Origin of the sequence: Streptomyces sp. NPDC005181, from assembly GCF_040608395.1 — a bacterium.
Taxonomy (GTDB): Bacteria; Actinomycetota; Actinomycetes; order Streptomycetales; family Streptomycetaceae; genus Streptomyces.
Genome location: NZ_JBEXID010000039.1, coordinates 1 through 57671, shown reverse-complemented (window position 1 = coordinate 57671; position 57671 = coordinate 1). Strand labels below are relative to the sequence as shown.

Annotated in this window: 49 protein-coding genes, 5 pseudogenes and 1 riboswitch (1 of these 55 running past the window's edge); of the genes and pseudogenes, 11 read left to right on the top strand and 43 right to left on the bottom strand. The window is 70.5% G+C overall.

The annotated features are described in order from the left end of the window. Window positions 1-1163, top strand: the 3' portion of a protein-coding gene (locus ABZV38_RS23885) for an AAA family ATPase (protein WP_356330034.1). 760 nt of this gene lie to the left of the window's left edge; the window shows 1163 of its 1923 coding nt (coding positions 761-1923); the start codon falls outside the window, past its left edge; its stop codon occupies window positions 1161-1163. 107 nt (window positions 1164-1270) lie between these two features. On the opposite strand, the gene ABZV38_RS23880 is transcribed toward ABZV38_RS23885, so the two are convergent. From ABZV38_RS23880 to ribD, 10 genes are all read right to left on the bottom strand, one after another. Then, window positions 1271-2383: a hemolysin family protein gene (locus ABZV38_RS23880; RefSeq protein ID WP_356330011.1), complete on the bottom strand. Its 1113-nt coding sequence runs from the start codon at window positions 2381-2383 to the stop codon at window positions 1271-1273. Next, window positions 2380-3750 (bottom strand): hemolysin family protein, encoded by a 1371-nt coding sequence (locus ABZV38_RS23875; protein ID WP_356330009.1) that lies wholly within the window; start codon window positions 3748-3750, stop codon window positions 2380-2382. The genes ABZV38_RS23880 and ABZV38_RS23875 overlap by 4 nt, the downstream gene beginning before the upstream one ends. Before the next feature lie 184 nt (window positions 3751-3934). Continuing rightward, window positions 3935-4399: a PH domain-containing protein gene (locus tag ABZV38_RS23870; protein ID WP_356330007.1), complete on the bottom strand. Its 465-nt coding sequence runs from the start codon at window positions 4397-4399 to the stop codon at window positions 3935-3937. 42 nt (window positions 4400-4441) lie between these two features. Further along, window positions 4442-5290, bottom strand: a complete 849-nt coding sequence (gene hisG / locus ABZV38_RS23865) for an ATP phosphoribosyltransferase (RefSeq protein ID WP_356330006.1) — start codon at window positions 5288-5290, stop codon at window positions 4442-4444. A 64-nt stretch (window positions 5291-5354) separates the two neighbouring features. Next, window positions 5355-5627 (bottom strand): phosphoribosyl-ATP diphosphatase, encoded by a 273-nt coding sequence (locus ABZV38_RS23860; RefSeq protein ID WP_018524273.1) that lies wholly within the window; start codon window positions 5625-5627, stop codon window positions 5355-5357. A gap of 35 nt (window positions 5628-5662) precedes the next feature. Then, a complete protein-coding gene (ribH, locus tag ABZV38_RS23855; protein WP_356330004.1) occupies window positions 5663-6148 on the bottom strand; it encodes a 6,7-dimethyl-8-ribityllumazine synthase in 486 nt (161 codons plus the stop codon). Between the two features lie 29 nt (window positions 6149-6177). Next, window positions 6178-7476, bottom strand: coding sequence for a bifunctional 3,4-dihydroxy-2-butanone-4-phosphate synthase/GTP cyclohydrolase II (locus ABZV38_RS23850; RefSeq protein ID WP_356330002.1), 1299 nt, complete (start codon window positions 7474-7476; stop codon window positions 6178-6180). Next, window positions 7473-7757: a hypothetical protein gene (locus tag ABZV38_RS23845; protein WP_356330000.1), complete on the bottom strand. Its 285-nt coding sequence runs from the start codon at window positions 7755-7757 to the stop codon at window positions 7473-7475. Before ABZV38_RS23845 ends, ABZV38_RS23850 begins: the two co-directional genes overlap by 4 nt. Next, window positions 7754-8362: a riboflavin synthase gene (locus ABZV38_RS23840; RefSeq protein WP_356329998.1), complete on the bottom strand. Its 609-nt coding sequence runs from the start codon at window positions 8360-8362 to the stop codon at window positions 7754-7756. The genes ABZV38_RS23845 and ABZV38_RS23840 overlap by 4 nt, the downstream gene beginning before the upstream one ends. Further along, entirely contained in the window at window positions 8363-9463 is a 1101-nt protein-coding gene (gene ribD, locus ABZV38_RS23835) for a bifunctional diaminohydroxyphosphoribosylaminopyrimidine deaminase/5-amino-6-(5-phosphoribosylamino)uracil reductase RibD (RefSeq protein ID WP_356329997.1), read from the bottom strand. It lies immediately after the preceding gene. A 156-nt stretch (window positions 9464-9619) separates the two neighbouring features. Continuing rightward, window positions 9620-9750: riboswitch (FMN riboswitch) on the bottom strand. A 387-nt stretch (window positions 9751-10137) separates the two neighbouring features. On the opposite strand from ribD, the pseudogene ABZV38_RS23830 reads away from it, so the two are divergent. After that, window positions 10138-10442, top strand: a pseudogene (locus ABZV38_RS23830) (chitinase C-terminal domain-containing protein); the annotation flags it as partial. A 451-nt stretch (window positions 10443-10893) separates the two neighbouring features. Here the strand turns inward: ABZV38_RS23830 and ABZV38_RS23825 are convergent. Next, the gene (locus tag ABZV38_RS23825; RefSeq protein WP_356329995.1) at window positions 10894-12084 is read right to left on the bottom strand and encodes an ROK family transcriptional regulator; all 1191 of its coding nucleotides are present in this window, start codon (window positions 12082-12084) and stop codon (window positions 10894-10896) included. Window positions 12085-12233: 149 nt separating this feature from the next. On the opposite strand from ABZV38_RS23825, the gene ABZV38_RS23820 reads away from it, so the two are divergent. Further along, window positions 12234-13478, top strand: coding sequence for an MFS transporter (locus ABZV38_RS23820; RefSeq protein ID WP_356329993.1), 1245 nt, complete (start codon window positions 12234-12236; stop codon window positions 13476-13478). A 49-nt stretch (window positions 13479-13527) separates the two neighbouring features. Here the strand turns inward: ABZV38_RS23820 and ABZV38_RS23815 are convergent, their stop codons facing one another. Further along, entirely contained in the window at window positions 13528-14823 is a 1296-nt protein-coding gene (locus ABZV38_RS23815; RefSeq protein ID WP_356329991.1) for an alginate lyase family protein, read from the bottom strand. Between the two features lie 268 nt (window positions 14824-15091). On the opposite strand from ABZV38_RS23815, the gene ABZV38_RS23810 reads away from it, so the two are divergent. The 3 genes and pseudogenes from ABZV38_RS23810 to ABZV38_RS23800 all read left to right on the top strand — a co-directional run bounded on the left by ABZV38_RS23810 (window position 15092) and on the right by ABZV38_RS23800 (window position 17647). Beyond that, window positions 15092-16483: a solute carrier family 23 protein gene (locus ABZV38_RS23810; protein WP_356329989.1), complete on the top strand. Its 1392-nt coding sequence runs from the start codon at window positions 15092-15094 to the stop codon at window positions 16481-16483. Window positions 16484-16501: 18 nt separating this feature from the next. Then, a pseudogene (locus tag ABZV38_RS23805) lies at window positions 16502-16643 on the top strand (sugar phosphate nucleotidyltransferase); the annotation flags it as partial. A gap of 302 nt (window positions 16644-16945) precedes the next feature. Further along, window positions 16946-17647 carry a DUF5995 family protein gene (locus ABZV38_RS23800; protein WP_356330032.1) on the top strand — a complete coding sequence of 234 codons (702 nt, stop codon included), beginning with the start codon at window positions 16946-16948 and terminating at the stop codon, window positions 17645-17647. Window positions 17648-17776: 129 nt separating this feature from the next. On the opposite strand, the gene ABZV38_RS23795 is transcribed toward ABZV38_RS23800, so the two are convergent. From ABZV38_RS23795 to ABZV38_RS23785, 3 genes are all read right to left on the bottom strand, one after another. Then, a complete protein-coding gene (locus ABZV38_RS23795) occupies window positions 17777-19483 on the bottom strand; it encodes an NAD(P)/FAD-dependent oxidoreductase (protein WP_356329987.1) in 1707 nt (568 codons plus the stop codon). Window positions 19484-19531: 48 nt separating this feature from the next. Beyond that, window positions 19532-20329, bottom strand: a complete 798-nt coding sequence (locus ABZV38_RS23790) for a carbon-nitrogen hydrolase family protein (RefSeq protein WP_356329986.1) — start codon at window positions 20327-20329, stop codon at window positions 19532-19534. 254 nt (window positions 20330-20583) lie between these two features. Next, window positions 20584-21039 carry an Lrp/AsnC family transcriptional regulator gene (locus tag ABZV38_RS23785; protein ID WP_356329984.1) on the bottom strand — a complete coding sequence of 152 codons (456 nt, stop codon included), beginning with the start codon at window positions 21037-21039 and terminating at the stop codon, window positions 20584-20586. Between the two features lie 158 nt (window positions 21040-21197). Here ABZV38_RS23785 and ABZV38_RS23780 point away from each other — a divergent pair, with 158 nt between their 5' ends. Continuing rightward, on the top strand, window positions 21198-22193 hold the full coding sequence (locus tag ABZV38_RS23780; RefSeq protein ID WP_356329982.1) for a GDSL-type esterase/lipase family protein: 996 nt from the start codon (window positions 21198-21200) through the stop codon (window positions 22191-22193). Between the two features lie 97 nt (window positions 22194-22290). Here the strand turns inward: ABZV38_RS23780 and ABZV38_RS23775 are convergent, their stop codons facing one another. Beyond that, window positions 22291-23757: a GuaB1 family IMP dehydrogenase-related protein gene (locus tag ABZV38_RS23775; RefSeq protein WP_356329980.1), complete on the bottom strand. Its 1467-nt coding sequence runs from the start codon at window positions 23755-23757 to the stop codon at window positions 22291-22293. Window positions 23758-24063: 306 nt separating this feature from the next. Here ABZV38_RS23775 and ABZV38_RS23770 point away from each other — a divergent pair, with 306 nt between their 5' ends. Next, complete coding sequence (locus tag ABZV38_RS23770) at window positions 24064-25086, top strand: terpene cyclase (protein ID WP_356329978.1); 1023 nt, start codon at window positions 24064-24066, stop codon at window positions 25084-25086. Window positions 25087-25191: 105 nt separating this feature from the next. Here ABZV38_RS23770 and ABZV38_RS23765 read toward each other — a convergent pair whose 3' ends face one another. The 4 genes from ABZV38_RS23765 to fmt all read right to left on the bottom strand — a co-directional run bounded on the left by ABZV38_RS23765 (window position 25192) and on the right by fmt (window position 29902). After that, window positions 25192-26208 (bottom strand): sugar-binding domain-containing protein, encoded by a 1017-nt coding sequence (locus ABZV38_RS23765; RefSeq protein WP_356330030.1) that lies wholly within the window; start codon window positions 26206-26208, stop codon window positions 25192-25194. A gap of 175 nt (window positions 26209-26383) precedes the next feature. Continuing rightward, on the bottom strand, window positions 26384-27067 hold the full coding sequence (gene rpe / locus ABZV38_RS23760; protein ID WP_030918954.1) for a ribulose-phosphate 3-epimerase: 684 nt from the start codon (window positions 27065-27067) through the stop codon (window positions 26384-26386). A gap of 321 nt (window positions 27068-27388) precedes the next feature. Continuing rightward, entirely contained in the window at window positions 27389-28825 is a 1437-nt protein-coding gene (locus ABZV38_RS23755) for a transcription antitermination factor NusB (RefSeq protein WP_356329976.1), read from the bottom strand. Between the two features lie 144 nt (window positions 28826-28969). Next, window positions 28970-29902, bottom strand: coding sequence for a methionyl-tRNA formyltransferase (gene fmt / locus ABZV38_RS23750; protein WP_356329974.1), 933 nt, complete (start codon window positions 29900-29902; stop codon window positions 28970-28972). A gap of 229 nt (window positions 29903-30131) precedes the next feature. On the opposite strand from fmt, the gene ABZV38_RS23745 reads away from it, so the two are divergent. Continuing rightward, on the top strand, window positions 30132-30680 hold the full coding sequence (locus ABZV38_RS23745) for a hypothetical protein (RefSeq protein WP_326602502.1): 549 nt from the start codon (window positions 30132-30134) through the stop codon (window positions 30678-30680). A gap of 70 nt (window positions 30681-30750) precedes the next feature. On the opposite strand, the gene ABZV38_RS23740 is transcribed toward ABZV38_RS23745, so the two are convergent. From ABZV38_RS23740 to pyrR, 14 genes are all read right to left on the bottom strand, one after another. Then, window positions 30751-32895, bottom strand: a complete 2145-nt coding sequence (locus ABZV38_RS23740) for a primosomal protein N' (RefSeq protein ID WP_356329971.1) — start codon at window positions 32893-32895, stop codon at window positions 30751-30753. A gap of 138 nt (window positions 32896-33033) precedes the next feature. After that, the gene (gene metK, locus ABZV38_RS23735) at window positions 33034-34242 is read right to left on the bottom strand and encodes a methionine adenosyltransferase (protein WP_356329969.1); all 1209 of its coding nucleotides are present in this window, start codon (window positions 34240-34242) and stop codon (window positions 33034-33036) included. A gap of 243 nt (window positions 34243-34485) precedes the next feature. After that, on the bottom strand, window positions 34486-35688 hold the full coding sequence (gene coaBC, locus ABZV38_RS23730) for a bifunctional phosphopantothenoylcysteine decarboxylase/phosphopantothenate--cysteine ligase CoaBC (RefSeq protein ID WP_356329967.1): 1203 nt from the start codon (window positions 35686-35688) through the stop codon (window positions 34486-34488). Window positions 35689-35833: 145 nt separating this feature from the next. Further along, window positions 35834-36106, bottom strand: a complete 273-nt coding sequence (gene rpoZ / locus ABZV38_RS23725; RefSeq protein ID WP_003970369.1) for a DNA-directed RNA polymerase subunit omega — start codon at window positions 36104-36106, stop codon at window positions 35834-35836. Between the two features lie 84 nt (window positions 36107-36190). Beyond that, complete coding sequence (gene gmk, locus ABZV38_RS23720; protein WP_356329965.1) at window positions 36191-36808, bottom strand: guanylate kinase; 618 nt, start codon at window positions 36806-36808, stop codon at window positions 36191-36193. Between the two features lie 38 nt (window positions 36809-36846). Beyond that, on the bottom strand, window positions 36847-37170 hold the full coding sequence (locus ABZV38_RS23715; RefSeq protein WP_014157387.1) for an integration host factor: 324 nt from the start codon (window positions 37168-37170) through the stop codon (window positions 36847-36849). Window positions 37171-37415: 245 nt separating this feature from the next. Then, window positions 37416-38255, bottom strand: coding sequence for an orotidine-5'-phosphate decarboxylase (pyrF, locus tag ABZV38_RS23710; RefSeq protein WP_356329963.1), 840 nt, complete (start codon window positions 38253-38255; stop codon window positions 37416-37418). Further along, on the bottom strand, window positions 38252-39361 hold the full coding sequence (locus tag ABZV38_RS23705) for a quinone-dependent dihydroorotate dehydrogenase (RefSeq protein WP_356329961.1): 1110 nt from the start codon (window positions 39359-39361) through the stop codon (window positions 38252-38254). Before ABZV38_RS23705 ends, pyrF begins: the two co-directional genes overlap by 4 nt. Before the next feature lie 65 nt (window positions 39362-39426). Next, entirely contained in the window at window positions 39427-42735 is a 3309-nt protein-coding gene (carB, locus tag ABZV38_RS23700; RefSeq protein ID WP_356329959.1) for a carbamoyl-phosphate synthase large subunit, read from the bottom strand. Next, window positions 42728-43870 carry a glutamine-hydrolyzing carbamoyl-phosphate synthase small subunit gene (gene carA / locus ABZV38_RS23695; RefSeq protein WP_356329957.1) on the bottom strand — a complete coding sequence of 381 codons (1143 nt, stop codon included), beginning with the start codon at window positions 43868-43870 and terminating at the stop codon, window positions 42728-42730. The genes carB and carA overlap by 8 nt, the downstream gene beginning before the upstream one ends. Continuing rightward, window positions 43867-44448, bottom strand: a complete 582-nt coding sequence (locus ABZV38_RS23690; RefSeq protein WP_356329956.1) for a hypothetical protein — start codon at window positions 44446-44448, stop codon at window positions 43867-43869. Before ABZV38_RS23690 ends, carA begins: the two co-directional genes overlap by 4 nt. Beyond that, a complete protein-coding gene (locus ABZV38_RS23685) occupies window positions 44445-45731 on the bottom strand; it encodes a dihydroorotase (protein WP_356329954.1) in 1287 nt (428 codons plus the stop codon). Before ABZV38_RS23685 ends, ABZV38_RS23690 begins: the two co-directional genes overlap by 4 nt. Window positions 45732-45733: 2 nt before the next feature. Continuing rightward, entirely contained in the window at window positions 45734-46759 is a 1026-nt protein-coding gene (locus ABZV38_RS23680) for an aspartate carbamoyltransferase catalytic subunit (RefSeq protein WP_356329952.1), read from the bottom strand. Between the two features lie 92 nt (window positions 46760-46851). Then, the gene (gene pyrR, locus ABZV38_RS23675; protein WP_356329950.1) at window positions 46852-47436 is read right to left on the bottom strand and encodes a bifunctional pyr operon transcriptional regulator/uracil phosphoribosyltransferase PyrR; all 585 of its coding nucleotides are present in this window, start codon (window positions 47434-47436) and stop codon (window positions 46852-46854) included. A gap of 196 nt (window positions 47437-47632) precedes the next feature. Between pyrR and bldD the strand changes: the two genes are divergently transcribed. Beyond that, the gene (gene bldD / locus ABZV38_RS23670; RefSeq protein ID WP_014157378.1) at window positions 47633-48133 is read left to right on the top strand and encodes a transcriptional regulator BldD; all 501 of its coding nucleotides are present in this window, start codon (window positions 47633-47635) and stop codon (window positions 48131-48133) included. Window positions 48134-48788: 655 nt separating this feature from the next. Here bldD and nusB read toward each other — a convergent pair. The 8 genes and pseudogenes from nusB to ABZV38_RS23630 form a co-directional block, all read right to left on the bottom strand. Then, window positions 48789-49220, bottom strand: coding sequence for a transcription antitermination factor NusB (gene nusB, locus ABZV38_RS23665; protein ID WP_356329948.1), 432 nt, complete (start codon window positions 49218-49220; stop codon window positions 48789-48791). A gap of 2 nt (window positions 49221-49222) precedes the next feature. Next, window positions 49223-49789, bottom strand: a complete 567-nt coding sequence (gene efp / locus ABZV38_RS23660; RefSeq protein WP_030918902.1) for an elongation factor P — start codon at window positions 49787-49789, stop codon at window positions 49223-49225. Window positions 49790-49838: 49 nt separating this feature from the next. Then, window positions 49839-50945, bottom strand: a complete 1107-nt coding sequence (locus tag ABZV38_RS23655; RefSeq protein WP_356329946.1) for an aminopeptidase P family protein — start codon at window positions 50943-50945, stop codon at window positions 49839-49841. 114 nt (window positions 50946-51059) lie between these two features. Beyond that, window positions 51060-51881, bottom strand: a complete 822-nt coding sequence (locus ABZV38_RS23650) for a Pro-rich N-terminal domain-containing protein (RefSeq protein WP_356329944.1) — start codon at window positions 51879-51881, stop codon at window positions 51060-51062. Window positions 51882-52019: 138 nt separating this feature from the next. Continuing rightward, entirely contained in the window at window positions 52020-52460 is a 441-nt protein-coding gene (aroQ, locus tag ABZV38_RS23645; protein ID WP_329200464.1) for a type II 3-dehydroquinate dehydratase, read from the bottom strand. Further along, on the bottom strand, window positions 52457-54103 hold the full coding sequence (gene aroB / locus ABZV38_RS23640) for a 3-dehydroquinate synthase (RefSeq protein WP_356329941.1): 1647 nt from the start codon (window positions 54101-54103) through the stop codon (window positions 52457-52459). The genes aroQ and aroB overlap by 4 nt, the downstream gene beginning before the upstream one ends. Continuing rightward, a complete protein-coding gene (aroC, locus tag ABZV38_RS23635; RefSeq protein ID WP_356329940.1) occupies window positions 54100-55284 on the bottom strand; it encodes a chorismate synthase in 1185 nt (394 codons plus the stop codon). The genes aroB and aroC overlap by 4 nt, the downstream gene beginning before the upstream one ends. Window positions 55285-55734: 450 nt before the next feature. Continuing rightward, window positions 55735-56019 (bottom strand): annotated as a pseudogene (locus ABZV38_RS23630) (chorismate synthase); the annotation flags it as partial. Between the two features lie 60 nt (window positions 56020-56079). On the opposite strand from ABZV38_RS23630, the pseudogene ABZV38_RS23625 reads away from it, so the two are divergent. Further along, window positions 56080-56913: pseudogene (locus tag ABZV38_RS23625) on the top strand (transposase); the annotation flags it as partial. A 545-nt stretch (window positions 56914-57458) separates the two neighbouring features. On the opposite strand, the pseudogene ABZV38_RS23620 reads toward ABZV38_RS23625, so the two are convergent. Further along, a pseudogene (locus ABZV38_RS23620) lies at window positions 57459-57671 on the bottom strand (IS982 family transposase); the annotation flags it as partial.

Below are 57671 nucleotides of genomic sequence, written 5' to 3'. Positions count from 1 at the left end.
ACGGGCTCGAAGGCACCGACGAGGCGTCCGGGCTCGCCTCCGTGTCGCTGACCGGGTTCGGGATGGACGGCACGGTCGCGGAGGCCCAACAGGACGGCGACTCGCTGCTCGGCACCGATCTGGTGGACGGCCGGGAACTGCGGCCCGGCGGCGAACCGCAGAGCCTGACGGGCGCCGGCGGACCGCCCCACGCCGACGGGGCGGGGGCGCGGGAGAAGACGGCGGTGCCCGGCCAGTCGTCGCCGCAGCCGTTCCCGGCGGGGCCCAGCGATCCGGTGCTGCTCGCCGAGGCGCTGGCGGAACTGGAGCGGATGGTCGGCCTCGAACCCGTCAAACGCCAGGTCAAGGCGTTGTCCGCGCAGCTGAACATGGCGCGGCTGCGGGCCGGCCAGGGGCTTCCGGTCCAGCCTCCCAAACGTCACTTCATCTTCTCGGGGCCGTCCGGGACCGGGAAGACCACGGTGGCCCGGATCCTGGGCCGGGTCTTCTACGCGCTGGGGCTGCTCGGCGGGGACCACCTGGTCGAGGCCCAGCGTTCCGATCTGGTCGGCGAGTTCCTCGGCCAGACCGCGGTCAAGGCCAATGAGCTGATCGACTCGGCGCTCGGCGGAGTGCTGTTCGTCGACGAGGCGTACAGCCTCTCCAACTCCGGCTACAGCAAGGGGGACGCGTACGGGGACGAAGCTCTGCAGGTGCTCCTCAAGCGGGCCGAGGACAACCGGGACCACCTCGTCGTCATCCTCGCGGGCTACCCCGAGGGCATGGACCGGCTGCTGGCCACCAACCCCGGGCTCTCGTCCCGCTTCACGACCCGGGTGGACTTCCCGAGCTACCGGCCGCTGGAACTCACCTCGATCGGCGAGGTACTGGCCGCCGACAACGATGATGTGTGGGACGAGGAGTCCCTGGAGGAACTGCGCTCGATCAGCGGCCATGTCGTCGACCAGGGCTGGATCGACGAACTGGGCAACGGGCGGTTTCTGCGCACGCTGTACGAGAAGAGCTGCGCGTACCGGGACCTGCGGCTGTCCGGGTACGCGGCGGTGCCCACGCGCGACGATCTGGCGACGCTGCGGCTGCCGGATCTGATGCAGGCGTACGGCGAGGTCCTGTCCGGCCGGGGGCCGGTGGACCGGGGGCCGCAGGAGCCTCCGGGGCTGTGACGGTGGGGCGGGTTATGGGGCCGGGCCCGCCCGGCGGCCGGTTCGTTCTCACCCGCCGGACGGGCTTGGATGCGGCGCCCGTCCGGCGATGAGACCGGGCCTCATTGTCAGGTTCGTGCCGCCAGTGGGTGGAGTTCGTCCGCGCCGGGGCCCGCTGTTGCCACCTCCACCGTCCGGCGGGGTACCGAGACCCGGTGCGCCGGGTCGCGTACCTCGCCCACCAACATTTCCAGGACGTCCTCCATCGCGACCAGGCCCAGCACCCGGCCCGACGCGTCGGCGACCTGGGCGAGGTGGGTGGCCGCACGGCGCATCACCGTCAGGGCGTCGTCCAGGGGGAGTTCCGCCCGGAGCGTTGCCATCGGGCGCCAGACGTGCTGCGGAACGGCCCGTTCGCCGTCCTCCAGGTCGAGGACGTCCTTGACGTGGAGGTAGCCCATGAACGGGCCGCCGCCCTCCGCGCAGACGGGGAAGCGCGAGTAGCCGGTCCGTACGGTCAGCTCCTCGATCCGGTGCGGGGTGACCGAGGGATCCACCGTCACCAGGGAGGAGCGGTCGAGCAGCACATCGGTGACCGGCCTGCTGCCCAGCTCCAGCGCGTCCTCCAGCCGCTCCTGCGCCTCGGGTTCCAGTAGTCCGGCCTGTCCGGAGTCCTCGACGAGACGGTTGAGCTGCTCGCTGGTGAAGACTGCCTCGACCTCGTCCTTGGGTTCGACACGGAACAGCCGGAGCACCAGCCGGGCGCAGGCGCCCAGTGCCGAGGTGACCGGGCGGCAGAGCCGGGCGAAGCCGACCAGGCCGGGGCTGAGCCACATCGAGGTCTTCTCCGGGGCCGCCATGGCCAGGTTCTTCGGGACCATCTCGCCGATGACGAGGTGGAGGAACACCACGAAGACGAGCGCGAGGACATAGCCGAGCGGGTGGACGAGGCCCTCGGGCAGGTGCGCCGCATGGAAGACCGGCTCCAGCAGATGGGCGACGGTCGGTTCGGCGACGGCGCCGAGGGTCAGTGAGCAGACGGTGATGCCGAACTGTGCGGCGGCCATCATCTGCGGCAGGTTCTCCAGGCCGTACAGCACCTGGCGCGCTCTGCCGGAACCACCCGCCGCGAGGGGTTCGATCTGGCTGCGGCGTACGGAGACGAGTGCGAACTCGGCACCCACGAAGAGTCCGTTCGCCAGCACGAGGAGCCCGGCGAAGAGCAACTGGACGACGCTCATCGTGCGGCCTCCAGGACACCGCGTTCCGCCGACGGTTCGTCGGCCGTTTCGGGCACATCGGCGATGCGTACGAAGCGGACCTGTTCGGCGCGGTAGTGACCGACCTGACGGACCGAGATCCGCCAGCCCGGCAGTTCGGCCCGGTCGCCGGGGGCGGGGATCCGTCCCAGCAGATCGGCGACCAGTCCGGCCACGGTCTCGTACGGTCCTTCCGGCACGTCAAGGCCTATCCTGCGCAGGGTGAGGACCCGGCAGCTGCCTTCGGCGTCCCAGGCCGGGCGGCCGTCCTCCGGGGCGGCGACGGCCAGTTCGGGCCGGTCGGCGCCTTCCGCGTCGTGCTCGTCCCTGACCTCGCCGACCAGTTCCTCGATGATGTCCTCGAGCGTGACGACACCGGCGGTGCCGCCGTACTCGTCGACCACGACAGCGATCGGCTGCTCATTGCGCAGGCGCTGGAGCAGTTGTTCGACGGGGAGCGTCTCGGGGACGAGGAGCGGCGGTACGGCGATCCGCCCCGCCGGGGTGCGCAGCCGGTCCTGGGCGGGTACGGCGAGCGCGTCCTTGAGGTGAATCATGCCGACGACCTCGTCGATCCGGTCCCGGTAGACCGGGAAACGGGAGAGGCCGGTGGCGCGGGTGAGGTTGAGGACGTCCGCCGCACTCGCGGTCGACTGCAGAGCGCTGACCTTCACGCGCGGGGTCATGACGTGCTGTGCGGTGAGTCCGGCCAGCGACAAAGTCCGTACGAAGAGATCCGCGGTGTCCTGTTCGAGCGTGCCGGCCTCGGCGGAGTGCCGGGCCAGGGAGACCAGCTCGCCGGGGGTGCGGGCGGAGGCCAGCTCGTCGGTGGGTTCGACGCCGAGCAGTCGCACCAGCCGGTTGGCGACGGTGTTCAGCAGGGTGATCACCGGCCGCAGCGCACTGGCGAAACGGTGTTGGGGACCTGCCACGAACCGGGCGACCTGAAGCGGCCGGGAAACCGCCCAGTTCTTCGGTACGAGCTCGCCGACCACCATCTGGACGGCGGAGGCGACCAGCATCCCGATGACCACACTGACACCGGGTACAGCCCCGTCGGGGAGTCCGGTCGCGGTGAGGGGCCCGGCCAGCAGCTGGGCGAGGGCCGGTTCGGCGAGCATGCCGACGACCAATGAGGTGATGGTGATGCCGAGCTGGGTGCCGGAGAGCTGGAAGGAGAGCTCGCGCAGGGCGTCGACGACGGTACGGGCCCGCAGGTCGCCCTCGGCGGCGGCGCGCTCGGCGTCCGGCCGATCCACCGTGACAAGCCCGAACTCGGCTGCCACGAAGAAACCGTTGGCGAGGATGAGAAGGAATGCCGCGCCGAGAAGCAGCAAGGGGGTGGTCATGCCGCCGCCTCCTGGGAAGGGGCGGCGCAGATACTACCGGACGATCCGTCCATTGCTGGAGGGAGTCACTCCTTGGGTCGAAGGAAAGCCCCGCCGGCCTCGAGGACCCTTGGTGCGGGGCGGGGCGCAACGGGCGCCACCGCCCTCCAGAGTAATCAAGAAGTGGCGGTACGGGGCAGGGGGCTCAGCCGTTGTCCGTACCCGTGCCGTGATTCTCGGCGAGGGCGCGGAGCGTACCGGCGTCGCGAATGGCCTGTGCCTTGCCGATTCCGGGCTGGATACCGAGGGCGGGCATGCTGGTCCCGTCGCTGAGGTCGAGGAAGACCCACGGGTCGCCGACGCGCAGGTTGACGCGGATGATCTCCGCCCAGGACAGCCGTCGGGTGCGGGTGAGATTGACCACGGTCACCCCGTGGTCGTCGGCGACGACCTTGGGGCGGCTGAGCAGCGCCAGGACGGCGAAGAAGAGCAGCGCGGTGAAGATGAAGCTGACCCGCTCCCCCGGGCTCAGCTGCTCCAGGCTCATCGCGATGACGGTGATGACGACGAAAATCGCCGCTCCCACGGTCAGCAGGACCACCCGGGTACGGGTCGGCCGGAAGGTGACCGGGAGAGTGGGCAGTTCGGGCCGGGGCGCGGAGGCGGACATGGTGTTCTTCTGTCTTCCGGTGGGTGGCTGGCTGTCCGGCCGTCAGAGGCGGCAGGCGTGGATGGCCGTCGTGAGGATGGCGCGGGCGCCCAGCTCGTACAGGTCGTCCATGATCCGCTGGGCCTCCTTGGCAGCGACCATGGACCGGACGGCGACCCAGCCCTCGTGGTGCAGCGGGGAGATGGTCGGCGACTCCAGGCCTGGGGTGAGGGCCACCGCGCGCTCCAGGTGCTCGACGCGGCAGTCGTAGTCCATCATCACGTAGCTGCGGGCGACCAGGACGCCCTGCAGGCGACGGAGGAACTGCTGCACCTTGGGGTCGTCCTGGGGGGCACCCGTACGGCGGATCACGACGGCCTCGGACTTCATGATCGGCTCGCCGATCACTTCGAGTCCGGCGTTGCGCATGCTGGTGCCGGTCTCCACCACATCGGCGATGACCTGGGCGACCCCGAGCTCGATGGCGGTCTCGACCGCGCCGTCGAGGTGGACGACGGAGGCGGTGACGCCCACATCGGCGAGGTGCTTGGCGACAATGCCCTCGTAGGAGGTGGCGATCGTCATGCCGTCGAAGTCCTGCGGGCCGTGGGCCGTGCCGGGCTTGGTGGCGTAACGGAAGGTGGAGCGGGCGAAACCGAGCTGGAGGATCTCCTCGGCATCGGCCCCGGAGTCCAGCAGCAGGTCGCGGCCGGTGATGCCGATGTCGAGGCGGCCGGAGCTGACGTAGATCGCGATGTCGCGCGGGCGCAGGTAGAAGAACTCGACCTCGTTCTCGGGGTCGACGAGGACGAGTTCCTTCGACTCCTTGCGCTGCTGGTAACCGGCCTCATGGAGCATCGCCATCGCAGGCCCGGAGAGTGAACCCTTGTTGGGGACGGCGATGCGCAGCATGAGGTCAGGTTTCCTTTGCGAGAAGGGAGTCTTGTGCGGACGTAAGGGTGTGCGAAGGTCGTGCTCAGAGGTGAGCGTAGACGTCGTCGAGGGAGATTCCGCGGGCGACCATCATCACCTGGACGTGGTACAGCAGCTGCGAGATCTCCTCGGCGGCGGCGTCCTTGCTCTCGTGCTCGGCTGCCATCCAGACTTCGGCAGCCTCCTCGACGACCTTCTTGCCGATGGCATGGACTCCCTTGTCCACCAGCTCGGCGGTGCGGGAGGTGGAGGGGTCGCCGTTGGCGGCCTTGAGCTGCAGCTCGGCGAAGAGCTCTTCGAAGGTTTTGTTCGCCATGATGGTTCTTAGGGTACGGGGTGCCACCCCGTCGCTCAGCGCCAGGGCTCGCTGACGGTGCGCAGCGTGGCAGCGGTGGCGACGGCCGCGGTGACCGCTTCGTGTCCCTTGTCCTCATTGGACCCTTCGAGCCCGGCCCGGTCGAGCGCCTGCTCCTCGGTGTCGCACGTCAGTACGCCGAAGCCCACCGGGACCCCGGTGTCGACGGCGACCTGGGTGAGGCCGTTGGTGACGCCGTGCGACACGTACTCGAAGTGGGGCGTGCCTCCGCGGATGATGACGCCGAGGGCGACGATCGCGTCGTAGCCGCGGCCGGCCAGCACCTTGGCGACGACCGGGAGCTCGAAGCTGCCCGGGACCCGGAGCAGGGTCGGCTCGTCGATGCCGAGGTCGTGCAGGGCGCGCAGTGCGCCGTCGACGAGGCCGTCCATGACCTTCTCATGCCACTGGGCGGCGACAACCGCCACTCGCAGGTCACCGCAGTTGCGTACGGACAGTTCGGGTGCGCCCTTGCCGCTCATGTCTCTCCTACCGCTCGTTTCCGTGATCGTTACTGGTTGCCGCAGGTCGACACCGAGGCGGCGTCGAGCCAGGGCAGGTCGTGTCCCATGCGGTCCCGCTTGGTGCGCAGGTACCGCAGGTTGTGCTCGCCGGCCTGGACGGGCATCGGCTCGCGACCGGTGATCGCGAGGCCGTGCCGCAGGAGCGCGGCAGTCTTGTCGGGGTTGTTGGTCATCAGCCGGACGCCGTGGACGCCGAGATCCTTGAGGATCTGGGCGCCTGCCCCGTAGTCCCGGGCGTCGGCGGGCAGGCCGAGCTCCAGGTTGGCGTCGAGGGTGTCGACACCGCGCTCCTGGAGTTCGTACGCCCGCAGCTTGGAGAGCAGGCCGATGCCGCGGCCCTCGTGGCCGCGCAGATAGACCACGACGCCTCGGCCCTCATCGGTGATGCGCCCCATGGCCGCGTGCAGCTGGGGGCCGCAGTCGCAGCGCTGGGACTGGAAGATGTCGCCGGTCAGGCACTCGGAGTGGACCCGGACGAGAATGTCGTCGCCCTCGCCGAGGTCGCCGTGGACGAGCGCGACATGCTCGACGCCGTCGACCGTGGAACGGTAGCCGTACGCGGTGAACTCGCCGAACGATGTCGGCAGCCGGACCTCCGCCTCGCGCCGGACGGTCGGCTCGGAGGAGCGGCGGTAGGCGATCAGGTCCTCGATCGAGATGATCGTGAGGCCGTGCTTGCGGGCGAACGGCACCAGTTCGGGCAGGCGCAGCATCACCCCGTCCTCGCCGGCGATCTCGACGATCGCACCGGCGGGCCGCAGGCCGGCGAGCCGGGCCAGGTCGACGGCGGCCTCGGTGTGGCCGTTGCGGACGAGCACACCGCCGGACCGGGCGCGGAGCGGGAAGATGTGGCCGGGGCGCACGAAGTCGGCGGGGCCCGCCTGACCGCCCGCCAGCATCCGGAGCGTGGTGGCGCGGTCGGCGGCGGAGATGCCGGTGGTCACACCGTGCGCCGCGGAGGCGTCGACCGAGACGGTGAACGCCGTGCGCATCGACTCGGTGTTGTGGGCGACCATCTGCGGCAGTTCGAGCCGCTCCAGTTCGTCGTTCTCCATCGGCGCGCAGATCAGGCCGCGGCATTCGCTCATCATGAAGGCGACGATCTCGGGCGTGGCCATCTCGGCCGCGATGACGAGGTCGCCCTCGTTCTCCCGGTCCTCGTCGTCGACGACGACGACGGGGCGTCCGGCCGCGACGTCGCGGATCGCCTGCTCGACTGGGTCGAGGGAGAGGTCCTCGAGGACGCTGTCGTGTTCCCGGTGCAACCAGGTGGGCTGGGCAGTCATGCCGTGGCTCCTTCCAGAGCGGGTGTCCGCGTACGCAGCCACCAGTCGCGCATGCCCCACAGGACGAGGGCGCCGTAAATGACGTAGACGAAGCCGGAGAAGGCGAAGGCGGCCAGCAGGATCACGCCGGAGACCAGCTGGGCGGGCCAGGTCCATATCGAGCGTCGCCAGCCGAGCGCAAGGGCGACCAGACCGACCGTGTTGCCGATCATGTCGGACCACTTGATGTGCTGGCCGAAATGGGTGAAGGCCTCCGAGTTGAGCCAGCCGACGGCGCTCACTTCGTGTCCTTCCGGTCCCGGTCGCCCAGCAGCCGCTCGACGTACTTCGCGATGACGTCCACCTCGAGGTTGACCGGGTCGCCGGGCTCCTTGATGCCGAGCGTGGTCAGGGCGAGGGTGGTGGGGATGAGGCTGAGGGTGAAGTAGTCGGGTCCGGCGTCGACGACGGTCAGGCTCACGCCGTCGACGGTGATCGAGCCCTTCTCCACCACGTACCGGGTCAGCTCCGGCGGGAGGGAGATCTTCACGATCTCCCAGTTCTCGGAGATCTTGCGCTCGACGATGCGGCCCGTGCCGTCGACATGCCCCTGGACGATGTGTCCGCCGAGCCTGCCGCCGACCGCCATGGGGCGCTCCAGGTTGACCCGGGAGCCGGGCTCCAGTGCGCCGAGACTGGACCGGTTCAGGGTCTCGGCCATCACATCGGCGGTGAACTCGCCGTCGCCGAGGTCGACGACGGTGAGGCAGACGCCGTTGACGGCGATGGAGTCGCCGTGCTTGGCGCCTTCGGTGACTACGGGACCGCGCAGGCGGAATCGGGAGGCGTCGCCGAGCTTCTCGACGGCGGTGACCTCACCCAGTTCTTCGACAATTCCGGTGAACACTCAGTTTCCCTTCCGGGCAGGGCCGGGGACGGCGGTGATGCGCAGATCGGGGCCGATACGTACGGTCTCGGTCACGTGGAGACGCAACGCCTGGGCGATGGTGGAGATTCCGGCGTCGGCGAGGGCCGCGGGGCCGGCACCGAGGAGCACGGGGGCGAGATAGCCGACGACCTTGTCGACCGCTCCCGCCGCGACGAAGGCCCCGGCCAGGGTCGGGCCGCCTTCGAGAAGTACGGAGCGGACGCCGCGCGTGTGCAGGGCGGCGAGCAGGGCGTGAATGTCCACGCCGGGGCCGGTGGCGGAACGCGGCAGCCGCAGGACGGTCTCCTCGGGGAGATGGCCGGTGTCGGCGTTCTCGGCGACCGCAACCAGGGTGGGCGCCGTGTCGTCGAGGACGCGGGCTCCGGGGCGCACCGCGGTGGCGCCGGTGTCGACGACCACGCGCAGCGGCTGTACGGCACCTTCAATGCCTCGTACACCGAGCTGGGGGTCGTCGATACGGGCGGTGCCGGAGCCGACCACGACGGCGTCGGCCTCCGCGCGCAGCCGGTGGACGTCGGCGCGCGACTCGGGAGAGGTGATCCAGCGGCTGGTGGCGTCGGCGGCGGCGATCCGACCGTCGAGCGTCGCGGCGTACTTCCACAGGACGTACGGACGGCCGAGCCGCACCGAGGTCAGCCACGCGGCGTTGCCTGCCTCGGCCTCGTCGGCGAGGAGCCCTTGTTCGGCCTTGATCCCGGCGGCGCGGAGGGTGTCCGCACCTCCGGTGGCCTGCAGGTTCGGGTCGGCGACCGCGTACACGACTCGGCTGACGCCGGCCTCGATCAGCGCCTGGGCGCAGGGGCCGGTGCGACCGGTGTGGTTACAGGGCTCAAGAGTGACGTACGCGGTGCCGCCGCGGGCCTTCTCACCTGCTGCGCGCAACGCGTGGATCTCGGCGTGCGGCCCGCCGGCGCGCTGGTGGAAGCCTTCACCGGCCGGGCGTCCCTCGGCGTCGATGATCACGCACCCGACGACCGGGTTGGGGCTGGTGGAGCCGAGTCCGCGGGCGGCGAGCGCGATCGCTCGGCGCATGGCGGCACTGTCGGCTGTGGTGTCCACCGGGTCCTCCTGCCTCTTCGGGCACGGACTCCGGGGCCTGTCGATGACGACAGATGAAACGGAACGCAACAGGGGCGCCGAAACCGAGGGCACGGACGCGGGAGTTCCGGAGACCGGAAACGCATCCGCCGACGGCGGCGTACCTGTAACGGCCCGCCGCGCACTGCCTCCCATCCGGACTTTAACCGTCGGTCCAGGAATCTCACCTGGTCAACCGGCCGCTGGATGCGGACGGGTCGCGGACTATAACCGCCGGTTCGGAATTGCACCGACCCCGGAGTGCGCTGCTGCTGCTGTTACACGATCAGTGTGCCACGCCTGCCCATGGGCCATACGGGCGAAAGGTGTGGAGTGGCTCACAGACGGGCTCGAGGGCAGGCTCGCGTGGGGCTGGCTCCGAGCTCGCGGGCGGACACGCGGACAGACGCACGAGCCGGTTCGCGGATGTCCGCAGGGCTCCGGCCTGGGCCGCATCCGGACGCCCTGGCATTAATGGTCCAGACCTATTGACTCACTGGTCTAGTCCTTTCAATCTCTGCGTCACCTCCGAGGAACGGCCCGCGGTGTGCGCACGCCCGTGGCCACGACGCGACCCACCCCATGCCAGTTGTGTTCTGCCGACCTCCCCAGGAGGAACGACAAGTGCTGTCCCCCACCCGCGCGAGAGCCACCCGGGGCAGTACGAGCAGGGCTCCACGCCCACCACGACGATGTACGACGCGTTCAAGTCGGCTGCTCCGTACGGCGCGAAGCGGTCCACCATCGATCTGCCGGCCCAGGCACTCGACATCGACGTGTCCTTCGACCAGTTCCCGCTCGGTGACTCCAACTACCCGATCAGCCCCCAGCTGAAGATCACCAACAGCACGGGGACGACGCTGTCGGTGTGGACCGGCTGCCGCTCGGCTACTACCGGGTCAAGCGGCAGGTCGAGCAGATGGTCGAGGAGTCGGGGCTCGGCTGGACGATCCTGCGGACCACCCAGTTCCACGACCTGGTCCTGCGCATCCTCTCCGCAGCGACCCGGCTGCCCGTGATGCCGCTGCCCGCCGGGGTGCGGGTGCAGTCCATCGACACCGGTGAAGTCGCGGACCGGAAGGCCGAGTTGGCAGTGCACGGTCCGTCGGGGCTGGTGGCGGAGATGGGCGGGCCCGAGGTCCGCGAGCTGCCGGAGCTGGCCCGGGCCCATCTCCGGGCGACCGGGAAGCGGCGGCCGCTGGTGCCCGTACCGCTGGCGGGGAAAGCGTATGCCGGCTACCGGCGGGGCGAGCATCTGACACCCCAACGGGCCGTCGGGAAGGCCAGGTTGGGGGAGTTCCTCGCGGAGCGCTTCAAGCGCCACCCGGGGTGAGCAGCCGTCCGGGTCCGCTCGGGCAGCGCCGACACCCGCCCGGTGTGAACCGCACTCCCCGAGCGCCTTGCGGGCCGCTTCAGCCGCCCGGCGTGAACAGCTCGTCCTGAGCCGCATCGCGGGCGGCGAGCAGCGCGCCGCGGAGCACCGCGGAGCCGCCCAGCAGGCCCGCCCTGACCTCCGTCCGCAGCGGAGACATCATGGCCAGCCGCTTCTCGACCCGGGACGCCAGCGCTTCGCCGCCCGCGTGACCGACCTCACCGGCGAGGACCACGCAGCCGGGGTCGATGACCGAAGCGACGGCGGCGGCACCCACCGCGAGGCGGTCGGCGAGGGCGGACAGGAATGCCTCGCTCTCCCCTTCTCCGGCCAGGGCGGCCCGTACGGCGAACGCGGCGGCCGGCTCCTGCTCCCCGGAACCCATCCGCGTACGCACGTCGATGCCGTGCGCCAGGGCCAGTTCACAGACCGGCGCCGCGCCCACCAGGGAGTGGAACCCGCCGTCGCAGTTGACCGCGGAGGGTATCCCCACCGTGCCCGGCACGGGCAGGAAGCCGATCTCACCCGCACCGCCGGAGGCTCCGCGGCGCAGCCTGCCGTCCAGCATGACGGCGGCGCCGATGCCGTGGCCGAGCCACAGCAGGACGAAGGTGTCGCGGTCCCGGGCCGCGCCGAGGCGGTGTTCGGCGACGGCGGCCAGGTTGGTCTCGTTCTCGACGAGCACGTTCGCGGGCAGCCGCTGCTGGAGCACCCGGACCAGGCGGCGGTGCCAGGCGGGCAGGCCGGTGGTGTCGCGGAGCTCGCCGGTGACCGGGTCGATCAGGCCGGGGGCGCCGATGCCGACACTGTGCAGCCGTGCGGCGCCCGCCTCGCGTGCAGTGCCCTCCAGCAGTGCTGCGGCCTGTTCGGCGGCGGCCTCGGTGCCGGTGTCGCTGCCGATCGGCAGGGTGGCCTCGGCGAGCGTGACGCCGAGGAGATCGGCGACGACGACGGCGACGCTGTCGGTGCGTACGTCGAGGGCGGCGAGGTGCGCGCGGTCGGCGACGATCCCGTACAGCCGGGCGTTGGGGCCGCGGCGCTCGGCGCCGCTCTCGCCGACGACCTGGATCAGACCGGCCCCCTGCAACCGCTCCACCAGATCGGCGACGGTGGGGCGGGAGAGTCCGGTCAGGGTCTTGAGCTGGGTGGCCGTCAGCGGGCCGTCCTCCTGGAGCAGTCGAAGGGCGAGCCGGTCGTTGATGGCCCGGGCGGTGCTCGGTGATGCGGGCATGCCGGGATCCTTCCAGATCACTGCCGCACGGGGAGAGACCTTGACGACCTATTTATCAGGCAGGGTTCCTGATAGTTTACTCTCCGTACCGTGACGACAGGCGCGGGGGTCGACCGCGACAGAGAATTCCCAGGGGAGGGCACGGCGGCATGACGACGGAATCCACAGCGACGGCCTTCGGTACGGAGCAGGTGAGGCGGGCCAGGTTCGCCGTCGCCGCGGTCTTCACCGTGCACGGCGCGGTGACCGGCAGCTTCGCCACCCGCGTGCCCTGGATCCAGGACCATGCCGGGGCCAGTGCGGGGCAGCTGGGCATCGCCCTGGCCTTCCCGGCAATCGGCGCCTCGCTCGCCATGCCGCTGGCCAGTGCGATCAGTCATCGCTTCGGCGCCAGAAGCGCCCTGCGCGGACTGCTGGCGCTGTGGACGCTTGCGCTGGTACTGCCCGCGCTGGCGCCGAACCTGCTGACGCTGTGCGCGGCACTGTTCGTGTTCGGGGCGTCGGCCGGCATGTCGGACGTGGCCATGAACGCCCTCGGCGTCGAGGTGGAGAACCGCCTCGACAAGTCGATCATGTCCGGGCTGCACGGCATGTGGAGCGTGGGCGCCCTGATCGGTTCGGCGGCGGGCACCGTGGCCGCCCATGTCGGCGCCGACGCCCGGCTGCACCACGTACTCGCCGCTCTTGTGCTCACCATGATCGGCCTGATCGCCTGCCAGGGCGTACTGGATCTGCGCAGCGAGCCGGACGAGGAGCCACCGCCGCGGTTCACCCTGCCGCCCAGGTCGGCGCTGGTCATCGGCGCGGTGGGGTTCTGCGCGGTGTTCGCCGAGGGCGCCAGCCTGGACTGGTCGGCGGTCTATCTCCGGGACATCATGGACAGTTCCGCCGGGCTCGCGGCCGCGTCCACAACGGCGTTCGCACTGACGATGGCGGTGGCCCGGATCGCCGGGGACAAGGTCGTCGACCGGTTCGGCGCGGTCAGGACCGTGCGGGTGGGCGGGGTGCTGGCGACCGTCGGCGGTGTGCTGGTGGTCGTCGCGCCGGGCGCGGTCCCGGCGATGTGCGGTTTCGGGCTGCTGGGCCTCGGTGTCGCCGTGGTCGTCCCGCTCGCGTTCGCGGCGGCGGGGCGCAGCGGGCCGAACCCGAGCCAGGCGATCGCGGGCGTCGCCACGATCACGTACACCTCGGGGCTGATCGCCCCGTCGGCGATCGGTTCACTGGCTGAGGCGACCTCGCTGGTCGTGTCGTTCGGCCTGGTGACCGTGTTGGCGTTCGGGCTGGTGCTGGGGGCCGGGGTGCTGCGCGCAGGCGACCGCCAGGTCACGGCGAAGGCGGTCGGCGCGCCGGATGTGGCGAAGACGGCCGGCGCGCCGGCCGAGCCCCGGGCCTGAACGGCTGTCCGGCGGGCGGGGCTCCCGGTGGGGCCCCGCCCGCCGGCGTTCAGCCGGCGATCGAGTCGAGCTGTTCGGCTGCGGGCCGCAGCGCCCAGAGGTCGCCGCCGGGCGGCGTCTCCAGCTGCGGTACGGCGGCCTGGGCCTGCCGGTCACCGGCGTCGGCGGCAGCGTGCACGATGTCACTGGCCGCGTACCGGTAGAACTCCAGCTCGGGGTGCGGCCAGGGGGCCGCCCCGGTCGCGGCAGGCAGCAGATAGTCGACCGCCTTGAACAGGCTCTGCCCCTGCGGCCCTTCGTACGCCCACAGGTCCACACCGACCTGCTTGCCGATTGCGGCGAGCCGCGTGTAGGCGACCAGGTCGAAGGTCGAGTAGTGCCAGCTGCGGGTGCGCGCCAGCTCCTGCGGCTGGGTGCCGTCGGCGGCGATCTGCGGGTCGATCCGCAGCGCACGCGCGTCCAGGACGACCTTGCGGGCGAGGCCCTTGTCGCCGGTGGCGAGGGCGAGTCCGGCGATCTGCATGTCCTGGAAGGTGCCGTGGTTGTTCTGCGCGGCCGATTCCTGCTTGCCGAAGTCCGAGTTGACCAGCCAGTCCAGGAACGAGGTGTTCCAGGCCCGCATTCCGGTCCGGTCGCTCTTCGACCAGCCGGGCGCACCAATGTCGAGGAGGGCGATGGCGTCCAGGACCGAGGTGTACTGCTGGGAGAAATCGATGATGCCGATGGCCCGGCCGTCGTACTTGCAGGGGATGAACTGCCCGTGGTCGAGGTTCGGGTTCATCCTGGTCGCCGGGTCGAGGAACCAGGTGCGCAGGATGTCGGAGGCGTGCTCGGCGTACTGCTTCCGGCCCGTGTAGTACCAGGCGAGGCTGAGAGCGGTGACCGAATTGAAGACCTTGCCGATGTCGGGGCGGTCGGTGCCGGTGTCGACCTCGGGGTTGCGTTCGCCGTCGCGCTGGACGTACGGGCAGCGCCACGGGTTCTCCGCGGTCTTCGGCTGGGAGGGCCACCAGTACGGGGCCTGGCTCAGGTAGTCGTGCGGGTCTCCGCTCGGTGCGGGCTTCGGCTTGTCGACGACCGTCCAGGGGCCCTGGTCCAGCCAGCCGTCCGCCTTCACGGTCAGCGCGTCGACGGCCGCGCGCAGGGCCGGGTCGCCGTGGTCGAGCCGGAGCTTCGTCTGCTGAATGCGGTGGCCGTCGATGACCACGGTCCTCGGCACCCGCGGCGGCGGGCGGTGGCCGTGGGCCGTGGCGGCCGCGGAGGAGGCGGCCGGCACCAGGACGGCGGTCAGGGCGACGGCAGTGGCGAACAGGGCTCCGAGACGCCGACGAGGTCTTTCGCTCATCGAGCACTCCCCTCATGAATCAGATATCTGAATGATGTTCACGAGCAAGACCGTGTGAGCGTAGAGCCGCCTGTTCGGAGTGACAATGCTTCGCGCGCGATTCATGGATGAGACCTTCCGACGGGGCTCGCGCGATGGAACCCGGACACGAGTCAACGCCGCTCCCGCATTACGATGGCGCTGATCTTCTCCGCGGTGGCGCCGGGCCGTACGAACACGGCACCGGGCACCGCACGGACCCACACACGGACACACACAGGGAGCGACCATGGGCGGCCTCGGCGTGCGCTGGACCTTGCACGGCGACGGAAAGACCCCCGCACCGGGGGCCGTGGTCCGGCCCGACGAGCGGCTCTCCTGGCCCCGTACGTTCGGGCTCGGAGCCCAGCACGTGGTCGCGATGTTCGGCGCCTCGTTCGTCGCCCCGGTGCTCATGGGGCTGGACCCGAACCTCGCGATCATGATGTCCGGTGTCGCGACGGCCATCTTCCTGCTGGCCACGCGCGGCCGGGTGCCCAGCTATCTCGGCTGTTCGCTCTCCTTCGTGGGCGTGGCCGCGACGATCCGGGCCGGCGGCGGGGACAGTGCCGTCGTCACCGGGGCGGTCTTCGTCGTCGGCGTGGCGCTCTTCCTCGCGGGTCTCGCGGTGCAGCGCTTCGGCGCCCGGATCATCCACGCCGCGATGCCGCCCGTGGTCACCGGCGCCGTCGTCATGCTCATCGGCTTCAACCTGGCGCCGGTCACCGCGTCGACGTACTGGCCGCAGGACCAGTGGACCGCGCTGCTGGTCATGCTCTTCACCGGAATGGCAGTGGTGTGTCTGCGCGGATTCTTCTCGCGCATCGCCATCTTCCTCGGTCTGGTCTTCGGCTATGTGCTGTCCTGCGTCCTGGACCGGGTCTTCGGCAAGATCCATTCACCGGCGGGCGGCGCCGAGGCGGTCGACCACTGGCGGCTCGACCTGTCGGGCGTCTCCAAGGCCGACTGGATCGGACTGCCGTCCTTCCACGCCCCGAGCTTCGAGTGGTCGGCGATTCTGGTCGCCCTGCCGGTGGTGATCGCGCTGATCGCGGAGAACGCGGGGCACGTCAAGGCCGTCGGGGAGATGACCGGTGACTCGCTCGACGACAAGCTCGGCACCGCCATCGCGGCGGACGGCGCAGCCTCCATGCTCTCCACCGCCGTGGGCGGCCCGCCGAACACCACATACTCCGAGAACATCGGCGTCATGGCCGCGACCCGTGTCTACTCCACCGCCGCGTACTGGGCCGCTGCCTGCTTCGCCCTGCTGTTCGGGCTCTGCCCCAAGTTCGGCGCGGTCGTCGCCGCGATCCCCGGCGGGGTCCTCGGCGGCATCACCGTGATCCTGTACGGCATGATCGGCCTGCTGGGTGCCCAGATCTGGATGAGCGGCAACGTCGACCTCCGCAACCCGCTGAATCTGGTTCCGGCCGCCGCGGGCATCATCATCGGCGTCGGCGGGGTCAGCCTGAAGATCACCGACGACTTCGAGCTGAGCGGGATCGCGCTCGGCACCATCGTCGTGATCACCGGCTACCACGTACTGCGGGCCTTCGCCCCGGCCCATCTGAAGCCGCAGGAGCCGCTGCTGGACGCGGGCACATCCACGTACGACGACACCAAGCCGCCCACGCCGTAGCCCTTCAGGGAGGCAGCCATGTCCAGCACCATCCGCCGGGCAGTCATCCCCGCTGCGGGCCTCGGCTCACGCCTCCTCCCGCTCACGAAGGCGACGCCGGAGGAGATGCTGCCCGGTCGGTGACAAGCCGGTGATCGAGCACACCGTGCGGGAACTCGTGACCCCCCGGCATCGTCGACGAGCCGCGCCGGCAGACGGAACGCCGGTACGAGCACCGCACCGGCGAGGTCTGCCTGACCGACGCGATCAACGCCTACGCAGCCGGCCTCGCCGTGTACGGGCAGGTCGCACCCTCCGCCTGACTGCGGACCGCCGCGCTCACCTGTCCGAAGCACCCCGGGGGCCGGCCTTCGGGGCACCGATGGCTCTGCCGCCGTTCCCCCGTTCCGATGAACCCGCGGCCCGTCGGCGCCATGGCGGGCCCGCGGCTGGGACGCTGCCCCCATGGCGCAGTTCAAGCAGATGGAGCAGTTCGCGGACCGGGCCGGTCCTGCTACCGCGCCGCCCGATGTCACCTCGGTGCTCGGGCGGATGCGTGACTTTCAGTCCTCCTGGCCACCGGTGGACGGAGTGGCGGTCTTCAACCGGGTCTATCTGACGGTGACCGAGGCCATCGACCGGCAGATCACCGAAGGTGCGTTCCCGGACCGGGCGGCCGCGGCCGCCCTGGACGTGCAGTTCGCGGAGCGCTATCTCGCGGCCGTCGACGCAGCGACGGCGGGGCACCGGCCGCCCGACTGCTGGCGCCCGCTGTTCCAGTACCGGCACCATCCCGGCGTACGGCCGCTGCAGTTCGCGATGGCGGGGATCAACGCGCACATCGGCCACGATCTGGCGCTCGCCGTCGTGGACACCTGCCGCACGCTCCACTGCGCTCCGCCGGACCTGCAGGAGGAGTTCGACCAGGTGGGCGATCTCCTCGCAATGCTGGAGGAGCAGATCCGGGAGGATCTGATGCCGGGACCCGATCTGCTGGAGGTCGCGGATCCGCTGACCCACCTGCTGGGGTCATGGAGTCTGGAGCGGGCCCGCGAGGCGGCGTGGTCGGCGGCCCGGGTGCTGTGGCGGCTGCGTGATCTCCCGGGGCTCGCCGAGGAGTTCCGGCAGCGGATGGACGCGGGGGCGGGTCTGGTGGGGCGCTGTCTGCTCACTCCGTGCCGCTGACCGCGCACCCTTGCGAAGGCGACCGCACGGCGATGTGTGGCGCAGCCGGTGGACCATCTGTCGCAGTGTCCGGTGCCGGAGCCGGCCGCGGGCCGGCTGCGCAGCGTCTGCCGGCCCGCGTAACGCCGGTCAGTCCTCCGGGAGTTCGACCGGGGCGATGTCGTCGAAGACATCACCGGGGCCGGGGTTCGTCGCATCCGTGGCGCCGCCGAACTGGGTCATCACACCCCAGACGGCGTTGAGCGCGGTCTGTACAGCGCCCTCGGCCCATCCGGCCGTCCAGGAGATGTCGTCGCCCGCGAGGAAGAGTCCGCGCTTGTCGTCGGGCAGCCGGTCCTGCATGAAGTGGGTGAACAGCCGCCGCTGATACCGGTAGTGGCCCGGCAGGTTGGCCTTGAACGCGCCCATGAAGTAGGGCTCGTTCTCCCAGGAGACCGTCACCGGGTTGCCGATGATGTGCTTCCTGATGTCGACGTTCGGGTAGATCTCGCCGAGCGACTTCAGCATGACCTCCATACGCTCGTTCGGGGAGAGCGGCAGCCACTTCAGGCTGTCGTCGCACCAGGTGTACGAGAGGCAGATGACGGCCGGCTTGTCGGGCCCGTCGTCGAGGAGGTAGGTGCCCCGGGTCATCCGGTCGGTGAGCGTCATCGACATGACGTCCCGGCCGGTGGGAACCCCCCTGCCGTCGACGGCCTTGTCCAGCCAGAACGGCCGGTCGACGGGGACGAACAGCTTGGACGACTCCATGTAGTGGGTGCGCTCCATCGCCGTCCAGTGGTCGATGGGGAACAGCGCGTCGTCGCAGTCGATCTTGGAGAGCAGCAGCCAGGACTGGCCGGTGAAGATCGCCGCCCGGAAGGTACGGATGTCGCCGGTCGCGTCGGTGACGGTGATCCGGTTCCCGGCGGTGCGGTGCAGCCGGGTCACGGCGGGGCGCGGCTCGCCGTCGTGCAGCGAGGACAGCGACGTGCCGAGCGGCCAGTGCACGATCTTCTGCGGCTCGCGCTCCCAGAGGCGCAGCGGGAGCTGCTGGCTGCCGCCGACGATGCCGCGGTGGTGGTCGTCGGCCTCGGTGTAGACGACCCGCAGGATCTCCAGGATGGAGTTGGGGAAGTCGGTGTCCCAGCCGCCGGTACCGAAGCCGACCTGGCCGAAGATCTCGCGGTGCCGGAACGACTTGAAGGCGTCGGAGGCGCAGAGGAAACCGTAGAAGGTCTGGTTGTCGAGCTTCTCGACGAGCTTCGCCCAGATCTCCCGGATGCGCGGGACGTCGCGCTCGCGCATCGCCCGGTTCATGTCGGAGAAGTCGGCACCCTCCTCCAGGCAGGCGTTCCAGGCGTCCATCACATCGCGGTAGACCTGCGGCAGATCGGCGATGGTCTCCGCGTAGTGCGACTCACCCTTGAGGTCGACGACGGTCGACGGGGTGGCGGGGGACAGCGGGTTGGGGAAAGGCTCGGTCCGCAGGCCCACCAGGTCGATGTAGTGCTGCAGCGCCGTGGACGACGGCGGGAAGCGCATCGCGCCCATCTCGGCGGTCAGCGAGGGGTCGCAGCCGTCGAAGCCGACAGTACGCAGCCGCCCGCCGATCTGGTCCGCCTCGTAGACGACGGGCTTGAGGCCCATCTTCATCAGTTCGTACGCGGCCACGATGCCGGAGAGACCGCCGCCGATGACGGCGACCTCGGTGCCGTGCTCGGTCGCCGGTATCTGGCCGAGCCCCGCGGGGTGGTCCAGGAAGTCGTCGTACGCGTAGGGGAAGTCCGGCCCGAACATGGTGATCGGCGGCTGCGCGTCGGTGTGCTGGACGGCGTTGGGCACCGTGGACGTCATGGGGTACGGACTCCTTGCACGGGAAAGCGGAAGCGAGAGGGTGCGGGCTCAGACCAGGGAGCCGTACAGACCGGGGCGGCGGTCGTGCAGATACGGGTTGGCGGCGCGGGACGCGCTCAGGAACTCCGGGTCGACGTCGCCGACGACAAGCTCCTCGCCGCGTCCGGCGCGGGTGCGGACGGTGCCGTCGGGGCCGGCCAGGCAGCTCAGCCCGACGAACTCGAACTCGCCTTCCGGGCCGGTCCTGTTGACGTACGCGACATACATCTGGCTCTCGAAGGCGCGGACCGGTACGACGGACTCGGCGACGAACTGGAACGGGTGCATCTGCGCGGTCGGCACCAGCAGCAGATCGGTGGCGGCGAGGGCGTGCGCCCGGACGTTCTCCGGGAACTCGACGTCGTAGCAGATCATGATCCCGATGCGTACGCCGTCCAGCTCGGCCTGGACGACGGGCTGCTCGCCTGGGGTGAACCACTGCTGCTCGAAGCAGCCGAAGAGGTGGGTCTTGCGGTAGTTGGCGAGCCGGGTGCCGTCCGGGCCGATCAGCTGCGCCGCATTGAAGATCAGCTCGCCCGCTCGCTCCGGGTAGCCGTACAGGACCGCGAGCCCGTGCCGTACGGCGATGTCGGCGACGGTCCGCGCGGACGCGCCGTCGGCGGGCTCGGCCAGCCGGGGCACGTCGTCGCCGATGGCGTACCCGGTGAGGAACAGTTCGGGGCAGACCAGCAGCCGGGCCCCGGCCGCTGCCGCACGGCCGGCGGCCTCGTCGAGCACCTTGATGTTCTCGGCCACCGAGCCCGGACGTCCGGAGCTCTGGAGCAGGGCGGTGCGCAACGGCGGCATGGCTGACCTCGGGCTGTGCGGGCTGAGCGGGGACGTATAGACGGTACGGGCCGGGATTCCGGCCGGACAAGGCGCGAGCGTTGCGCGTCGACCGTCGATCCATTGCGCAATCCACCGGTGCGACGGTGATTCGTTGCGTGGAGTGTCGTTGCAGGTCAGAGGGGTGATATCGGTCTCGCCGAGGACCACCTGCCCAGGCGCACGTCCTGGGCCCCGCAGGACGTGCCGAAGAGAGCCGACGCCCGCCTGTGTGATCAGCCCGGAGACCCCGAGGAGTAGCGCCGCAGCAGTGGCGACAGCACCAGCACCGACTTGGTGCGCTCCACATAGGGCTCACCCGCGATCCGCTCCAGCACCTGCTCGAAGTGCCGCATGTCGGCGGCGAAGACCTGGACGATCGCGTCGGCCTCCCCGGTGACCGTGGAGGCAGACGCGATCTCCGGATAGCGCGCCAGACCGCTCTTGATCGCCTCCGGGGAGGTGTTGCGGCTGCAGTAGATCTCGATGAACCCCTCGGTCTCCCAGCCGAGCGCCGCCGGGTCCACCCGGACAGTGAAGCCGGTGATGGCCCCCTCGGCGCGCAACCGGTCGACGCGGCGCTTCACCGCGGGCGCGGAGAGGCCGATGATCGCGCCGATGTCGGCGTAGGAGCGGCGGGCGTCCTCGGCAAGGGCGTGGACGATGCGTTCGTCGAGATCGTTCAGTCGCACTTCAGGTGGATCACTTCTCTGCGATGGGTGTTCAGGGGACGGCGGCACACCGTGCCGCACCCGAAGTAGAACACGCTGTGGAGGACGGGGCCGTACGGACGTCGGTGCGACGCAGCGGGGTAGGGGTGAAGTGCGCACCTCTACCGAACGGAGACCCGATGACCTGGCTCGACCCCGACCCCTTTCTGCGCGGTGTGGCCTGGCGGGACGGTGTGCGTATGGTGCGGGCCGACCCGGCCGATCTGGCGCGGCTGCCGTGGGACACCGGCGCGCGGGCGCTGCTGCCCATCGGCGTGCGGCTGGAGTTCCTGGCGCCGGGCGCGCGTGCGGTGGAGATCCGCTACCGCGCCGCGGTGCCGGACCCGGCGGACGCGCTGCACGATCTCGCCCACGTCTTCGCACTCTGGCAGGGCGACCGGTGCGTGGCGGAGATCTTCGCGGAGCCCGCCGAGGAGGCGGTCGCCGTGCTCGGACTCCCGCCCGGGGAAGGCCCGTTCACCGTCTATCCGCCGCAGGGCCAGTCCCCGCTGATCCTCGGGGTGCGGGCGGTGGGCGGCGCGCTGCTGCCCGCGCCGGCGCAGCCTCGGTGGGTGGTGCACGGCGACTCGATCACCGAGGGCTGGTGGTCCACGCGCCCCGCCCACGCCTGGCCCGCGGTGGCCGGCCGGGCGCTCGCGCTGGACCCGGTCAATCTGGGGTACGCGGGGTCGGCGCGCGGAGAGCTGTGCGTCGCCGAGCAGATCGCGGCGCTCCCGGCTGACGTACTGACGCTGGCGTTCGGTACGAACTGCTGGTCACGAGTGCCGTTCTCGGCGCCGCTGCTGTACGAGACGGTGCGTGCGTTCGTCACCCTGGTGCGCGCGGGCCACCCCGATACACCGGTGCTGCTCGTCTCACCGCTCCTGTGCCCGGACGCCGAGGACACCCCGAATGCCCTCGGGGCCACTCTGTGCGAGCTGCGGACGGCTCTGGAGGAGGCCGGTGCGAGCCTTGTCCGCGCGGGCGACTCCCGGCTGTCCGTGCTGCCGGGACGCGATGTTCTCGGGCCGGAGCATCTGGCGGACGGCCTGCACCCTCACGACGCCGGCCACGCCCGCCTGGCGGCGGCCGTCACGGAGGCGCTCGCTCCGTACGTGCCCGTGTCAGCCTGCTGAGCGACGCTCTCTCCCCCGAACGACGGAAGAAGTCCGGGCCGCGTCGGCGGCCCGGACTTCTTCCTCGTTGTTTCCCGGCGCTGCCGGGGACCTGTGACTAGCTCCAGCTGGCGTGCAGCGGCTTGCCCTCGGCGTAACCGGCAGCACTCTGCACACCGACGACCGCCTTCTCGGCGAACTCCTCCAGGGACGCCGCACCGGCGTACGTGCAGGAGGAGCGGACGCCCGCGATGATCGAGTCGATGAGGTCCTCGACGCCGGGGCGGGTCGGGTCCAGGAACATCCGCGAGGTGGAGATGCCCTCCTCGAAGAGCGCCTTACGGGCCCGGTCGTACGCCGACTCGTCCGACGTACGGTTCTTCACGGCGCGCGCGGACGCCATGCCGAAGGACTCCTTGTAGTAGCGGCCGTCGGCGGACTGCTGGAGGTCGCCGGGCGACTCGTACGTACCGGCGAACCAGGAGCCGATCATCACGTTGGACGCGCCCGCGGCGAGCGCCATGGCGACATCGCGCGGGTGGCGGACGCCGCCGTCCGCCCAGACGTGCTTGCCGTACTTCTTCGCCTCGGCGGCGCACTCGAGCACCGCGGAGAACTGGGGCCGGCCGACACCGGTCATCATCCGGGTGGTGCACATGGCACCGGGGCCGACACCGACCTTGATGATGTCCGCACCGGCCTCGATGAGGTCGCGCACGCCCTCGGCGGCAACGATGTTGCCGGCCACGATCGGCACCTGCGGGTCGAGCGCACGGACCGCACGGACCGCACTGATCATGGACTCCTGGTGGCCGTGCGCGGTGTCGACGACGAGGGTGTCGACGCCGGCGTCGAGGAGCTGCTTGGCCTTGCCCGCGACATCGCCGTTGATCCCGACGGCAGCGGCGATCCGCAGTTTGCCGTCGGCGTCGGTGGCCGGGGTGTAGAGGGTGGCGCGGAGCGCGGCCTTGCGGGTGAGGATGCCGACGAGCCGGCCGTCCGCGTCGACCGCGGGGGCGAGCTTGCGGTGGGCGCCGTCGAGCTTGTTGAACGCGTCGCGCGGATCGATGTCCGCGTCGAGCAGCACCAGGTCCTTGGACATGACCTCGGAGAGCTGGGTGAAGCGGTCGACACCGGTCAGGTCGTGGTCGGTGACGACACCGACGGGCCGCTGCTCCTCGTCGACGACGACGCCTGCGCCGTGCGCGCGCTTCGGCAGCAGGGACAGGGCGTCGGCGACGGTCTGGCCAGGGGTCAGCACGATCGGCGTGTCGAGCACGAGGTGGCGCGTCTTCACCCAGGAGATGACGTCGGTGACGACGTCGATCGGGATGTCCTGAGGGATGACGACCAGCCCGCCGCGGCGTGCGATCGTTTCAGCCATCCGGCGGCCCGCGATCGCCGTCATATTGGCGACGACGAGCGGGATGGTGGTGCCGCTGCCGTCCGGCGAGGAGAGGTCGACCCCCTGGCGGGAACCGACCGCTGAGCGGCCCGGAACCATGAAGACATCGTCGTACGTGAGGTCGTACGGGACCGAGGGGGACTCTGTGTAGCGACCGGTGCCGGGCTCAAGAAAACGCATAAGGCTCATTTTTTCATACGAAACCGCGCAGGTCGCTGCCCCGAAGACACAGCACATGACTCCCGCATTCGTACGTTCCTACAAGGACCGAGTGCGGGAGTTCCGGGCAAGTGGAACCTGCCTTACCCGCAGACACTACCCGAACAGCTTTCAACCATTCGTGATCACCTTCCCTGGACCTGGTGACAAGGGGTCAGGTAGCTTCAAACGCGCAGGTCCCGCGGGTCGCAACCAGGTCCCGAGGAACAGGCGGAACGGCCCCCAACTTCCGTCATACGTACGACCGGAGAGGATCCAGACCCGCCCGTGGAGAACGAACTGCCGGACATCTACTGCCCGTTCCCCCAGCAGACGAACCCGAACGTCGCGCACACCCGTGTGCACCTCGACAGCTGGACGCGCAGCACCGGTCTGGTACACCGGGATTCAGCCAGGGAGCGCTTCGAGCAAGCCGACTTCGGCGCGTTCGTCGGCATGGTGTATCCGACCGCGAACGCCGAGAATCTCGATCTCGTCGCCGACTGGTTCGTGTGGCTGTTTCTCGTCGACGACCAGCTCGACGACGGCCATCTCGGCCGCAGCCCGGACCGGGTGCGCGATGTGGTGGCGCTGATGCGCACCGTGGTCGAGGGCACCGGCACCGGCCCGCTGCCGGACGAGGAGCTCCCGGCCGCCGTGGTCGCCCTGACCGACCTGTGGGAACGCACGACGCCGAACGCTGCCGCGCACTGGCTGCGCCGGTTCGCCTGGCACCTGATGACGTACCTCACCACGGCCACCACCTGGGAGGCGGGGAACCGGGCGGACGGTGTCGTGCCGTCCGAGGAGACGTACATCGCCAAGCGCCGGCACACCGGCGCCATACATGTCTGCATGGACCTGATAGAGATCGTGGCCGGTATCGAGGCACCCGAGTCGATCCACAACGATCCCCGGTTCATCGTCGCGCTGGAAGCCTCGTGCAACGTCGTGTGCTGGGCCAATGACGTGTACTCGTACGAGAAGGAACAGGTCCTCGGCGAGATCCACAACCTCGTCCATCTGGTCCGGCACCACCGCGGATACAACAAGCAGGAGGCGCTCGAGCACGTCTGTGCGGAGATCGCCACGGAGACGGAGCGCTTCCTGGCGGCCGAGGCCGAGCTGGTGGCGGCGTACCCGCTGCTGTCCGGGATGCTCGTCCCGTACCTGAACGGGATGCGGAGCTGGATGCGCGGCAATCTGGACTGGTCACGGCAGACGCCGCGCTACAACCCGGCGGACGTCAGCCAGTACAAGGAGCCGCAGCAGTACTTGGAGGCCACGGTCCTGGGCGTACGGCAGGACTGACCCCGGAGCGCATCACCTCGGCCGCCGGCGGGGCGTGGAGCCCGCCCGGCGGCCGAGGCACAGCTTGTCGCCGGGCGGCCCGTTCAGGACGCCGCCCGGCCCCGCTCAGTCCCCGTCCGGGTCGGCCCGCTCCAGTGCGGGCCGCCGCGGCGCCGCGGACTCCGTCAGCAGATATTCGGCGGCCGACGTGTCCGTCACCAGGCTGGTGACCAGTCCGGACCGCAGGACCGCCCCGATCGCCGCCGCCTTGCGCTGGCCGCCCGCGATCGCCACCACTTCGGGGATCCGCCGCAGCCGCTCCGCCTCGACGGTGATGCACCGCTCGCCCAGGTCGCGGCCGACCCGGCGCCCTTCCGCGTCGAAGAGGTGCGCGGACATCTCGGCAGCGACACCGAGCGACGCGTAATGCTCCCGCTCCTCGTCGGTCAGCATGTCGTGGACGGTGGAGATACCCGGCTCCCAGGAGCCGATGGAGACCGCGGCGACCGTCACCTTGTCGAAGTACTCGAAGGCGCGGGCGATGCCGGTCTGGTGGCGCAGCGCGGCGGCCGTGGCCGGGTCGGGCAGCAGCATCGGCGCATAGATCGGGTGGGCCTCGCCACCGGACACCTGGGCGGCCCGCCGGACCGCCTCGACCGAACCGCGCTCCGCGGTCCCTGCGTCGTACACCCCGGTGAGCTGCACGACCGTGCACGGCGGAAGCCGGTCGAGGGCCGCCGCCATATGGATGGTGGACCGGCCCCAGGCCAGACCCAGCACATCGCCTTCGTTCACCAGTTCGCCGAGGAGATCGGCCGCGACCTCGCCCAGGTTCTCAGGGTCCGGGGCGTCGTCCTGCTCCTCCGCGGGAGACTCGACGACGACCGCGTGCCGCAGCCCGTAGCGGGCCCGCAGCGCGTCGGAACGCTCCGCGTCCAGCTCTGCGGGGACCCGGATCTCGATCCGTACGAGGTCACGCTCGAGCGCCGTCTCCAGGACCCGGGCCACCTTGAAGCGGCTGACGCCGAACTCCTCGGCGATCTGGATCTTCGACTTTCCCTCGAGGTAGAAGCGACGGGCCATGGCCGCCGCCTGCACCAGCTCCGCGGGCCCCATCCGCAGGGCGGACCGTCCCGCCGACATAGCAGACACCGCGATCTCCTCACTGCTGTTCACACGCTCGATACGCCGTTCATCCTGTCAGATCCGGCGGTCCTTGATCGGTCCCGTCGGACCGCGTTCATCTGCCCTTGGCCGGGCCGACCGGCAACCGGGGCCCGGGTGGACTGCGTCATCACTGCCGACGTCGCGGCCGGCTTCAGTGGTTGCACGCCCAGGCCGCCGAGGCGATCGTCCCGTCCGCCTTGGCACGCAGGGCGCGTACCGCCTCGGCCGGGTCCTGCGCCCCGTACACCGCGGAACCGGCGACGAAAACGTCCGCACCGGCCTCGGCGCACCGCTCGATGGTGGACTCGGAGACCCCGCCGTCGACCTGGAGCCACAGCTCCAGACCGTGCTTGGAGATCAGCTCACGGGTGCGGCGGATCTTCGGCAGCATGATGTCCAGGAAGGCCTGGCCGCCGAAGCCCGGCTCCACCGTCATGATCAGCAGCATGTCGAGCTCGGGGAGCAGGTCCTCGTACGGCTCGATGGGCGTCGCGGGCTTGAGCGCCATGGAGGCGCGGGCACCCTTGGCCCGGATCTCCCGCGCCAGCCGTACGGGCGCTGCCGCGGCCTCCGCATGGAAAGTGACCGAGCCGGCGCCCGCCTCGACGTACTGCGGCGCCCAGCGGTCCGGGTCGTCGATCATCAGGTGGCAGTCCAGCGGAGTGTCCGTGGCCCGGCTGAGCGATTCCACGATGGGCACGCCGAGCGTCAGGTTGGGCACAAAGTGGTTGTCCATGACATCGACATGGAGCCAGTCGGCGCCTTCGACGGCCTTCGCCTCCTCAGCGAGGCGGGCGAAGTCGGCGGACAGGATGCTCGGGTTGATCTGGGCCATGTGCCAAGCGTGCCATGTTCCACAGCACTTCCCCGCCCAGGTGCGGGCCAAAGCCTCACGGGATCATTACAGTTCGCGAAATCCAGGGGCTTCGGCCGCCCGATCCGGGAGATTCGGCCCGCGTCGGGCCGCTCGGCGGCGGTACGGGCCCTGCGGCGGCAGCCTGCTCCCGGCACTGCGCACCGCACGGGCGGGGGTTTCGTTACGCAATTGCGTTACGCCTGGGTCCGGTCACGGCCGCAGGCACTCAGGGTGCACATTCCGCCACCGGCCGTACCGGGCACAGCGCAGCGCACCGTCCCGGCCGGCGGCACCCGGGCCTTACGCGGTACGCCGCAGCAGGGCCAGATACATCGCGTCCGTGCCATGCAGATGCGGCCACAGCTGGACGTCGGGTCCGTCGCCCAGCGCGGGCACACCGGGCATCAGCGGGCGCGCATCCACCCATTCCGCCTCGACGACCGGCTGACCGCCGCGCCCCTTCAGCACGTCCTCGACGACCACGCGGGTCTCCGCGAGATGCGGCGAGCAGGTCGCGTAACCGACGATGCCGCCGACCCGCACGGCCTTCAATGCCTCCCGCAGCAGGCCTCGTTGCAGCGGCGCGAAGCTCTCCAGGTCCTCCGCGCGGCGGCGCCAGCGGGACTCCGGGCGGCGGCGCAGCGCGCCGAGGCCGGAGCACGGGACGTCCATCAGGACCCGGTCGAAACTGTCGGGCTGCCACGGCGGGCGGGTGCCGTCGGCAGTGATGACCTGGTAGGGGCCGGGGTTGCCGGCCAGCGCGCGCTCGACGAGCCGGGCCCGGTGCGGCTGCTTCTCGGCGGCGAGCAGGGCGGCGCCGCGTTCGGCGGCAAGGGCGGCGAGCAGCGCGGCCTTGCCGCCCGGCCCGGCGCAGCCGTCGAGCCACCGGGTGTCACTGCCGTCCACCGGCGCGCTGGCGAGGGCGGTGGCCACCAGCTGGCTTCCCTCGTCCTGGACCCCGGCACGGCCTTCCTGCACGGCGGACAGGGCACCGGGCTCGCCGCCCTCGGCCATCCTTACGGCATAGGGCGACCAGCGGCCGGGCAGGCCGTTCTCGTCGCCGAGGGCCGTGAGCAGCTCATCGGTGGTGGAACGGCCGGGGCGGGCGACGAGAGTGACCTCGGGCCGTTCGTTGTCGGCTTCGAGGAGATCCTCGATCCCGGCGCGGCCACTGCCCAGCGCGTCCCAGAGGGCGGAGACGATCCACCGCGGGTGCGAGTACACGACGGCGAGGTGGTCCTCGGCGTCCTGGTCGTACGGCGGAGCGACACGCGCCACCCAGCCGTCGAGGTCGTCCGCGGCGACCTTCCGCAGCACGGCGTTGACGAACTTCGCCCGCCCCTCACCGAGCACGACCCGGGCCAGCTCCACACTGGCGGAGACCGCGGCGTGGGTGGGGATACGGGTGCCGAGCAGCTGGTGCACGCCCATGTTCAGCACATCGAGGACCGGCGGGTCGACCTCGCGCAGCGGCCGGTCGATGCAGGCCGCGACGATCGCGTCGTACGTGCCCTGGCGCCGCAGCGTCCCGTAGACCAGCTCGGTCGCCAGCGCCGCGTCCCTGGTGTCGAAGTCACCCTTGGCACGCGCCTTCTTCAGCAGCGGGGGCAGGACGAGGTTGGCGTACGCATCGCGTTCGTCGACAGCCCTCAGCGCCTCGAAGGCGAGGAACCGGACCGGGTCCTTCTGGGGCCGGCGATGCGGCTTGGCGGGACGGCGACGCTGCTGGTCGTTCACGTGAAAGGTGCTCCGCTGATGGTGAGGGGACGAACCCTCCCAGCCTACGTCGCCCTCGGATCAGGCCCGTCCGGCGCTTGGGAAGAGGACAGCCACCGGACGGTCCTGTTCGCCGTCGCCGCCGGACAGGCCGCCCAACAGGTCTCAGACCCCGATCAGCTCCCCCGGAGCGATCCGCACCCCGCGCGCCCAGTCCGCGGCCCGCATCGGCTTCTTGCCCTGCGGCTGTACCCAGAGCAGCTCCACGGCGTGCGATCCGGTACCGACGTACACATTGTTCTTCGACGCGGACAGTTCGCCGGGCGCCAGGTCGGCACGGTCCAGGACGGGCACGGCCTGGATCAGCTTGAGGCGTTCCCCCCGGAAGAGCGTCCATGCCCCGGGGGCGGGGGTGCAGCCGCGCACCACCCGGTCGACCCGCAGTGCGGGCGCCGACCACTGCACCTGGGCGTCCTCGACGGTGATCTTCGGTGCGAGGGTGACGCCCTCCTCCGGCTGCGGCACGGCGTGCAGGGTGCCGTCCTCGATGCCGTCCATCGTCGCGGCGAGCAGCCCGGCGCCGGCGAAGGCGAGCCGGGTGAGCAGATCGCCGCTGGTGTCGGTGGGCCGTACCTCCTCGGTGAGGACGCCGTACACCGGTCCGGAGTCGAGCCCCTCCTCGATCAGGAAGGTCGAGGCACCGGTGACCTCGTCCCCGGCCATCACCGCGTGCTGCACGGGGGCCGCGCCGCGCCAGGCCGGAAGCAGCGAGAAGTGCAGATTGACCCAGCCGCGGGCGGGAATGCCGAGGGCGGTCTTGGGCAGCAGCGCCCCGTAGGCGACGACCGGGCAGCAGTCGGGGGCGATCTCCCGCAGCCGCGCGAGGAAGTCCTCGTCGCGCGGCCGGGCGGGCTTCAGCACCTCGATCCCGGCTTCCTCGGCGCGCTCCGCGACGGGGCTGGCGACCAGTCGACGGCCGCGTCCGGCGGGTGCGTCGGGACGGGTGACGACGGCGGCCACTTCGTGCCGGCCGGAGGAGATCAGGGCGTCCAGGGCGGGTACGGCTACCTCGGGGGTGCCTGCGAAGACGAGCTTCATGGGTGGCTGACTGCCTCTCAGGCCGAAACGTTACGGTGACGAGCAACGCACCAGTCTAGGCGGCAACCGCCCCGGGGGCGTGCGCACGACCGTGCGCCCCGCGCATATGCGCGTACGCCCCTGAAGCGTGACCACAGCCCCAGGTGACGCGTTGGTCAAGAGAGATTGACCGAAGCGGGCCGTCAGGTGCGGCCCGGCCCCTTTCAACGCCGGTTCGAGAGGCTTCTTCATGGCCGACCACGCAACCCACGACGCCCAAGCGCGGGCCAGCCTGCATCTGTTGGTGCGGGACATCGAGCGGGTCCGGCGGCAGGTGGACGCACTGCGCACGCTCACGGCCCAACTGGGCAACGTCTACCGTCCGCGCCGCTCCGGCCCGTCCACGGGCTTCGTCGTCTACGGCAGGGCCCCGGCCCCCACCGTCAGGCTGGCCCAGGAACTGCGGGACAGCGTCGAAACCCTGGTGACGGCGGCAGTGGACTTCGACCGCTCGCTGGGCTTCTCCTGGGACGCGGTGGGCTCCGCGCTCGGGGTCACCAAGCAGGCGGTCCACCGCCGCTACGGCGCCCGCCGGAACACCCCGCAGCCGGGGGCGGCGGAGGTGGCCGCGGAGACCGCCGGGACGCGTCCTCTGCCCGTGACGCCCGGGTCCGGCACGTCGTCGGTACTGCCTGCCGTACCCGCAGCCCGCTCGATGCCCCCACAGCCCTCTGCGGACCGCCCCTCCCTGCGTGAGGACCTGCGCCCCGGCGCCTTCCCCGGCCCGCGCAACGGCTGACGGAACCCCCTCTGCCCCACCGTGCCCGACGCACGGAGGGGCAGTCGTATGTGGCTTGCCGCCCGTCCGGTCAGCCGATGTCCGGGGGATCGATCCTGATCCGTACCGGATCGCCGTTCCCCCGGGCCATCCGCGCCGCCTGCGCCGTCTTCAGAGCGGCGGCGAGCGCGGCGCCGCTGCCGGGCGGCACCCGGAGCAGTACCCTCTCCCAGCTCTCCCCCATCGGCGCGTCCCACGGTCTGCGTGGTCTGCCGGGTTCGGCACGCGGTACCGGGACCGGGCCGAGCACCTCCGCGTCCGGCGGCAGTTCCGCGACAGCGAGGAAGGCGGCGAGAGCCTCCGGCCGGCCGGTCACCGAAGCCATCCGGGACACCGGCGGGAAGCCCAGCTCTGCACGTTCCGCCAGCTCGCGGCGGGCGTGGCCGACCGAGTCCCAGCGCACCAGCGCCTGGACGGGCCGCAGCGTCGGCTCGGCGACGATCACCACCGTGCCGCCCTCCTGCTGCCCCCGTACCAGCGAGGCCGCGGCCGTCCAGCGGCGCAGCGCCTCCTCCCCGGCACGCAGGTCGGGGCGGCCGACCATCGCCCAGCCGTCCAGCAGCAGCGCGGCCGCGTAGCCGCCCTCGGCTACGGGCTCGGCGCCGGGGGTGCTGACCACCAGCGCGGGCACATCCGGCACGGAGTCGAGAATGTGGTCGCGCCCGGACGTGCGCACCGGTACGGCGGGGAACGCCCGCCCGAGCTCCTCGGCGGTCCGGCGGGCGCCGACGATCTGCGCCCGCAGCCGGCTCGCGCCGCAGGCGACACAGTGCCAGGCGGTCTCGGCCCGACCGCACCAGGCGCAGTTGAGATCCTGCTGGTCCGGTGCCTCCAGCGGGCCCGCGCAGTGCCGGCACCGGGCGGGCTCACGGCAGCGCTCGCAGGCCAGCCGGGGCGCGTACCCCCGGCGCGGCACCTGCACCAGCACCGGTCCGCTGCGCAGCCCGTCACGTACGGTCTGCCAGGCGAGGCTGGGCAGCCGCGCCGCCCGGGCCGCCCCGTCCCGGGCCAGCTCGCCGTCGCCGACGGTACGGATCAGCGGCGCCGCGATCCGCAGCTGCTCCCGGTCCGCGCGCAGCGGGAGCGCCCAGCCGCTCTCCACCAGCTGGGCGGCCTCCACCGTGCAGTTCGTCCCGCCGAGCAGGAACGCGCACCGGCCGTGCGCGGCCCGCAGCTCCAGGACCTCCCGGACATGGGGGAACGGGGCATTGTCGTCGCTGTGGCTGGAGTCACCGTCGTCCCACACGGCGACCAGGCCCAGATCCGCGACCGGTGCGAACATCGCGGCCCGCGTCCCGACCACCGCCCGCACGGATCCGCGCCGCACGGCGAGCCATTCCCGGTACCGCTTCTCGGGCCCGGAGTCGGCGGTCAGCAGCGCATGACGGCCCGTCCCCAGCACCTCCGTGAGCGCGGCGTCCACCCGCCCGGCACTGCGCCCGTCCGGTACGACGACGAGCGCACCCCGCCCCGACGCGAGGGTCGCGGCGACCGCCCTGGCGATCTCCTGCGACCAGTGCGGGCCCGGCAGCGCGGTCCATACGGCCCGGGGCGCCCCGCCCTCGGCCAGCGCCCGCAGGAACGCGGGCCCCTGCTCGTACCGCTCCCAGCTCCCGGCCGGCGGCGCCGGGGGCGGCGGCAGCGGCTCCGGCGACGGCTTGGACTCGGCCCGTCCGTTCCTCGGCGGCACGGCGAGCTGCAGCACATCGGCGAGACTCCCCGCATACCGGTCGGCCACGGCACGCGACAGGGCGAGGAGCTCGGGTCCGAGCACCGGCTCGGGCGATACGACATAGGCGAGCGCGGCAAGCGTCCCCGGATAGTCCGACTCCGCTCGCCGCTCGATGAGGAACCCGTCGATCAGCCCGCCGCCCTCACGACGCCCGCCGCGGACATTGCGCCCCCCGGCCCCGAACCGCACCCGCACCCGCACACCGGGCTGCGCCTCGGCGTCGAGCTCTTCCGGCACGGCATAGTCGAAGTACTGGTCGAGGTGGAGGACGCCCTTGTTGACCAGCACCCGGGCGACGGGCAGCTCCTTGGCGAGCGCGGCCCCCCGCCAGGTGCGCGGCTTGGCCCGGGGCACCTTCGCCTTCCGTACCGTCTCCCGAATGAGCGCAAGCTGCTCCGGCGCCCCGCCCTCGGGGTCTGCGGACTGCTCGTTGTCGCTGCTCACAGCCAAATTCCTACCAGACACGACTGACAGCGGCCCCGGCCCGGGACCGTTCGCCCCGGCCGGCCGGAGCCGCACGCACCGGGGCCCGGACACCGCGTGCGGCGTCCGGGCCCCGGCGTACGGGCGAGAGCGGCAGGCTTACAGCCCGGCCGCCTTGCGCAGTGCTTCCACGCGGTCCGTGCGCTCCCAGGTGAAGTCGGGAAGCTCACGGCCGAAGTGGCCGTACGCCGCGGTCTGGGCGTAGATCGGACGCAGCAGGTCGAGGTCGCGGATGATCGCGGCCGGACGGAGGTCGAAGACCTCACCGATGGCGTGCTCGATCCTCTCGGTCTCGATCGCGGCGGTGCCGAACGTCTCGACGAACAGGCCGACCGGCTCGGCCTTGCCGATCGCGTACGCCACCTGCACCTCGCAGCGGGCCGCGAGGCCCGCCGCGACGACGTTCTTGGCGACCCAGCGCATCGCGTACGCCGCCGAGCGGTCCACCTTCGACGGGTCCTTGCCCGAGAAGGCGCCGCCGCCGTGGCGGGCCATGCCGCCGTACGTGTCGATGATGATCTTGCGGCCGGTCAGACCGGCGTCGCCCATCGGGCCGCCGATCTCGAAGCGGCCGGTGGGGTTCACCAGCAGCCGGTAGCCGTCGGTGTCCAGCTTGATGCCGTCCTCGATCAGCTGCGAGAGGACATGCTCGACGACGAATTCGCGGATGTCGGGGGCGAGCAGCGAGTCGAGGTCGATGTCACTGGCGTGCTGCGAGGAGACGACGACCGTGTCGAGGCGGACGGCCTTGTCGCCGTCGTACTCGATGGTCACCTGCGTCTTGCCGTCGGGGCGCAGGTAGGGGATGGTCCCGTTCTTGCGGACCTCGGACAGCCGGCGCGAGAGACGGTGCGCCACGTAGATCGGGAGCGGCATGAGCTCCGGGGTCTCGTCGCAGGCGTAGCCGAACATCAGGCCCTGGTCGCCGGCGCCCTGCTTGTCGAGCTCGTCCTCGTCGCCCTCGACACGCTTCTCGTACGCCGTGTCGACGCCCTGCGCAATGTCGGGCGACTGTGCACCGATGGACACCGAGACGCCACAGGAGGCGCCGTCGAAGCCCTTCTTGGAGGAGTCGTAGCCGATCTCCAGGATCTTGTTGCGCACCAGCGTCGGGATGTCGGCGTAGGCCTTGGTCGTGACCTCACCCGCGACATGCACCAGACCGGTGGTGATCAAGGTCTCGACGGCGACGCGCGAAGTCGGGTCCTCGCGCAGGAGGGCGTCGAGAATGGTGTCGCTGATCTGGTCAGCGATCTTGTCGGGGTGACCCTCGGTGACAGATTCCGAGGTGAAGAGACGGCGGGACACATCGCTCCCTGGGGTTGCAGCGGCTGCTGGCTGATCATTGGCGGACGGCCGGGAGCTGCGCCCGGCACGGTCCGGGGCCCAGTTTATCGGTCGCTATCGGTTGTCGGACAACGTGTCTCGCCCTTTGGAAGTTCTGTGACCTGCGGCACTGCTTGCTGCGGTACGACAATCACTCCCCGAAGATGCCCTGTACGCCCATTTTTAGGGGGGTTTCCGGCTCCCCGGAGGGGCAGAACGAGGAATTCACACGAGACGCGCCGACACAAGATCCCAGACCGTGTCGGCGAGCCCTTCCTTGGGACCATACGGCACGGGGGTCTCGCCGCCGTCGGCCGCGAGCACCACCGCTTCGTTCTCCTCGGAGCCGAAGGTCTTGCGCTCCCCCACCTCATTGACGACGAGGAGATCGCAGCCCTTGCGGCGGAGCTTCTCCCGGCCGTTGGCGAGGACGTTGTCGGTCTCGGCGGCGAAACCTACGACGACCTGGTCCGGTGTGGCCCGATCGGCGGAGACCTCGGCAAGGATGTCGGGATTGCGTACGAGCGTGATCGGGGCGGGCTCCTGGCCGTCCTTCTTCTTGATCTTCCCCTGGGCGTACTCGGCCGGACGGAAGTCGGCGACCGCGGCCGCCATCACCACGACATCGGCGTCGGCCGCGGCCTTCAGCACGGCTTCGCGCAGCTGCACCGCGGTACCGACACGGACGACATCGGCGCCGGACGGGTCGGGCAGCCCGGTGTTGGCCTCGATGAGGGTGACGCGGGCGCCGCGGGCGACGGCGGTGCGGGCGAGCGCGTACCCCTGCTTGCCGGAGGAGCGGTTGCCGAGGTAGCGGACCGGGTCGAGCGGCTCCCGGGTACCGCCCGCGCTGATCACCACGTGGCGGCCCGCCAGATCGGGTTCGACGGGCCCGCGGGCCAGCACCCGGCGGCAGACCTCGAAGATCTCGCCGGGGTCGGGCAGCCGGCCCTTGCCGGTGTCGACGCCGGTGAGCCGGCCGACGGCGGGCTCGATGACGACGGCGCCGCGCCGGCGGAGCGTGGCGACGTTCTCCCGGGTGGCGGGGTGCTCCCACATCTCGGTGTGCATGGCGGGCGCGAAAACCACCGGACAGCGGGCGGTGAGCAGCGTATTGGTGAGGAGGTCGTCGGCGAGGCCGTGGGCAGCCTTGGCCAGCATGTCGGCGGTGGCGGGGGCGACCACGACGAGGTCGGCGCCCTGACCGATACGCACGTGCGGCACCTCGTGGACGTCGTTCCACACCTCGGTCGACACGGGGTGGCCGGAGAGCGCGGACCAGGTCGCCGCGCCCACGAAGTTCAGCGCCGACCCGGTCGGGACGACCCGTACGTCATGACCGGACTCGGTCAGCCGGCGCAGCAGCTCACACGCCTTGTAGGCGGCGATGCCCCCGCTGACCCCCAGAACGACCTTCGGCTTCTCCACTGCATCTCCCCGCACTCGGGTACGTACTCGGGATACGTACACCCCCATGCTGCCTCACGGCGTCCGAGCGGCTCCCACGGCCCCGGACACACCACAGGCCCGGCGGTGCTGACCGCCGGGCCTGTGGTGAAGGTGCATTTCCTGCTTACTGCGCGGGGCCCTCGATGGCCTCGGAGGTCAGCAGGCCCGCGTTGATCTCGCGGAGCGCGATCGACAGCGGCTTCTCGTGCACGTGGGTGTCGACGAGCGGACCGACGTACTCGAGGAGGCCCTCGCCGAGCTGCGAGTAGTACGCGTTGATCTGGCGCGCGCGCTTGGCGGCGTAGATCACAAGGCTGTACTTCGAGTCGGTGGCCTCGAGGAGCTCATCAATCGGCGGGTTGATGATGCCCTCGGGCGTGGTGATGGAAGAGGACACTCTCTGCCTTCCGAAGGGGGTAAAAATCAAAGAGATCTTTGACAGTGCGGGGTTCCGCCGGGGTGGCGATCCGGGTCGGCTGCGTCAGTCGCTGCTCTCACGGCGGGCGGAAGCCTGCAGCATCAAGGCTAGCAGCTCACGTGCTACGTCCTCGACGGAGGTGTTGACCAGCGTTGCATCGAACTCGGATTCGGCGGCGAGTTCGACCTTGGCGGCCGCGAGCCGTCGCTCGATGACCTCCGGCGCCTCGGTCCCGCGGCCGGTGAGCCGGCGCACCAGCTCGTCCCAGCTGGGCGGGGCGAGGAAGACCAGCCGCGCGTCGGGCATCGACTGGCGGACGAGTCGCGCCCCCTGGAGATCGATCTCCAGGAGGACCGGTTCGCCCGCCTCCAGGCGTTCGAGCACGGCCCGGCGCGGTGTGCCGTAGCGGTTGCCGGCGAACTCGGCCCACTCAAGCAGCTCGCCGTTGGCGATCAGCTTGTCGAACTCGTCGTTGTCCACGAAAAAGTAGTGGACACCGTTGCGCTCGCCGGGGCGCGGCCTGCGTGTCGTCGCCGACACCGAGAGCCAGACCTCGGGGTGGACCTTGCGCATATGGGCGACGACCGTGCTCTTGCCGACCCCGGAGGGGCCGGAGAGCACGGTCAGCCGCGGACGTACGTCCGGGGGTACGGGGGGCGTCCCCCGGGATGTTGCAGCCATGGAGCGATTATCCCCGTTCTCAGGGGTGCCTGAGAACGTCAGGCGGCAGAGCCGCCGAACTCTCGCTCCAGGGAAGCAATCTGGTTGGAGCCGAGACCCCGGACCCGGCGGCTCTCGGAGATCCCGAGTCGCTCCATGATCTGCTTGGCGCGGACCTTGCCCACGCCGGGCAGGGACTCGAGAAGGGCGGAGACCTTCATCTTGCCGATGACGTCGTTCTCCTGGCCCTGCTTGATGACCTCGTGGAGGGAGGCGCCGGAGTGCTTGAGTCGATTCTTGACCTCGGCCCGCTCCCGGCGAGCCGCGGCGGCCTTTTCGAGCGCGGCTGCGCGCTGTTCAGGGGTAAGGGGCGGAAGAGCCACGCCTACGTCACCTCGGATGTCGATCTGTCGGATACGGACCGGTGAGGAGGCCAGTCGCCTCCACACCTGGTGAGCAACGAACAACCTGTGCACGTTGGCTCTCGACGGAGACTAGCGGCCAAGGCCGCTCGAGTCAGCGAGAACAGACGAAAAGTCCTGGTCAGCCTTGGCCGACCGGGACATTTCAGTCATAACTACCGAGTTTTTTGGTCAGGATTCCGCCAACACGCTGTTACGTGGCATCGTCAGCTCGCCGGGACGGCCTCGCGGACCTCGTCCGTGAGCCGATCGGCGGCTTCGCGCAGCCCTGACGCGCCGGGTCCGTGGCGCAGCACGCCCCGGCTCACGCTCGGCAGCACATTGCCCACCGCGGCGCCGAACACGCCCGGCAAATCGGCGGGGGTGGCGCCCTGCGCACCGATGCCGGGGGCCAGCAGCGGTCCGTTGACCGCCAGATTCACCCCCGCGTCGCCGAGTGTGGCGCCGATCACCGCACCGACCGAGCCGAGTGGCGTGGCGCCCTCGTTCTCGGCGGCCACGTGGTCGAGCATCAGCTGGGCCAGCGACCGGCCGTCGGCGGCGGTGGCGCGCTGCACCTCGGCGCCCTCCGGGTTGGAGGTGAGGCCGAGGACGAAGACCCCCGCACCGGAGAGGACGGCCGCGTCGAGCGCCGGACGCAGCGAACCGAAGCCGAGGTACGGCGAGACGGTGAGCGCGTCGGAGAAGAGCGGCGAGCCCTTGTCCAGGTACGTCGCTGCGTAGGCGCCCATGGTGGAGCCGATGTCGCCGCGCTTGGCGTCCATCAGGACGAGCGCACCGGCCGCGCGCGCCTCTTCGACGGCTTTCTCCAGGACGGCGATGCCGCGCGAGCCGAACCGCTCGAAGAACGCGGACTGCGGCTTGAGGACGGCGACCCGGTCGGCCAGCGCCTCGACGACGGTACGGGTGAACCGCTCCAGGCCCGCGATGTCGTCGTTCAGGCCCCAGGCGGTGAGCAGCGAGGCGTGCGGGTCGATGCCGACGCACAGCGGCCCGCGGGTGTCCATGGCGCGGCGCAGCCGCGCGCCGAAGGGTTCAGGGGTCACTTCATGACCTTCCGGGTCTCGGCGCCGACGGCCTCGGCGAGGGTGGCGTACGGGGAGGCGGCGAGGCGCGCGGCCAGGCCCTTGTGGATCGCGCGGGCGTAGAACGGGCCCTCGTAGATGAAGGCGCTGTAGCCCTGGACGAGGGTGGCGCCGGCGAGGATGCGCTGCCAGGCGTCCTCGGCCGTCTCGATGCCGCCGACGCCCACGAGGGTGATCTCGTCGCCGACGCGCGCGTAGAGCCGCTGCAGGACCTCCAGGGAGCGCGCCTTGAGGGGCGCTCCGGAGAGTCCGCCGGTCTCCTTGACCAGCGACAGCGAGGACTTCAGCCCGAGGCCGTCGCGGGCGATGGTGGTGTTGGTGGCGATGATGCCGTCCAGGCCCAGCTCGACCGCGAGATCGGCGACGGCGTCGACGTCCTCGCCCGCGAGATCGGGGGCGATCTTGACGAGGAGCGGGACCCGGCGGTCGGTGACGGTCCGGTCGGCCGCCTCGCGCACGGCGGTGAGCAGCGGGCGCAGGACCTCGGTGGCCTGGAGGTTGCGCAGGCCGGGCGTGTTGGGCGAGGAGACGTTGACGACGAGGTAGTCGGCGTGGCGGGCGAGCCGCTCGGTCGACTTCACGTAGTCGCCGACGGCTTCTGCCTCCGGCACGACCTTGGTCTTGCCGATGTTGACGCCCACCGTGGTCCGGAAGACCGGGTTACGGGTGGCCAGGCGCTCGGCCACGGCCGCGGAGCCCTCGTTGTTGAAGCCCATGCGGTTGATCAGCGCGCGGTCCGCCACGAGGCGGAAGAGGCGTTTCTTGGGGTTGCCCGGCTGCGGCTCGCCGGTGACCGTACCGATCTCGATGTGGTCGAAGCCGAGCATCGACATGCCGTCGATCGCGACGGCGTTCTTGTCGAAGCCTGCGGCGAGACCGAACGGGCCGTGCATCCGCAGGCCGAGGGCCTCGGTACGCAGCTCCTTGTAGCGGGGGGCGAGCGCCGCTGCGACGAACGTACGCAGCACGGGGATGCGGGCCGCGAGGCGGATCCACCGGAAGGCCAGGTAGTGGGCCTGCTCCGGGTCCATCCGCTTGAAGACCAGCTGGAAGAAGAACTTGTACATCGGGGTGTCCTCGGTGTCCTCACAGAGAGGGGGACACCGTTTCCGGTGTCCCCCTGCTGGGCCTGCTAGTCGCGCGCCGCGGTCAGATGTTCCGCGTGTTCCTGGAGGGAACGTACGCCGACGTCTCCGTGGTTGAGTGCGTCGATGCCCTGGACGGCGGCGGCGAGCGCCTGGACCGTCGTGAGGCACGGCACGGACCGGGCGACGGCCGCGGTACGGATCTCGTAGCCGTCGAGCCGGCCGCCCGTTCCGTACGGCGTGTTGACGATCAGGTCGACCTCGCCGTCGTGGATGAGCTGGACGATGGTCCTCTCGCCCTGCGGTCCGACGCCCTCGGACTGCTTGCGCACGACCGTGGCGTGGATGCCGTTGCGCTTGAGCACCTCGGCGGTGCCGGAGGTGGCCAGCAGCTCGAAGCCGTGGGCGACCAGCTCGCGTGCCGGGAAGATCATCGAGCGCTTGTCGCGGTTGGCGACGGAGATGAACGCGCGGCCCTTGGTGGGCAGCGGGCCGTACGCGCCGGCCTGTGACTTGGCGTACGCCGTGCCGAAGACCGAGTCGATGCCCATGACCTCACCGGTGGAGCGCATCTCCGGGCCGAGGACGGTGTCGACACCTCGGCCGTGGATGTCGCGGAACCGCGACCACGGCATGACGGCCTCCTTGACGGAGATCGGTGCGTCGAGCGGCAGGGTGCCGCCGTCGCCGTTCTTCGGCAGCAGACCCTCCTCGCGCAGCTCGGCGACGGTCGCGCCCAGCGAGATGCGGGCGGCGGCCTTGGCGAGCGGGACCGCGGTCGCCTTCGAGGTGAAGGGGACGGTGCGCGAGGCGCGCGGGTTGGCCTCCAGGACGTACAGGATGTCGCCGGAGAGCGCGAACTGAATGTTGATCAGTCCGCGCACGCCGACGCCCTTGGCGATGCCCTCGGTGGAGGCCCGAAGCCGCTTGATGTCGTAGCCGCCGAGGGTGATCGGGGGCAGCGCGCAGGCGGAGTCGCCGGAGTGGATGCCGGCCTCCTCGATGTGCTCCATGACGCCGCCGAGGTAGAGCTCGGTGCCGTCGTAGAGCGCGTCGACGTCGATCTCGATGGCGTCGTCGAGGAAGCGGTCGACCAGGACCGGCCGGGTGGGGCTGATCTCGGTGGACTCGGAGATGTACGAGGAGAGCCGCGTCTCGTCGTACACGATCTCCATGCCGCGGCCGCCGAGCACGTACGACGGGCGTACGAGGACGGGGTAGCCGATCTCGTCGGCGATGGCCTTGGCCTCTGCGAAGGTGGTGGCGGTGCCGTGCTTCGGGGCCGGGAGTCCGGCCTCCGCCAGGACGCGGCCGAAGGCGCCGCGGTCCTCGGCGGCGTGGATCGCCTCCGGGGAGGTGCCGACGATCGGCACACCGTTGTCCTTGAGCGCCTGCGACAGGCCCAGCGGGGTCTGGCCGCCGAGCTGGACGATGACACCGGCGATCGGACCCGCGAGGGACTCGGCGTGCACGATCTCCAGTACGTCCTCGAGCGTCAGCGGCTCGAAGTACAGGCGGTCGGAGGTGTCGTAGTCGGTGGAGACCGTCTCCGGGTTGCAGTTGACCATCACGGTCTCGTAGCCGGCGTCGCTCAGGGCGAAGGAGGCGTGGACGCAGGAGTAGTCGAACTCGATGCCCTGACCGATGCGGTTGGGGCCGGAACCGAGGATGATCACCGCGGGCTTGGTGCGGGTCGCGACCTCGCTCTCCTCGTCGTACGAGGAGTAGAAGTACGGCGTGTTCGCGGCGAACTCGGCGGCGCAGGTGTCGACCGTCTTGTAGACCGGGCGGATGCCGAGCGCGTGCCGCACCTCGCGGACGACGTCCTCGCGCAGATCGCGGATCTCGGCGATCTGGGCGTCGGAGAAGCCGTGTCGCTTGGCCTCGGCGAGCAGCTCGGGGTCGAGCTTGTCGGCGGCGGCCAGCTCGTCGGCGATCTCCTTGATCAGGAACAGCTGGTCGACGAACCAGGGGTCGATCTTCGTGGCGTCGAAGACCTCTTCCTGGGTGGCGCCGGCCCGGATCGCCTGCATGACGGTGTTGATACGGCCGTCGGTCGGCCGGACCGCCTCGGCGAGCAGCTCGGCCTTGTCGCCGGTCTCACCGGTGAAGGTGAACTGCGAGCCCTTCTTCTCCAGGGAGCGCAGCGCCTTCTGCAGCGCCTCGGTGAAGTTGCGTCCGATCGCCATGGCCTCGCCCACCGACTTCATGGTGGTGGTGAGGGTGGAGTCGGCGGACGGGAACTTCTCGAAGGCGAACCGCGGGGCTTTGACCACGACATAGTCGAGCGTCGGCTCGAAGGAGGCCGGGGTCTTCTCGGTGATGTCGTTGGGGATCTCGTCGAGCGTGTAGCCGACAGCCAGCTTGGCGGCGATCTTGGCGATCGGGAAGCCGGTGGCCTTCGACGCCAGCGCCGAGGAGCGGGAGACGCGCGGGTTCATCTCGATCACGATGACGCGGCCGTCGGCCGGGTCGATGGCGAACTGGATGTTGCAGCCGCCGGTGTCGACGCCGACCTCGCGGATGATCTCGATGCCGATGTCGCGCAGCCGCTGGTACTCGCGGTCGGTGAGCGTCATCGCCGGGGCGACGGTGATCGAGTCACCCGTGTGGACGCCCATCGGGTCGAAGTTCTCGATGGAGCAGACGACCACGACGTTGTCGTGCTTGTCGCGCATCAGTTCCAGCTCGTACTCCTTCCAGCCGAGGATGGACTCCTCAAGGAGCACCTCGGTGGTCGGGGAGAGAGTGAGGCCCTGACCGGCGATCCGGCGCAGCTCCTCCTCGTTGTGCGCGAAGCCGGAGCCGGCGCCGCCCATGGTGAAGGAGGGGCGGACGACGACGGGGTAGCCGCCGAGCGTCTCGACGCCCCCCAGGACGTCCTCCATCGAGTGGCAGATGACCGAACGAGCGGACTCGCCGTGGCCGATCTTGGCGTTGACGGCTTCGACGACGCCCTTGAAGAGGTCGCGGTCCTCGCCCTTGTTGATGGCCTCGACGTTGGCGCCGATGAGCTCGACGCCGTACTTCTCCAGGACACCCTTCTCGTGCATGGAGATCGCGGTGTTGAGCGCGGTCTGGCCGCCCAGCGTCGGGAGCAGCGCGTCGGGGCGCTCCTTGGCGATGATCTTCTCGACGAACTCCGGGGTGATCGGCTCGACGTACGTGGCGTCGGCGATCTCCGGGTCGGTCATGATCGTCGCCGGGTTGGAGTTCACCAGGATGACGCGCAGGCCCTCGGCCTTGAGGACGCGGCAGGCCTGGGTGCCGGAGTAGTCGAACTCGGCGGCCTGTCCGATGACGATCGGGCCGGAGCCGATGACCAGGACGGACTGGATATCGGAGCGCTTAGGCACGCTGGCCCTCCATCAGGGATACGAAACGGTCGAAGAGGTACGCGGCGTCGTGCGGGCCCGCGGCCGCCTCGGGGTGGTACTGGACGCTGAAGGCCGGCTGGTCGAGGAGGTGCAGCCCCTCGACGACCTGGTCGTTCAGGCAGACGTGGGAGACCTCGGCGCGGCCGAACTTCGTGTCGGACACCTTGTCCAGCGGGGCGTCGACGGCGAAGCCGTGGTTGTGCGCGGTGACCTCGACCTTGCCAGTCGTGCGGTCCTGCACCGGCTGGTTGATGCCACGGTGGCCGTACTTCAGCTTGTAGGTGCCGAAGCCGAGGGCGCGGCCCAGGATCTGGTTGCCGAAGCAGATACCGAAGAGCGGCGTCTTCCGCTCCAGCACGCCCTGCATGACGGAGACCGGGTGGTCGGCGGTGGCCGGGTCGCCGGGCCCGTTGGAGAAGAAGACTCCGTCGGGCTCGACCGCGTAGACCTCGTCGAGGGTGGCGGTGGCGGGCAGGACGTGCACCTCGATGCCGCGCTCGGCCATCCGGTGCGGGGTCATGCCCTTGATGCCGAGGTCGATCGCGGCGACGGTGAACTTCTTGGTGCCGATCGCGGGGACGACGTACGTCTCCTTGGTCGCGACCTCGGCGGAGAGGTCGGCGCCCACCATCTCGGGGGCTTCCTTGACGCGGGCCAGCAGCGTGGCCTCGTCGGCCACGGCGTCACCGGAGAAGATGCCGACGCGCATGGCGCCGCGCTCGCGCAGGTGGCGGGTGAGGGCGCGGGTGTCGATGCCGCTGATGCCGACGACGCCCTGGCGCTCCAGCTCCTCGTCGAGCGAGCGCTGCGAGCGCCAGTTGGAGGGCAGCCGCGCGGGGTCGCGCACCACGTATCCGGCGACCCAGATCTGCCCCGACTCGGGGTCCTCGTCGTTCACACCGGTGTTGCCGACGTGCGGGGCGGTCATCACGACGACCTGGCGGTGGTACGACGGATCGGTCAGCGTCTCCTGGTAGCCCGTCATGCCGGTGGAGAACACCGCCTCGCCGAAGGTCTCCCCCACGGCCCCATAGGCGCGGCCGCGGAAGGCGCGGCCGTCCTCCAGGACGAGTACGGCGGGAACCCTGGCGGCTCCCCGGGTGGAGGTCGTCATCGCGCGATGCCTTCCGTAGTGCTGTCGGTGAGGTGGTGGATGGCGTCGACCCAGGCCGGGTGTTCGGCCGAGTGGTCGGAGCGGAAGCCGGAGTCGATCAGCTTGTCGCCGAGCGCCCAGGTGATGATCAGCAGGCCGCCCTCGGGGAGGACCTTGCCCGCGATGCCCTTGTCGAGCCGGGCGTCACGCAGCTGCGCGGCCGGGACGAAGAAGTCGGCCGCTCCGGGGCGGACGACGTCGAGGCCCTGCTCGGTCAGCGTGAGCTCGACGCGGCTGCGGGTGCCGAGGCCGTGGGCGACGATCCGGTCGAGCCACTGACCGGCGGTCGTCGAGGCGTGGTAGCGGCCGGTCATCGTCAGCAGGGGCGGCTGTGCCGCGTACCCGTCCGGCGTGGCGGGCAGCTCCGGCAGGTCGGACTGCAGGCTTCCCCGCCACTTCCATCCCTGGCGCATCAGCCAGTAGACGAAGGCGATGAAGACGATGAGTCCGATCACCCAGCTGATGCGGGCGGACAGGTCGGTCACGTCCGCCGACTTCTGCTCGGCGGCCAGCTGGTACAAGGGGGTGAGTGATGTCACGCGAGCTTCCCGTCGACGACCGTGGCACGGCCCCGCAGGAACGTGTGGGTGACGCGACCCGGCAGCTCGCGCCCCTCGTACGGGGTGTTGCGGCTGCGGGAGGCGAAGCCCGCGGGGTCCACGACTCCACGGTATGCCGGATCGACCAGCGTGAGGTTGGCAGGCTCACCGGCCGAGACGGGACGGCCGTGGCCCTCCAGGCGGCCGATGGCCGCGGGGCGGAAGGACATCCGGTCCGCGACGCCCGCCCAGTCGAGCAGACCGGTCTCGACCATCGTCTGCTGGACGACGGAGAGCGCGGTCTCCAGGCCCACCATGCCCATGGCGGCCGCGGCCCACTCGCAGTCCTTGTCCTCGTGCGGGTGCGGGGCGTGGTCCGTGGCCACGCAGTCGATCGTGCCGTCGGCGAGCGCCTCGCGCAGGGCCAGCACGTCGGCCTCGGTGCGCAGCGGCGGGTTCACCTTGTAGACCGGGTTGTACGACCGTACGAGCTCGTCGGTGAGGAGCAGGTGGTGCGGGGTGACCTCGGCGGTGACGTTCCAACCCTTGGACTTGGCCCAGCGGACGATCTCGACGGAGCCGGCGGTCGACAGGTGGCAGATGTGCACCCGGGAGCTGACGTGGGCGGCGAGGAGGACATCGCGGGCGATGATCGACTCCTCGGCGACGGCGGGCCAGCCGCCGAGGCCGAGCTCGGCGGAGACGATGCCCTCGTTCATCTGGGCGCCCTCGGTGAGGCGGGGCTCCTGGGCGTGCTGGGCGACGACACCGTCGAACGCCTTCACGTACTCCAGCGCGCGCCGCATGATCACAGCGTCGTCGACGCACTTGCCGTCGTCGGAGAAGACCTTCACTCCGGCGGCCGAATCGTGCATGGCGCCGAGTTCGGCGAGGTGTTTGCCCTCCAGGCCGACGGTGACGGCGCCGATCGGCTGCACGTCGCAGTAGCCGGATTCCCTGCCGAGCCGCCAGACCTGCTCGACCACGCCGGCGGTGTCGGCGACCGGGAAGGTGTTGGCCATGGCGTGCACGGCGGTGAAGCCACCGACTGCCGCGGCCTTGGTGCCGGTGAGGACGGTCTCGGAGTCCTCGCGGCCGGGCTCGCGCAGATGGGTGTGGAGGTCGACCAGCCCGGGGAGCAGAATCTGCCCCACGGCCTCGACCACCACGGCGTCACCGGCATCGATACCGGTACCGACCCGTGCAATGGTCTCGCCGTCGATCAGGACGTCCTGGGCCTCGCCACCGAGGACCTTCGCGCCGCGGATCAGAATCTGGCTCATGGTTACTTGCTCTCCTCGGGATCGGCAGGGCGCGCAGCGCTTCGGTCAAGGGTGGCGGCGGGCGACGGGTGGGAAGGGGTGGCGGGCTCGGAGCCGCCCAGCAGCAGATACAGGACCGCCATACGGATCGAGACGCCGTTGGCGACCTGCTCGACGACCGTGCACCGGTCGGAGTCGGCGACCTCGGCGGTGATCTCCATGCCGCGGACCATCGGGCCGGGGTGCATGACGATGGCGTGCTCGGGCATCCTCGCCATGCGCTCGCCGTTCAAGCCGTAGCGGCGGGAGTACTCGCGCTCGGTCGGGAAGTACGCAGCGTTCATCCGTTCACGCTGCACACGCAGCATCATCACCGCGTCGGACTTCGACAGCACCTCGTCGAGGCTGTAGCTGACGTCGCACGGCCACTGCTCGACACCGACCGGGACGAGGGTCGGCGGGGCCACCAGTGTGACGTGGGCGCCGAGGGTGTGCAGCAGGTGGACGTTGGAGCGGGCGACCCGGCTGTGCAGGATGTCGCCGACGATCGTGATCCTGCGTCCTTCCAGGTCCCGGCCGAGCCCGGCATCGGCCCCGACCAGCCTGCGGCGCATGGTGAAGGCGTCCAGGAGCGCCTGGGTGGGGTGCTCGTGTGTGCCGTCACCGGCGTTGACGACGGCGCCGTCGATCCAGCCGGACGTGGCGAGGCGGTACGGGGCACCGGAGGCACCGTGCCGGATGACGACGGCGTCCGCGCCCATCGCCTCCAGGGTCAGCGCGGTGTCCTTGAGCGACTCGCCCTTGGAGACGGACGAGCCCTTCGCGGAGAAGTTGATGACATCGGCGGAGAGGCGCTTGGCGGCGGCCTCGAAGGAGATGCGGGTACGCGTCGAGTCCTCGAAGAAGAGGTTGACGACGGTGCGGCCGCGCAGGGTAGGGAGCTTCTTGATCGGCCGGTCTGCGACGCGGGCCATTTCCTCGGCGGTGTCGAGGATCAGCACGGCGTCGTCGCGGGTGAGGTCGGCGGCCGAGATGAGGTGACGCTTCATCTGGGTGTTCTCCGGGGTGACTGGAGGGTTCAGGCATACGGGCGTGCGGAAGCATGCGTACGGCCGGACGTCGGCCGTACGGGTGAGAGCAGCTACTGCGCGCCCGCCGGGGCGGTCTGCTGGACACCGAGCAGCACGGCGTCGCGGCCGTCCTCCTCGGCGAGCTGGACCTTGACCGTCTCCCGCAGCGACGTGGGGAGGTTCTTGCCGACGTAATCGGCACGGATCGGAAGTTCGCGGTGGCCGCGGTCGACGAGGACCGCGAGTTGCACCGCGCGGGGACGGCCGATGTCGCCGAGCGCGTCGAGCGCGGCGCGGATCGTACGGCCGGAGAAGAGCACATCGTCGACCAGGACGACCAGTCGGCCCTCGATGCCCTCGCCGGGGATCTCGGTGCGGGCCAGGGCGCGCGCAGGGCGCAGCCGCAGGTCGTCGCGGTACATGGTGATGTCGAGGGAGCCGACCGGCGCCTTCCGGCCCGTGATCTCTTCGAGCTTGTCGGCCAGCCGACGGGCGAGGAAGACGCCCCGTGTCGGGATGCCGAGCAGCACCACATCGTCTGCGCCCTTGGCGCGTTCGACGATTTCGTGGGCGATTCGGGTCAGTACTCGGGCGATGTCGGGAGCCTCAAGAACGGGGCGTGCCGCATTGCCGGTGGCTTCGTGCTGTGCGTCCATAAGAAACGGACCTCCTTCTCCGCCTCACTGGACGGACCTTAAAGGACGTCGAAATTTGCGTCATCAACGTTACCAGGCCTTACACGGGCCTTGGTCACAACCCCGGGAGGTGCCGGTGCGGACCATTCGGCTTGACGCATCCAAGTAACGCTGCGTAACCTCACAGTGAGTTACCAGACTTCGTCCGGGGAGCCTTATGTCCAGCGAATACGCAAAACAGCTCGGGGCCAAGCTCCGTGCCATCCGCACCCAGCAGGGCCTCTCCCTCCATGGCGTGGAGGAGAAGTCCCAGGGCCGCTGGAAGGCCGTCGTGGTCGGTTCGTACGAGCGCGGCGACCGTGCCGTGACCGTACAGCGTCTCGCCGAGCTGGCGGACTTCTACGGTGTCCCGGTGCAGGAGCTTCTGCCCGGCACGACGCCCGGTGGGGCCGCCGAGCCGCCGCCCAAGCTTGTCCTGGACCTGGAGCGCCTCGCCCACGTCCCGCCGGAGAAGGCCGGACCGCTGCAGCGCTATGCGGCGACGATCCAGAGCCAGCGCGGCGACTACAACGGCAAGGTGCTCTCGATCCGCCAGGACGACCTGCGCACGCTGGCCGTGATCTACGACCAGTCGCCGTCCGTGCTCACGGAGCAGCTGATCAGCTGGGGCGTCCTGGACGCGGACGCGCGCCGCGCGGTCGCCCACGACGAGGGCTGACATGCGGGCGGGGCTGAATCCCCTGCCAGCAGAAACGTACCGCCGGGTTGCCGGGTGTCTTTTGGGCCCCCGGCGGTGCGGCGTTTTTGCTGCCCGGGTCCGGGGAGGGGGTCCGTCCTCAATCGCCGGACGGGCTTGACTGTGCACCCGGCAAGCGGGTGCGGGGCCGCCTCTGCCCGGTGGTGGGGTGGGCGGTGCCCCACCGGGGCGTCTCCTCGGAACTGGCGCGGAAACCGGCAGCGCGAGCGAACCCGGCACGTGCGCCGGCCCCTGCGGGTACTCCCCTGCACGGCCCCACCCATGCATCACTCGGCCTGACCCCCGGCAGACCGAATCGCCGCAGCCGCGCGACGGCCCGTCCGGGGCCGTGCAGGGGAGTCCCCGCAAGGCGATGAACAAAGACCCGGGCTCCCCGCGTACCCGCGGAACGTTCGTCGCCCGAGGAGACGCCCCGGAGGGGCCCCGGACCACCCACTACCGGGCCGAGGCGACGGCGCGCGGGGACCAGCGCACAGATCAAGCCCGTCCGGCGATTGAGGACAAGGACGCCCACCCCGGACCTGGGCACCGCACCCCGCCCCGCGCAGGAGTCGCACGCCGAAGGGCCCACGGTCGCACGACCGTGGGCCCTTCGTGGGCTGAACGCCGCCAGAAGCTACGACTCCCGGCGAAGGTTCGGCTTGAGGTCCTTGAAGCGGGCCAGCAGCCCGTTCACGAAGGACGGGGACTCATCCGTGGAGAACTCCTTGGCGAGCTGGACCGCCTCATCGATCACCACCGCGTCCGGCGTCCCGTCCACCCAGATCAGCTCGTACGCACCGAGCCGCAGGATGTTCCGGTCGACGACCGGCATGCGGTCGATCTCCCAGTCCACGGCGTAGGTGATGATGAGATCGTCGATCCGGTCGGCGTACTGCGCGTACCCCTCGACGAGCTCCATCGTGTACTCGGTGACCGGCGGCTGACGGGTGTCGGACCGCGAGAGCCGCACCCAGTCCGCGAGGACCGTCTGCACGGACTCACCGCGCTGGTCGGCCTCGAAGAGGATCTGGAAGGCTCGCTTGCGGGCCGTGTTCCGAGCAGCCACGGTTAGCTGTTCACCCGGCCGAGGTAGTCGCCCGTGCGGGTGTCGACCTTGATCTTCTCACCCGTGGTGATGAAGAGCGGGACGCCGATCTCGTAACCGGTCTCCAGCGTGGCGGGCTTGGTGCCGCCGGTGGAGCGGTCGCCCTGGACGCCCGGGTCGGTGTGCTGGATGGTCAGCTCGACGGCGGCCGGCAGCTCCACGTAGAGCACCTCGCCCTCGTGCTGGGCGACGGAGGCGGTGAAGCCCTCGATCAGGAAGTTGGCGGCGTCGCCGACAGCCTTGCGGTCGACCATGAGCTGGTCGTACGTGTCCATGTCCATGAAGACGAAGTACTCGCCGTCCATGTACGAGAACTGCATGTCGCGGCGGTCAATGGTGGCCGTCTCGACCTTCACGCCGGCGTTGAACGTCTTGTCGACGACCTTGCCGGACAGCACGTTCTTGAGCTTGGTGCGCACGAAGGCCGGGCCCTTGCCAGGCTTGACGTGCTGGAACTCGACGACGGACCAGAGCTGGCCTCCGTCGAGCTTGAGCACCAGGCCGTTCTTGAGGTCGTTCGTGGAAGCCACGGTTGCGGAATCTCCTGGACTGAAGCTGGTGGACAACCAAGGATGCGCGCTAGAGCGCGAGCAGCTCCTTGGTCGTAATGGTGAGTAGCTCGGGTCCGCCGTCCGCCTCGGGGCGCACGACGAGCGTGTCATCGATCCGGACCCCGCCCCGGCCCGGGAGGTGGACCCCCGGTTCGACGGTGACCGGCACACAAGCGTCCAGTTTACCCATGGCTGCCGGTGCCAGCTGCGGGTCCTCGTCGATTTCGAGCCCCACCCCGTGTCCGGTCCAGGGTGCGAGGCCGTCACCGTGGCCCGCGGAGTCCAGGAGATGACGGGCCGCGCGGTCGACATCGCGGTACGCGGTGCCGGGCACCAGGGCCTCGCGTCCGGCCCGCTGAGCGGCGAAAACCAGCTCGTACAGGTCGATCTGCCAGGCGGCCGGCGCGGTCCCGATGACAAACGTACGACCGATCTCGCACCGGTAGCCGCGATAGTTCGCGCCGAGGCAGACAGAGAGGAAATCTCCCTCCTCGACCCGTCGGTCGGAGGGCCGGTGACGGCCCTGGCCGGAGTTGGGGCCCGTGGCGACGGAGGTCGAGAAGGCGGGCCCGTCGGCGCCGTGGTCCACCAGCCGCCGTTCCAGTTCCAGCGCGAGATGCCGCTCGGTCCGGCCGACGAGGATCGATTCGAGGAGTTCGCCGAGCGCCTGGTCGGTGATCTCGGCGGCGATCCGCAGGCAGGCGATCTCTTCCTCGTCCTTGACGATGCGCAGCTGCTCGACCGTGGCGCCGAGGTCGGCCAGCCGGAGCCGCGGGGCGACCGCGCGCATCGCCCGATGGCGGGCGACCGTCAGATCGTGCTCCTCGACGGCGAGCGATTCCGCACCGGAGGAAATGGCCAGGTCAGCGGCTGCGACCACCGGATCGCCGTCGGTGGCGGGCAGCAGGGCCAGCCGCAGCTCGTCGTCGGTGCGCCCCTGGGCGGGATCGCCGGTCAGCGCGCGGGGGCAGAGAAGGACGTCCTCGTCGGGGCCGAGCAGCAGTACGGCACCCGGGGGCGCTCCGCCCGCTAGATAGCGGACGTTGGCGGGGCGGGAGACGAGAGCGGCCGCGGATCCGACGGCGGCGCACCGGTCCCGCAGCAGCGCGCGGCGGACGGTGTACACCTCTGACATGCCACGAGCCTACGAGCGGGAGCGCCGGGCTGCCCGGTCAGCGCATCCGACCGGGGGCGGCAGCAGGCCGGGGCCGTGCTCAGGCATGCGGAGCCGGGACCCGCCGCCGGGCCGTCACCATGCGGGCGGGCTGGCAATGGAGCGGGCGAGTATGTCGTCGAGGACGCGGGCCGTGGTCTCCACGTCGTAGGTCGAGTTGTCGATGATCGGCAGCCCCGAGCCGTACCAGCCCGCCATCCTGCCGTGGATCCGGGCGACCTCCTCGTCCGACAGGCGGCGGTTGCCGCTGCGGGCGGCGTTGCGCTCCAGCACGATCTCCAGGCCGGGCAGGAGCACCACGGGCAGCAGACCCGGGCCCACATGGCGCTTCCAGCCGCCGAGGCCCACGACCGGGCGGTCGGGGAAGACCGCATCGTCGAGGATGCAGGAGATGCCGTTGGCCAGGAAATTGCGGGCGGCGAAGCCGCAGGTACGGCGGGCCAGTCGGTACTGGGCCTCCGAGTGGTCGTTCCACCCGGCCTGCGGGTCGGCGAAGCCGGAGCAGACCCATTCGCGGACGTCGTCGAGGCTGACGTGCGCCGTGGGGACCCGACGGCGGCTGGCCCACAGCTTGGCCACGGTGGTCTTGCCCGCGCCCGCGGGACCGATCAGGAGGACGGCGAGCGTGGCCGTGCCGGTGCCGGGCTCAGCGGGTGGTGCGGGCAGCGGGACGGGGCCGCCGGGCGGCAGCTGGATGTGCCCGGTGGTCTCCCGGGAGACGGGCGCGGGGGCATGGTGCGGGGCGGGTCCGGTCCAGCCCTGGCCCTGGGGTGCGGGAGGGTTCGGCGCCCCCGGCGGACCGGGATGTCCGGGGTGCTGGGCCTGGTGCGTCCAGCCGGCGGGTCCGTTTCCGGATCCTTGGGGCGGCGGCAGCGGGGCCCCCACTGCGTGCTGCATCCGGTGCCACTCCGTCTCGTACAGGCAACTGGCGCTGGTGGAACGGCAACCGTACCGTCCCCGGCCGCCACAGAGACAACGGCCGGGGCCGGTACGCAGTGCCCCGTCGGCCGGTGGGCCGTCCGGTGCGCCGGTCTGTCAGTCCGTCAGTTCGTCCGCGAGGGCGCGGAGCGCGAGCCGGTAGGAGCCGATGCCGAATCCCGCCACGGTCCCCGTGGCCACCGGTGCGACCACGGAGTTGTGGCGGAATTCCTCCCGTGCGTACGGGTTCGAAATGTGCACCTCGATCAGCGGGGCGGTGCGCTGGGCGGCCGCATCCCGCATCCCGTACGAGTAGTGGGTGAACGCGCCCGGGTTGAGAACGACCGGAATTGAACCGTCCGCTGCCTCGTGCAGCCAGCGGATCAGCTCACCCTCGTCGTTGGTCTCCCGGACGTCGACGTCGAAACCGAGCTCCTTGCCGAGCGCCCGGCAGGTCTCGACGAGTCCGGCGTACGACGTCGCTCCGTACACATCGGGCTCGCGGGATCCGAGCCGGCCGAGGTTCGGCCCGTTGAGCACGAAGACCCTGCGGGTCACGCCGACACCTCCCCGAACGCGGCGAGCAGCACGGCCGGGTCGGGGCCCTCCAGGACGGTGGGCTTGCCCAGACCGTCGAGGACGATGAAGCGGAGCAGGTCGCCGCGGGACTTCTTGTCGACCTTCATGTTCTCGAGCAGCTTGGGCCACTGGTCGCCGCGGTAGGTGAGCGGCAGCCCGACGGACTCCAGGACCGTGCGGTGCCGGTCTGCGGTGGCGTCGTCGAGGCGGCCGGCCAGCCGGCCGAGCTCGGCGGCGAAGACCATCCCGATGGAGACGGCTGCGCCGTGGCGCCACTTGTAGCGCTCGTTCTTCTCGATGGCGTGGCCGAGGGTGTGACCGTAGTTGAGGATCTCGCGCAGACCGGACTCCTTGAGGTCGCTGGAGACGACCTCGGCCTTGACCCGGATGGAGCGCTCGATCAGCTCTGCGGTGTGCGGTCCAGCGGGTGTACGGGCACCTTCCGGATCGGACTCGATCAGGTCGAGGATCGCGGGGTCGGCGATGAAACCGGCCTTGATGATCTCCGCCATGCCACTGACGTAATCGTGCACGGGCAGCGAGTCGAGGGAGGCGAGGTCGCAGAGCACCCCGGCCGGCGGGTGGAAGGCGCCGACGAGGTTCTTGCCCTCGGCGGTGTTGATGCCGGTCTTACCGCCGACGGCCGCGTCGACCATGGCGAGCACGGTTGTCGGAACGGCGATCCAGCGCACCCCCCGCAGCCAGGTAGCCGCGACGAACCCGGCCACATCGGTGGTGGCGCCGCCGCCGACACCGACGATCACGTCGGTGCGGGTGAAACCGGTCTGGCCGAGCGCCTTCCAGCAGTACGCCGCGACCTCGACGGTCTTGGCCTCCTCCGCGTTCGGCAGCTGGATCGCGACGGCCTCGTATCCCTGGTCGGCGAGGTCCTGACGGATCGCCTCGCCGGTCTCGGCGAGCGCCTCGGGGTGCAGGACCGCGACCCGCCGGGCGCGGTCGCCGAGGAGCGACGGCAGCTCGCCGAGCAACTGCCGGCCGATCAGCACCTCGTACGGATCGGTGCCCGCACTGCCGGCGATCTGGATGCGCGTGGGTCCCTGGTCCGTCATGTGTGTGTTCTCCCGGCCGGGCGCTGCGGGATCGTCCGCGCGCTCCGGCAGTTCCAGTGCGTCGAGGACCGCTTGGGCGACCTCTTCGGGGGTGCGCTCGTCGGTGGCGACGGTCGCCCGGGCCACCTCGGTGTACAGATGGCGGCGGGCGTCCATCAGCTCGCGCCACTGCCGACGCGGGTTGACGGCGAGCAGCGGGCGCGCGGTGTTCAGCCCGACCCGCTTGACGGCCTCTTCGACGTCCATCGAGAGGTAGACGACCGCCTGGTCGGCGAGCAGGGTGCGGGTCGTCTCGTCGAGCACGGCTCCGCCGCCGAGCGAGAGGACGCCCGTGTGCTCGGCGACGGCGGCGCGTACCGCCTCCCGCTCGAGCTCGCGGAAGTGCTCCTCGCCCTCGTCGTAGAAGATCTCCGAGATCGGCTTGCCCGCCGTGGCCACGACGTCCCCGTCGGTGTCCCGGTAGGTGGTGCCGAGCCGGTCGGCGAGGAGCTCACCGACCGTGGACTTGCCGACGCCCATCGGGCCGACGAGGACGATCAGCGGGCCGCTCATCGGATCTGGAGGTGGTCGAGGTACGACTGAACGTTGCGGTGGGTCTCGGGGACGCTGTCGCCGCCGAACTTCTCCGCGACGGCGTCGGCCAGGACCAGCGCGACCATCGCCTCGGCGACGATCCCGGCGGCCGGCACGGCACAGACATCGGAGCGCTGGTGGTGCGCCTTGGCGGGCTCACCGGTGACGACGTCGACGGTGGCCAGCGCGCGGGGCACGGTCGCGATGGGCTTCATCGCGGCGCGGACCCGCAGCAGTTCTCCGGTGGTCAGACCGCCCTCGGTGCCACCGGAACGGCCGGAGGCGCGCTTGATGCCGTCCTCGGTGACCAGGATCTCGTCGTGTGCCTTCGAGCCGGGGACCCGGGCCAGGTCGAAGCCGTCGCCGACCTCGACGCCCTTGATGGCCTGAATGCCCATGAGCGCCGCGGCGAGGCGGGCGTCGAGACGCCGGTCCCAGTGCACGTGCGAGCCGAGGCCGACCGGCACTCCGTACGCGAGCACCTCGACCACACCGCCGAGGGTGTCGCCGTCCTTGTGGGCCTGGTCGATCTCGGCGACCATTTCCTTGCTCGCGGCGGCGTCGAGGCAGCGCACGGGGTCGGCGTCGAGCTTCTCGACGTCGGCAGGCGTGGGGTAGACGCCGTAGGGCGCCTTGGCCGCGGCCAGTTCGACGACGTGGCTGACGATCTCGATGCCCGCGGTCTCCTTGAGGTACGACCGCGCGACGGCGCCGAGCGCCACCCGGGCCGCGGTCTCCCGGGCGCTGGCGCGCTCCAGGATCGGCCGGGCCTCGTCGAAGCCGTACTTCTGCATGCCCGCGAGGTCGGCGTGGCCGGGGCGGGGGCGGGTCAGCGGGGCGTTACGGGCCAGCTTGGCCAGTTCGTCGGGGTCGACCGGGTCGGCCGACATGACCTGCTCCCACTTGGGCCATTCGGTGTTGCCCACCATCACGGCGACCGGGGAGCCCATGGTGAGCCCGTGACGCACCCCGCCGAGGAACGTGACCTCGTCCTTCTCGAACTTCATGCGAGCGCCGCGGCCATAGCCGAGCCGCCGCCGGGCCAGTGCGTCCGCCACCATCTCCGTGGTGACCGGGACACCGGCGGGAAGACCCTCCAGCGTCGCCACCAGTGCGGGGCCGTGCGACTCCCCTGCGGTCAGCCAGCGCAACCTGCTCAACGGTGCTCCTCATGCTCGCGCCTGAAACTGCAACGGCGCGACCGGGTGCGCGGCCCTGGCCCGCCGCCTTTGATCCTCCCATGCCCGGAGCGGGGACCCGGCCGCGCGTCCGACTGACGGACCCGACCGGGTCAGGCCGTGCCGTCGTCCAGACGCCGCTGAGGGCGCGTCCGACACCAGATAGTCGGCCCCGCGGCCCTGCCCGTACTGCGCCGCCCCGTGGAGGGGCTCACCGGCGCGCACCGCCCGCCAGTAGGTGAGCTTGCGCTTCGTCTTTCACGGCCCAGGACCCGACAACTGCGAGCAGGAGGAGGGCGAGCACCGTGTACTACACCCAGTCAGGCAGAAACTGCAGGGCGATCTCGATGATCTCCCCCTTGCCGGATACCTGAAGCACACCCGTGGCCATGACCCGACTCCCCCTGCCGCCGGGCCGGCCGACATGACCTACTCCCATTTGCGCCACTCGGTGTTGCCGACCATGATCGCGACCGGGGAGCCCATAATTCAGACCGTGCCGGACCCGCCCAGGAAGCTGGCCTCGTCCTGCTCGAACTTCATGCGCACACCGATCCCATAGCCGAAGCGCCGCCGGGCCGGGTGATCCGTCATCATCTCCATGGTGATCGGCACGCCGACGGGAAGATCCTCCACGGTCGCGACAAGTGCGGGTCCGTGAAACTCTCCCACGGTCAGCCAGCGCCAGTCACGTTCAAGAAGACCTTCGGCTTTCACCCGCTTGCGGCCTGGTGCGCGGACACCGCCGAGTGCCTGGCGATGTAGCTACGGGGCGGCAACGCCGGCTCCAACACGGTCGCCGATCACCTGCGGGTCCTGGCCGCCGCGCTAGCCCAGATCCCGTACTCCAGCACGGCCAAGCTCCTGGTCCGCGTGGATGGGGCCGGGGCCACCCACGGCTTGCTGGAACACCTGGTCGCGCTCAACACCAAGCGGCGCACGGTGCGTTTCAGCGTCGGCTGGAAGATCACCGATGACGACGAGAAGGCGATCGCCCCGCTCCCCGAGAACGCCTGGGAGACCTCGCTCAAGCAGGACGGCACCCTCCAGGAGGGCTACTTCGTAGCCGAGCTGACCGGGCTGAACGCCCGGACGGGCTGGCCGAAGGACACCCGGCTGATCGTCCGCCGGGTCAGACCCTCGGGCCGGCAGCTGAAGAAGCTGACCGACTTCGAGAAGAAGACGGTCTGGCGCTACAGCATCACCGCGACGAACATCGGCCGGATGTGGGGTGTTCCCGGCTCTCATCAGCCGCAGTTCCTCGACGCCCTCCACCGTGATCACGCCGAGGTCGAAGACCGGGTGCGGACGAACAAGGCATTTGGCCTGCACAATCTCCCGTCCAGGGCCTGGGAGGTGAACCGCGGTTGGATGCTCACCGCGAACCTCGCCGCCGACCTGGACGCCTGGGTCCGCCTGCTGGGCCTGTATGACGTCGACGGCCTGGCGGACGCCGAGCCGGACATGATGCGCATGAATCTCTACCACCTGCCCGCCCCCCTCGCGCACCACGCCCGCAACCGCTGGCTCCGCATCGAGACGACATGGCCCTGGGCTGAAGCGTTCAGCACCTGCTGGCGCAGGCTCACCGAACTCCCGGCCCTCACCTGATGGCCGAGACCGCCCCGACGAAGACCAGAACGGAGGAGAACCGCACCACCTCGGGCCCGTGGAACCCGGCGCACCCGCAGCGCCACGCGCCGACCCGCCCCCGAACGGCGGGAGATATTACGGGCGAACCCGCCGCACCCATCAGCGACCGAACCCCACTCACGAATCGAGGCCAGGCGCGCAGAAAAGGAGGAAACGCCAAATCACCCCCCATCTTCCACAACAGTCCGCCACAATATTCACTCCCTGTCGTCCTCAGCGCCACAGCCCTATAAAGTGCACGAAAGTTCAAATCGAACACCCGATCCAAGGGGGGCGCGTGATTTTGAGGAACAAGATCATGCAGGCGGCTACCGCCTGTGCGATTTCACTGGTGAGCACCGTCATGCTAAGCAGTCCTGCTCAGGCATACGATTCCGCCAGCTGCGGAACCGAGCAAAGGAAAGAGTTTTCAACGCCGGGTGTAAATATAATTGTTTGGATAACGCCTTGCATTGAGCGGAGCGGCTCTTCTAGATGAATGAGTCCAAGGGGTGTGGTTGCGGTCAGTGATCGTAGGCGGTTAGTGATCGCTTGACGGGGTGCCCGGTCTTGTCGTTGTGCCAGATCGCCGCGGTTAACGCGAGGATGCGGAAGAGGACTCTGACGGTCACTCCGGCTGGGGTCTTACCGCCGTGTCGTTCCAGGTCGAGCTGCCCTTTGAAGGTCTGGTTGATGGACTCGATGACTTGCCGGAGTGGCTTGAACAGGTGTGCACC

Coding starts and splice junctions, on each gene's coding strand:
- ABZV38_RS23705 (WP_356329961.1), bottom strand. CDS start 39,361: ATGTACAAGTTCTTCTTCCAGCTGGTCTTCAAGCGGATGGACCCGGAG.
- ABZV38_RS23780 (WP_356329982.1), top strand. CDS start 21,198: ATGACCTGGCTCGACCCCGACCCCTTTCTGCGCGGTGTGGCCTGGCGG.
- ABZV38_RS23880 (WP_356330011.1), bottom strand. CDS start 2,383: ATGAGCGTCGTCCAGTTGCTCTTCGCCGGGCTCCTCGTGCTGGCGAAC.
- fmt (WP_356329974.1), bottom strand. CDS start 29,902: ATGAAGCTCGTCTTCGCAGGCACCCCCGAGGTAGCCGTACCCGCCCTG.
- ABZV38_RS23800 (WP_356330032.1), top strand. CDS start 16,946: ATGGAGCAGTTCGCGGACCGGGCCGGTCCTGCTACCGCGCCGCCCGAT.
- ABZV38_RS23685 (WP_356329954.1), bottom strand. CDS start 45,731: ATGAGCCAGATTCTGATCCGCGGCGCGAAGGTCCTCGGTGGCGAGGCC.
- ABZV38_RS23825 (WP_356329995.1), bottom strand. CDS start 12,084: ATGCCCGCATCACCGAGCACCGCCCGGGCCATCAACGACCGGCTCGCC.
- ABZV38_RS23810 (WP_356329989.1), top strand. CDS start 15,092: ATGGGCGGCCTCGGCGTGCGCTGGACCTTGCACGGCGACGGAAAGACC.
- ribH (WP_356330004.1), bottom strand. CDS start 6,148: ATGAGCGGCAAGGGCGCACCCGAACTGTCCGTACGCAACTGCGGTGAC.
- ABZV38_RS23745 (WP_326602502.1), top strand. CDS start 30,132: ATGGCCGACCACGCAACCCACGACGCCCAAGCGCGGGCCAGCCTGCAT.
- ABZV38_RS23815 (WP_356329991.1), bottom strand. CDS start 14,823: ATGAGCGAAAGACCTCGTCGGCGTCTCGGAGCCCTGTTCGCCACTGCC.
- ABZV38_RS23765 (WP_356330030.1), bottom strand. CDS start 26,208: ATGTCGGCGGGACGGTCCGCCCTGCGGATGGGGCCCGCGGAGCTGGTG.
- ABZV38_RS23650 (WP_356329944.1), bottom strand. CDS start 51,881: ATGCAGCACGCAGTGGGGGCCCCGCTGCCGCCGCCCCAAGGATCCGGA.
- ABZV38_RS23790 (WP_356329986.1), bottom strand. CDS start 20,329: ATGCCGCCGTTGCGCACCGCCCTGCTCCAGAGCTCCGGACGTCCGGGC.
- rpe (WP_030918954.1), bottom strand. CDS start 27,067: ATGGCCCAGATCAACCCGAGCATCCTGTCCGCCGACTTCGCCCGCCTC.
- ABZV38_RS23820 (WP_356329993.1), top strand. CDS start 12,234: ATGACGACGGAATCCACAGCGACGGCCTTCGGTACGGAGCAGGTGAGG.
- ABZV38_RS23860 (WP_018524273.1), bottom strand. CDS start 5,627: ATGGCGAACAAAACCTTCGAAGAGCTCTTCGCCGAGCTGCAGCTCAAG.
- ABZV38_RS23775 (WP_356329980.1), bottom strand. CDS start 23,757: ATGCGTTTTCTTGAGCCCGGCACCGGTCGCTACACAGAGTCCCCCTCG.
- gmk (WP_356329965.1), bottom strand. CDS start 36,808: ATGGCTGCAACATCCCGGGGGACGCCCCCCGTACCCCCGGACGTACGT.
- aroB (WP_356329941.1), bottom strand. CDS start 54,103: ATGAGCGGCCCGCTGATCGTCCTCGTCGGCCCGATGGGCGTCGGCAAG.
- carA (WP_356329957.1), bottom strand. CDS start 43,870: ATGACGACCTCCACCCGGGGAGCCGCCAGGGTTCCCGCCGTACTCGTC.
- pyrR (WP_356329950.1), bottom strand. CDS start 47,436: ATGGACGCACAGCACGAAGCCACCGGCAATGCGGCACGCCCCGTTCTT.
- hisG (WP_356330006.1), bottom strand. CDS start 5,290: ATGCTGCGCATCGCCGTCCCCAACAAGGGTTCACTCTCCGGGCCTGCG.
- ABZV38_RS23850 (WP_356330002.1), bottom strand. CDS start 7,476: ATGACTGCCCAGCCCACCTGGTTGCACCGGGAACACGACAGCGTCCTC.
- ABZV38_RS23875 (WP_356330009.1), bottom strand. CDS start 3,750: ATGACCACCCCCTTGCTGCTTCTCGGCGCGGCATTCCTTCTCATCCTC.
- ABZV38_RS23655 (WP_356329946.1), bottom strand. CDS start 50,945: ATGTCAGAGGTGTACACCGTCCGCCGCGCGCTGCTGCGGGACCGGTGC.
- bldD (WP_014157378.1), top strand. CDS start 47,633: ATGTCCAGCGAATACGCAAAACAGCTCGGGGCCAAGCTCCGTGCCATC.
- ABZV38_RS23870 (WP_356330007.1), bottom strand. CDS start 4,399: ATGTCCGCCTCCGCGCCCCGGCCCGAACTGCCCACTCTCCCGGTCACC.
- ABZV38_RS23795 (WP_356329987.1), bottom strand. CDS start 19,483: ATGACGTCCACGGTGCCCAACGCCGTCCAGCACACCGACGCGCAGCCG.
- ABZV38_RS23680 (WP_356329952.1), bottom strand. CDS start 46,759: ATGAAGCGTCACCTCATCTCGGCCGCCGACCTCACCCGCGACGACGCC.